A 57671-nucleotide genomic window follows, 5' to 3' on the forward strand; every position below is an offset into this window, starting at 1 on the left:
TTTTAGGAACGATCTTCTTTCCGCAAACTGCCCATGGAGGGAAGTTGGAATGGCTAGATACGTTTTTAGCTAAGGATGAGGACGGCAATTTTCCGATCGTAGAAAAGATGATCTAAGTTGCCAATACGTATGGCTTTGATGGCTGGTTCATCAATCAAGAAACCGATACGGCGGTCACTAGTTTTGATGATGCAGCGGAAGGTGTCGAACAATCGGGGACTGATGGTAAAGGACTAAATGAAAGCCACGCCAAAGCGATGCAAGAACTGATCGCCCAATTCAAAGAACAAGCCGACGAGCATTTAGAGATCATGTGGTATGATTCCATGACGAGTGATGGGAAAATGGATTGGCAAAACGCTTTGACGGATAAGAACAAAGCCTATTTAGTGGATGCAGAGATGAACCCATTGGCAGATAGTATGTTCTTGAATTTCTGGTGGACCACTGACAAACTGGCGGACAAAGAGCTGTTGAAGGCCTCCAATGAAAAAGCCCGTGAAATCGGTGTCGATCCTTACGATCTTTTTGCTGGGATTGATGTGCAAGAAAATGGCTATTCAACGCCTGTACGCTGGGATCTGTTTACGGATGAAAAAGGCGTTCCTTATACCTCATTGGGCCTGTATGTGCCTAGCTGGACCTATTCTTCTGCTAGTACGCCGGATGACTTCCAAAGCAAAGAGAATGCTTTTTGGGTCAATAACACGGGTGATCCTCGGGAAAGCCAGCTGCCAGAAGCGACAGAGTGGCCTGGGATCTCCACCTATGCCCTGGAACAGACCGCTATCACAGAGCTGCCTTTTGTGACGAATTTTAGTCTGGGGAATGGCTACAACTATTTTATCGAGGGAGAAAAAGTGTCCAGCCGCAATTGGAACAACCGAAGCTTGCAAGCTGTTTTGCCGACCTATCGTTGGGTCTTTGATCATGGAAAAGATAATGATTTGGCTGTATCAATCAATTATGCGGATGCCTACAATGGCGGAAATGCACTGAAACTACGTGGACAGATGACAAAAGGTAGTACCAGTCACATGGCATTGTATCAGACAGCATTTCCTGTGACGAAAAAGACGAAGTTGACGACGACTGTCAAAGCAACGGTACCGACAGCTCTTGATTTGGTCGTGACTTTAGCTGATGGTTCAACACAAACGATCAAAGGAGACAAAGAGGTCGCAACAGACTGGACGACGATCACTTACTCATTGAAAGACATCAAAGGGGAAGTGACAGCGATCGGTTATGACATAACCACGAAAGAAACCAGTGATGTCTATGAGTTGAATCTAGGGCAATTAACGATCGGAGATCAGAAAGCGGAGAAATTCGCTGCCGAAGCATTGACGGTTGAGGATGTGCTCTTTGATGAAGAAGAGGGCAACTATGCGGGTGTCCGTTTAACGTGGGAAGCTGCCAAGGACAAGACAGCTGCGGTTTATGAGGTCTACCAATTGAACGATGACGGCTCACGCTCCTTCTTAGCAGCTACGCCAGCAACCAACCACTATTTGAATGCCGTTGAACGACCAAAAGGAACGAAAACCAAGTTCGCGGTGGTGGCAGTGGATCGCTATGGCAATCGTGGCAAGCTATCCGATACGGTGGAGATCACTTGGCCGAACAATCAGCTGCCAAAAGCAGCCTTTACAGCCTCTAAAACCTTAGCGGCACCGGGGGAAACGATCACCTTCACGAATACCTCATCTGCGAATGCCGAAGCATTTGAATGGACGTTTGAAGGCGGCGATATCACCAGCAGTACAGAAGAAAATCCCCAAGTGACCTATTCGGAACCAGGTACCTACAAAGTCACGCTTGTTGCCAAAAACGAAGCAGGAGAGACCCCTTTGGAAATGGCGGGATTGATCACGATCTCTGCTGATGCGCCAAAAGAGTTAATGCTGCTTTCAAAAGATGCCGAAGCAACTGCTTCATCGTTTGTCAATGATGCCGAAGCACCAGCTTTTGCCCTCGATGGTGATTTGAGTACGAAGTGGTGTGCGACAGGCAATGCGCCTCATGAGTTGATGATCGATCTCGGTCGACCGCAAACGGTCAGTGAAGTACGCCTCGCCCATGCGGAAGCTGGTGGAGAAGGCCCAGACATGAATACGCGGGCGTATACGGTGCTCGTAAGTGAAGACGGCAAAGACTATGAGCCAGTTTCGCGAACGTTGAAAAATGAAGCGGGCAATAGCACCAATACGTTTGCCGTCAAGAAGGTGCAATATGTAAAAATCAGTATCGATAAACCAACACAAGGAGCAGACTCAGCAGCCCGAATCTATGAAGTCGAAGTATACGGAATGGATAAATAGCAAAAAAGAGCAGGGCGTTAACCCTAAGAAGGGAAGCGGCTGAAGCGATACTTTCCTGAAAAATGACCGAACCAAAAAAGCCGTTGCGACTAATAAAAGGTCACAACGGCTTTTGCTTTTTCCCAATAAGTTTAGCGTGACGTACGGCTGGCTGGATCTAAGCGGCGTTCAATAAAGCTTAGCCCAAGATCCGTAATGATTGCCATCAAGGCAGTTGGTAAAGCACCGGCTAAGATGATCGATGCACCATCCGTCGCATTGGTTCCACGGATGATGATGTCCCCCAGTCCACCAGCACCAACGAAAGCGCCAATGGCGGTGATACCGATCGCCACGACTAAGGCGTTTCGAATCCCTGCCATGATCACCGAAACAGACAATGGCAATTCGATCATATACAATCGTTGCCAGCTAGTCATCCCCATCCCTTTGCCGACATCTAACGTATTGCGGTCGACTTGGCGCATGCCGGTATAGGTATTTTTGATGATCGGTAACAAAGAATAAAGAAAAATCGTTAAAATCACGACATTCACACCTAAGCCCATGCCGATCATTAAAATCGAGATCATCGCTAAAGATGGAATCGTCTGGATGATATTAGCGAAACGAATCACCCAATCTGCCAAACGCATTTTTTTAGAAATCAAGATCCCGATTGGAATCCCGACGATCGAGGCAAAAAGTACCCCGTAGATTGAAATCAAGAAGTGACGAATGAACTGGGCAAAAACATAGCCGCCATTTTCTTGAAAATAGAAAAGAAATTGTTGGAATAAATTCATGTCTGCCATTTCGTCACTCTCCTTCGAAGTAATTATTTTCTTCTAAGAAACGTTCGGCAACTACCGTTGGTTCTAGAAGGTCATTATCCACTTGGTAATTCAATTCTTGCATTTTTTCGGTATCAATTTTGCCTGCTAATTTGTTCAGGGCATCGCCGATTTCAGGTGTTTCTTCCAATAATTTGTCATCGACGATCGGTGCGGCATCATAAGGCGGGAAGAAGTTTAGATCATCTTCCAGCATCACGAGATCGTAACTGCCGATCCGGCCGTCGGTTGAGTACCCTAAAACGATATCCATTTTTCCGTTATCAACAGCATCGTAGACGAGACCGATCTGCATCGGTAGGATATTTTGGAAAGAGAACCCATAGACTTTCTGGAAGCCATCGTACCCATCGCCGACCCGTGTGATCCAAGCGGTATCGACCCCTGCAACTAATTGATCTGCGACATCTTTCAAGTCACTGACTTTTTCCAATCCGTATTTTTCGGCAGTGTCTTTTCTGACAAGAAAGACATACGTGTTATCAAAGCCGTAAGAAGGGAACCAAGTCTGTTGGTACCGTTGCTCAAATTCTGATTTGACTTTGTCAAAGGCGGCTTGTGGATCAGATTCTGGCTCCAACCCTAACGTCGTGGTCAAGTCAGTTCCTGTGTAGCGGGCAGCTGAGATCGACGCATCGCCATTCATCATCGCTTGGTGATTGATGGTCGTTGTTGCTAAGTTGTTAATGACGGTTGTGTTTTTATCCGTATAGTGTTCGACCATACCGGCAACCACCGCGCCAAGAATTTGGGCTTCGGAAGTGATCCCACCTGTGATCGCCACGGTATTCTCATCAGAAGTCGAGGCTAAACCGGGAAAGGAACAGCCGGACAGTAAAGCGACACTTAAGGAAAACAACAGCGCTAATTTTGAAGTTTTTTTCATTACGCATCCCCCCTTAAGGCAGCTGGTGTCAGTTTGTTTTCTAACAAACCCAGTAACCAGTCAGCTAATAAAGCAAAGATCGTCACTGGAATCGTTCCAGCAAAAATCAAAGGCGGTTGGTAATTGTTTAGTCCGCTAAAGATCAAATCACCAAGCCCACCGGCACCAATGTAAGAAGCCAAGGTAGCCCAGGCTAAAACATACACGGCCGATAAGCGGATCCCTGCCATGATCGTTGGGATCGCTAGGGGTAATTCCACACTAATGATCGACTGTAAGTTGGTCATTCCCATCCCTTTGGCAACATCGCGGTAATTCCAATCGACTTTTTTCATTCCAATGTAGGTATTTCGCAAAATCGGCAACAAGGAATAAATGAAAAGAGCGACGATAGCAGGGACTTTTCCGACACCTAAAATCGGGATCATCAATGCCAATAGCGCCAAAGAAGGCACGGTTTGCAGCGCACTGGTGATGCCGATCACGACCGTTGCTGCTTTGGGGAAACGGGTCAAGATCACACCGATCGGTACAGCAACAAGAATCCCTAAGAGCAAAGCCGCAAAAGAGATATACAAATGTTCAAGACTTTTGGTGACCAATTGGCCGCCATATTCATTAAAGAAGCTTTGCATGCGCTAGACCTCCTCAGTTTCTTCAGGTTTCGCCGACTCAATGGCTTCCATGATCGATGGCTCATCGCCCCAAATCACGTCATAAACGATATCAACTAAGGAAGCACGGGTCAAAATCCCGACTAAATGTTTGTCGGCATCTACTACCGGCACATATTTTAAGCCGCGTTTTAAAATGCGTTGCAAGGTATCTCGCAACAAGGCGGTTTCACGAACGAAAAAGACATCTTTGTTCAAGATATCGCCGACACTAGTAACTTTGCCACGGTTGCGGTCGATGGATTCGACATCGATGTAGCCTTTTAGCACGTTGCTATTGTCGGTAACTAGCAAGGTATCGACCCGTTTTTCCCGCATCAAGTGAATCGCTTCTTGTAAGGATTTTTCTGGTGTGATAGCGATCGGGGTATTCAACATCACGTCTTTAACTGGCGTCGTGTCAGGTTTTGCTTGCAACAAGCGGTCCTCACCGATCAACTCTTCCACAAACGGTGTTGCTGGGTGTTGCAGAATATTTTCTGGTGTATCAAATTGAATGACTTTTCCTTCACTCATGATCACGATGCGGCTAGCAAGTTTCAATGCTTCATCCATATCATGGGTAACGAAGACGACGGTTTTTCCAAGCCGTTCTTGCAAGTCTTTGACCAAATCTTGTAGGGAATCACGAGTGATTGGGTCTAGTGCGCCAAAAGGCTCATCCATTAAGATGACATCTTGGTCAGCTGCCAAGGCACGGACAACACCGATCCGTTGCTGTTGCCCCCCAGATAATTCGTTGGGGTAGCGGTCGAGCATTTCTCGCGGCAATTCCACCAAATCGATCATGCGCTCGGCAGTTTTGTTGCGTTCTTCTTGGCTGACTTTTAACAATTTTTGAACCAATGTAATGTTTTCCCGAATCGTCATGTGAGGCATCAAACCGATGCTTTGGATCACATAGCCGATTTGACGGCGTAATTCCACTGGGTTGATCTCTGTAACGCTTTTTCCATTGATCAAGATTTTTCCTTTAGAAGGATCCGTCATACGGTTGATCATCCGCATACAAGTCGTCTTTCCGCTACCACTTGTCCCGATGAAGCAAATGAATTCGCCTTTTTCAAAGGAAAGATTCACATCTTCAACAGCGACTTTACCACCTTTGTAAATTTTGGATACCTGCTGAAACTCAATCATGATGTCACCTCTATTTTTATTTAAGCAATCTGAATAATGGCTTAGAATCTGTACTAAGTATGCCGAAAAGTCCCTTGTTATTCAAATAATCTGCCCATTTTTTTCATAATTGTATAGACAAAACCGAAAATAGCGCTATAAGCAAGTCCAAATTAAGGAGCGATGCATAGAGAAAAGAAACGGCGAAGATCCCCCGTTATTTTTCATTGGGAAAAAGGGGGCTTTTTTGCAGAACGCCTTGGCAACAGTCTCTTTATTTTTTTCTAAGAAAGGGCAGAATAAAAAGCTGTTTTTTCAATTTTTATAAAAACATGCTAGAATAGAGAAGAATTTAGGGAAAGAGAGGAACAACATGCTTACAACTGAAGATTTTGATTTTGAATTACCGGAAGAACTGATCGCCCAAACGCCATTAAGCGATCGCTCAAGTTCCCGTTTATTAGTGGTTGACCGTGAGACTGGCAAATTTGAGGACAAGCACTTCTATAACATCATTGATGAATTGGCACCAGGGGATGCTTTGGTGATGAATGATACACGGGTATTACCAGCTCGTATCTATGGCGAAAAACAAGAAACAGGTGCCCATTTAGAAATCCTTTTACTGAATAATATTGAAGGGGATACGTGGGAAACCTTGATCAAGCCAGCCAAAAGAGCCAAAGTCGGCACGAAGATCACCTTTGGCGACGGACGATTAGAGGCAGTGGTGGAAGAAGAGCTCGATCACGGCGGCCGGATCATTCGTTTTCAATACAAAGGGATCTTTTTAGAGATTCTGGAATCACTTGGCGAAATGCCGTTACCGCCTTATATCAAAGAACGGCTAGAAGACCCAGACCGCTATCAAACGGTTTATGCCAAAGAAAACGGCTCAGCTGCTGCACCGACTGCCGGCTTGCATTTTACCCCAGAATTGCTGGAGCAGATCGCCGCAAAAGGCGTCAAGCTGGTTTATCTGACTTTGCACGTTGGTTTAGGAACGTTTCGTCCAGTGAGTGTCGATAATATCGCTGATCATGAGATGCACAGCGAATTTTACCGTTTGACAGAAGAAGCTGCCGCTCAATTGAACGAGGTTCGGGCAAATGGCGGCAAGATCGTTGCAGTCGGAACGACTTCGATCCGTACGTTAGAAACCATTGGGACTAAGTTTGATGGGCAAATCAAAGCCGATAGTGGGTGGACGAGTATTTTTATCACGCCAGGCTATCAGTTTAAAATCGTGGAAGCTTTTTCTACCAACTTCCATCTACCAAAATCAACCTTAGTGATGTTAGTCAGTGCCTTTGCAGGACGCGACCTAACACTTTCTGCCTACCAGCATGCCATCGATGAGCGGTATCGCTTCTTTAGCTTTGGCGATGCGATGTTCTTAAAATAAACAAAAAAACTGAGCGACGTAAGCGGCTCTTTAAGTTGAAACAATTTCTCAACTTTTAGAACTGCTTTTTTGTCGCCCAGCTTACTACTAGAGGAAGGTATAAGTGGTGGTCGCTTTTTGTGGTCCATGCAAAGCAATGTTTCTCGAAAATTTGTTTTCATTTACAAACTTACACATGTTTCGTGTATTCCGATACAAAATGAGACGTATCATTTTTCGATATGGAAATGTTCGATCCTTGTTACGTTTTTCTTCTTGTTACTTTACACGTTTGGTACTAGGTGAAACTTGTACGTTCAACAACTTTTAGTAGATTGAGTTTGCGATATTTACGAAAACCACCAACAGAGTTGCTACCTTCCTTACACGTATACTATAACACGAAACGGAAGCGTTTGCAAAAGAAAAAGGTCGTTTTCCTCAAAAAAAAAGACCGGCGAACCGATCTTTTAAGCAAGTGCTCGTTTAGGTAGATTGTCATAAAACGCTGCTTTGGTTGCACTGATGTATGGCGTCAACCATAAGTAGCCGATTCCTGCTGTCATGATGGCCAAAATGTGCCAGCCGATGAAGCTCAGATCAAGGATGAACAGTTGCCCTTTGTAGCCTCTCATTAAATGACGGCTACCTGTGATGCAGCTGAGAAAATCTGGTCGCATGCCCGTTTCTTCATAGGTATCATAAAAGACAAAATATGCTTGAGAATAAGAATAAGCTTTGATGATCCCAGGAATGATAAACAGGAACGTCCACAACGTCGTGAAAATAGTCGACAGAATATAAATGACGATGATCCCTAACACGAAAGCACCACTGAAGCCACGAAAGACATCAGAAAAGGGTTGGATCGACTGTTTTTTACCGCGTAAAAGATCAAGGAAAGTCCAAGAGATCCCAGCACCGAATAAGGCAGAAAATAGACCGCTGATCAAACCGCCGCCGCCACTGCCACCACTGCCGCTAGCGGAATTGACTGCATCGGTAGAACCAAGATCATTGAACATACCGCTTTGATACAATGGAATAACAGTAAGGACGATAATGACGAATGCGATAGCGATCGAGATCAAAGTCGGTACAATACACATCAAAACACTGTCTTTCCAGCGTCCTCGCAGCATTGCTTTTGCTTCTGCTTTTAGTTCTCTATTTGATTTCATTTCAAAAAACCTCCCTTCAATATAAATAACATGATAGCAAACTTTCGCTAAATCTTCAAAAAAAAGTAATAGATGTTTCGCATGACTAGGAGAAAATACTCTTAGTTTCTTTAAACTTCCTTGCAAAATGTAAGGGCAACCCTTATCATAGATAGCGTTGCACAGTTAATCGAGTATAGAGAGAAAGTAGGGAAATGAATGACGGAACCAGCCATTCGTTATCGTCTGATAAAGAAAGAAAAGCATACCGGTGCCCGTTTAGGCGAATTGATCACGCCTCACGGAACCTTTCCAACGCCAATGTTCATGCCAGTCGGCACATTAGCAACGGTCAAAACCCTTGCCCCTGAAGAGTTGAAAGAAATGGGTGCAGGCGTCATTTTAAGCAATACCTATCACTTGTGGTTACGTCCAGGAGAAGACATTGTTGCAGAAGCAGGCGGCTTACATAAATTTATGAATTGGGATCAACCGATCTTAACAGATTCAGGTGGCTTCCAAGTCTTTTCATTAGCCGAAATGCGCAACATCGTCGAAGAAGGTGTCCATTTCAAAAACCATTTGAATGGGTCGAAAATGTTTTTATCTCCTGAAAAAGCGATTGATATCCAAAACAAATTAGGGTCAGATATCATGATGAGTTTTGATGAGTGTCCGCCATTTGATGAAAGCTATGACTACGTCAAAAAATCGGTGGAACGGACGTCTCGCTGGGCGGAGCGTGGCTTGAAAGCCCATGCCAATCCAGATCGTCAAGGCTTGTTTGGGATCATTCAAGGTGCAGGCTTTGAAGACTTGCGCAAGCAAAGTGCCCAAGACTTGATCAGTATGGACTTCCCAGGGTATTCCATCGGCGGCCTGTCAGTTGGCGAACCAAAAGCGGAAATGAATCGCGTGTTGGAATTTACGACTCCTTGGATTCCAGAAAACAAACCACGTTACCTGATGGGCGTTGGGGCAGCTGACTCCTTGATCGATGGCGTGATTCGCGGTGTCGATATGTTCGACTGCGTTTTACCAACACGGATCGCAAGAAACGGTACCTGCATGACTTCAAAAGGTCGTTTAGTCGTGAAAAATGCGCAATATGCCCGTGACTTTCGACCAATTGACGAGAAGTGTGATTGCTATACATGTAAAAACTATTCTCGTGCGTACATCCGCCACTTGATCAAATGTGATGAAACCTTTGGTATGCGTTTGACGTCTTACCACAATGTCTACTTCTTATTGAATCTGATGAAAAATGTCCGTCAAGCCATCATGGATGACAACTTGTTGGAGTTCCGTGAGCATTTTATTGAAGAGTATGGGTTCAACAAGGAAAATGCGAGGAATTTCTAACATTCTCTACTAAAATGGTGGGAATAATAGAGGAATTCTGATAAAGTATCTTATAGGAAAGAAAATAAATCGAGGTGAAAAAAATGGCACAATCTTTACCAATGCTCTTTATGCTGGTTGCTTTAGTGGCAATGTGGTTCTTTATGAGTCGTTCACAAAAGAAACAACAGCAAGAGCGTAAAAATCTTTTAGAAAATATGAAAGCTGGCGATGAAGTCGTAACCATCGGCGGACTCCACGGCGTTCTTTCTGAAGTCAACACAGAAAAAAGCACCGTGATCATCGACTGTGAAGGAATTTTCTTAGAGTTTGATCGTTCAGCGATCCGCACAGTGAAACCTGGAACTGTTGCATCCGTTGAAACACAAATCGAACCAGCTGATGTCGAAGACGCAACGAGCATCCAAGACGAAACCAAAGAATAAGCACAAACGCACCGTCGCTTTCTCAGAAGCGATGGTGCATTTTTTTAGTAGTCGGACAGTTTCTAAAATAAAACAAGCACCGCAGCAAAACAGAGATCGCTCGTTTTGCTGCGGTGCTTTGATTGCCTTCGTTACTCGATCGGAATCAGTTTCTTTGACGCTTGTTTGCCTTGGTCTTTTGGCAACGTCAATTTCAAAATTCCTTCAGCGTAAGAGGCTTTGATTTCATCCTCTTTGACGTTTTCTAACAGGTATTGCCGCCGAACGCTTGTCAAGCTGCGCTCGCTGCGAACCAGACGTCCTTTTTCATCTTCGGTCGCATGATCCGTCTGGTGTTGTCCCGTAATCGTTAAAACCCCATTTTCATAGGTTACTTGAATATTTTCCTTAGGGATGCCAGGCAGTTCTGCTTCAACGAGAAATTCCTTGTCATTCTCGTGAATATCGGTTTTGATCAGGTTCGATGGAAACCCATCAAAAAAACTGCGGCCAAAATCTTCAAAGAAATCAAAAGGTGTCATACTGTATGAATCTGAGCGGCGTGGCACAATCTCATGTGTCATAAGAATCATCCTTTCTTTATTCTTTTGTTTTTACACTTTTTATTTTATTCATTTTTTAGCGAATTTCAAGTGATTTACTCGCTTTAAAAAAATCTTAAAAAACCTTTGATACCAACGTTTTACTCCTTGATTTTGGCGTGTTTTTACATTGCTTCGTTCCTGTTTTTCCCCTCATTTCGCCTACTTTTTCTGCGTGACAGTATATACTTAATGATATATACTAAAAGCGAAGTGGAGGAGGAAAAACATGGCACGTTATAGAAAACGAATGCTTGTTGCTTTGATCTATGCATTGCTGTCGTCGATTGCCCTAAATCTCTTTTGGCTGCCGGGAAATATTTATGCGAGTGGGATCACTGGTTTGTCGCAATTGTTGTCGCAGCTTTTAGATGAGCAGTTGAATCTGCAGCTTTCGATCCCGCTTTTGGTGCTTTTTTTTAATGCGCCATTGTTAGCGGTTGCTTGGGTCAAAATCGATCGAGAATTTACCATCATGACGGTTTGTACCGTCGTCCTGTCTTCTGTTATGATGAAGGTGGTACCGGTCATTGTTTTAACGACCGATCCGGTGATCTGTACCGTGTTTGGCGGATTGCTGCACGGGGTGTCGGTGGGCTTGACATTGAACGACGATTTTTCAACGGGTGGGCTTGACATTTTAGGGATTTTAGTGAAAAAAGCCACTGGTAGAAGTATCGGCAGTTTCTTTATCGGCTTCAATGTCAGTTTGCAGCTAGCAGCTGGGCTGATCTTTGGCTGGCCTTATGCTTTTTATAGTGCCATTTCCTTCTTCATCAGTGGGCGGATGGTCGACTACGTCAACCTGAAGCAGCGGCGTGTGCAGCTGCTGGTCGTTACAGAAAAAGCAGAACCCGTCATTACGACGTTGCAATGTGCCTTGCAGCGAGGCATCACGGTCATCAACGATGTCGAAGGTGGATTTGATCATCAACAGAAAAAACTATTATTACTGGTCATTTCCCATAGAGAACTCAAGACCGTCGAAGGCATGATCCAAGGAATCGATGAACAAGCGTTTGTCAGTGTTTCTTCTGGCGTCAGTGCCAATCGATCGTTTTATGAATGGTAGCAAAGTGAAAGAAAGTAGGAGAGACGTTGAAAAAACAAGCAGTATTTCAAGAAGTTGCCCAGCAGATTGCGCAACGGGTTCATGAAGGTACGTACGTGACGAGCCAAAAGCTTCCTTCCGATTATGATTTAGCAGAGGAATTTCAGTGCAGCCGTTTAACGGTGCGCAAAGCCATCGATCTATTAATTGGCCAGAATTTGTTAGTGAAAGAAAAAGGCAAAGGAACCTATGTCATGAAACAGCCCAAGATCCAAAGCGGCTCTGGCGGGCTCCAAAGTTTTACCGAGACCGCCAAAATCCAAGGGAAAAAGACCCGTACGGAAGTTTTGCATATCGAAACCGTCAAAGAGCTCCCGATAGAGATTGGTCAGCTGTTTGGCGATTACGGCAAGGAACCGATCGTTTATTTGGTGCGCTTGCGTTACTTTGATGATGAGCCGATGACGGTGGAAAATCTTTACGTACTGAAACGCTATCTGCAAGAAGACACCGCAGAACTCACGAAAGCTCAATTAGAGTCGTCTTTGTATCAAGTCATTGAAGCCAACATCGAGATTGGTTATTCCCATCAAGAGGTGGAAGCTGTGAAAAGTCCTGCCGATATTGCGAAACTTTTACAGGTGCCTCAAGAGGAACCGATACTTTTGGTCCATTCGATGACCTATTCCGCATCAGCCAAACCGATCTTATACGATACATCCTATTACCGAGCAGACAAATATACCTTCAAAAATACATTAGTGCGTCAAAAATAAAATCAATCCTTTAGAGGTGAAGACAATGGATCCACTCACAGCAAGTATTGAAGCCAATTGGTCAGAATTTCTCACGCTTTTGAGCGAGGTGATGCAGATCGCAAGCGTCAAAGGTGAGCCGGCGCCTCATGCGCCTTATGGCACAGGACCACGAGAAGTGTTAGCATACGTCATGGAAAAAAGCGCAGCATACGGGTTTCAAACAACGGTCATCGATGATGCGATCGGCTATGCCCATTGGGGAACAACGGATACCGACTATATCGGTGTGTTAGGACACTTGGATGTCGTCTCGGCAGGTTCTGGCTGGAGCTACCCACCGTTTGCACTAACTGAAAAAGACGGCAACTTTTATGGCCGAGGGATCTTAGATAACAAAGGCCCGATCATCAGCTGTTTGTTTGCCATGAAAGTATTGAAAGACCTTGGTCATCAACCGCAATTACCGCTGCGGATCATTTTCGGTACAGATGAAGAAAGCGGCATGTCGGATATCCCGCATTATCTAGCGGTTGAGCAGCCACCGCGTTTTGGTTTTACGCCAGACTGCAAGTATCCAGTGGTTTACGGCGAACGGGGTGTCGTCAATGTGCAACTTGATTTTCCATTGCCCGTCCAAGAACAGCAGCTGTTAGCTGCGTTTTCTGGCGATCAATTCCGCGATCATGTGCCAGACCACCTGTCGGTAACCGTAGGCAGCCAGTCCTTTGAAGCACTAGGCAAACGCTCCCCTAGCAATGCCCCTGAGCTAGGGGACAATGCCATTACAAAACTTGCGCAGCAAGCGGCACCGCAACTGGCGGCGACACCGTCATTGCAAGCAGCTTTGCAGTGGATCACCCAAAGTTTTCACCAGCAGCACTATGGCGAAGGCATTGATTTGGTACTAGAAGATGCCGACTCAGGAAAATTGATCTTGACCCCTGTGGTTCTCCAAAAATCCGCCAGTGGACTAGCGTTAGAAGTGGCCTTCCGCTATCCTGTATCGGTAACGGAGGAACAAGTGCTCGCTGGGGTGCAAAAGGCATTGCCAAAAGGGGCAAGCCTTACGATCCTTCGCAGCATTCCAGGGTTCTGCCGATCAAAAGATGCCCCCGAAATCCAAAAGCTATCGACGATCTATCACCAAGTAACGGGCAATGATCCAACCCCCGTGACCACTACAGGAGCAACCTATGCCCGCAAGATGCCAAACATCCTTGCTTTTGGTCCGTCTTTTCCAGGGCAAAAAGGGATCGCTCATAACCAAGATGAGTACATGGCGGTTGCCGATCTACGGACGAATCTTGAAATTTATTTGCGCAGCTTACAAGCACTGACAAAATAAGCGAAGACACGAACGAAGAAGAGTTTTTCCAATTTTTTTGAGAAACTCTTTTTTTAGTATAGACATATTAGTATATACCGTATAGAATATACTTGAAAGCGCTATGAAAAATGGAGGGATATTTATGTGGGGAATGATTGCTACATGGCGGATGGCACACGATGGCGTGCTCGCTGCTAAAGCAATATTAGAGCAACAAGGCTCCTGCCAAGATGCAGTAGAAACAGCCATTAAAGCAGTGGAAGATTATCCATTTTATAAATCGGTGGGGTATGGCGGACTGCCCAACGAAGAAGGCGTGTTGGAAATGGACGCTGCCTTCATGGATGGTGATACCTTCAAAATTGGTGCCGTCGCTGGGATCGTCGATGTGGAAAATCCTATTTCCGTGGCACGCAGCCTAAGTGAGGAGAAATTCAATAGTTTTCGGATCGGCCAAGGAGCGGTCGCTTATGCGCTTGCTGAAGGATTCCAGCCCAAAGAGATGCTGACACCGCGAGCCAAAACCATTTGGGAAAAGCGCAAAGCAGAGATCGCTGCCAACAACCTCGATCCCTATGACGGCCACGATACAGTGGGAGTAGTTGCGCTGGATGAACACCAAAGCATGGCAGCAGGAACCTCTAGTTCTGGTTTATTTATGAAAAAAAGCGGTCGTGTTGGCGATTCACCTTTGTCTGGATCTGGTTTTTATGTGGATAGTGAAATCGGCGGTGCCGCTGCCACAGGGTTAGGGGAAGACTTGATGAAAGGCTGCCTTTCCTACGAAATCGTCCGTTTGATGGGAGAAGGGCTAGCACCGCAAGAAGCATGTGATCAAGCCGTTTACGACTTTGAAGCGCGATTGAAGAAGCGCTACGGCAAAGCCGGCGCCTTCTCGCTGATCGCCTTAGATAAACAGGGTCGCTGGGGGGTGGCAACCAATGTAGAATTTACCTTTAGTGTCGCAACCACCAATCAAGCGCCTGCTATTTTTATGGCAACACCAGGACCTGAGCAGACAACCGTGATCGAACCCATCACGAAAGAATGGTTGGAAGCTTATGAAAAACGAATCAAAGCGCCGGTCTAACAACCGCGATTGAGAAAAACAAACATTGGAGGAATGGATATGGCAACGAAAAAAATCTATTTGTTTTGTGAAGCTGGAATGTCAACGAGTATCATGGTCAATAAAATGATGGAAGTCGTCAAAAAGCACAACATGCCTTTGACGATCGAAGCATTCCCTGCGATCCATGCAGAAGAAAAAGTCGAACAAGAAAAACCAGTCGCTATTTTGTTAGGTCCACAAGTACGACACTTAGATAGCAAAATGAAAGCAACTTTCGAGCCAATGGGGATTCCAGTCGGCACGATCGCGACAGAAGCATACGGCATGATGGATGGCGAACGAGCGTTGAAAGATGCCTTAAGCTTGATCAAAAAAGCCAAAGCAAAGTAATAAAAGTGTTGGAGTAACAGGGGACTACGTGTTATCTGCCAGATAGCACGCAGATGGGAGGAAGAAAAATGCAGAAATTTTTAAACTGGTTAGAAAAAGTGTTAACACCGATGGCAAAGACGATCGGTGAAAACAAATACTTGATTGCGATTCGTGATGGTTTCTTATTATCCACACCGTTGTTGATCGTGGGTTCACTCTTTTTAGTCTTGACCAATTTTCCGATTCCAAATTGGAACGAGATGATGAGCAGTTTTCTGGGAGACAACTGGGCAACGATGTTGAATATGCCAGCAACAGCCAGCTTTGACATTATGACGATTTTAGCCGTTGGTGGGATCGGGTATAGTTTGGCAAAACAGTTTAAAGTTGATGCCATGCAAGCAGCCATTATTTCACTCGTTTCTTTTTTTATCGTGACACCATTTACGACCGTTTTCACACCAGAAGGCTCTACGGAAGTATATGAAGTTGGCAGCCTGCCATTACGATGGATGGGTTCTAGCGGTTTGTTCTTAGGGATGGTCGTTGCCTTGATTTCCACCAGAATGTTCGTTGCGTTATTACGCAAAGGGTGGACGATCAAGATGCCTGACGGTGTTCCCCCAACCGTGGTGAAATCCTTTGAGGCGTTGATTCCCAGCTTTGTGATCGTGACGGTTTTTATGATCGCCAACTGGTTAGCCAACTTGACGTCTTATGGCAATCTCCAAGAGATCCTCTTTAAGTTCTTACAGACACCGTTGTTAAGTTTAGGAAATACTTTAGGTGCCATGATCATAGCCTACCTATTTTTGCATTTTTTCTGGTTCTTTGGGATCAATGGTTCCAGTGTGGTCGGCGCTGTCTTCAACCCTATCTTACGAGCATTATCTATTGAAAATTTAGATGCTTTCAAGAATGGCGCAGAAATTCCTAACATCATCACCGGTCAATTTCAAGACATGTTCGCGACCTTTGGTGGGGGCGGTTCGACATTATCTTTGATTTTAGTCATGATCTTAGTCTGTAAAAGCCAACGGGTCAAAAAACTATCACAGTTATCGTTGATTCCAGGTATTTTCGGGATCAATGAACCCATCATCTTTGGGTTACCGATCGTCTTGAATCCAGTTCTGCTGATTCCTTTTGCTTTAGTGCCAACGATCAATATTATAATCTCATACTTCTGTATGGATCTTGGGTTAGTCAACTATACCAATGGAATTCAACTGCCATGGACCACGCCACCGATTATTTCTGGTTTCTTAGTCAGTGGTTGGCAAGCGTCCGTGTTACAAGTCTTGTTGATCCTCTTAGGAATGGCTATTTATTATCCGTTTATCAAAGTCTTAGATAATCAATATCTAAAAGAAGAAGCGGATACCGTTGAACAAGAAGAAGAGGAAATCAATTTTGATGATTTCGATTTTGATGATCTATAAGAAAAGAGGCACCGCTCATGAAAAAAATAATTTTGATTCTCAATCATGTCACTGCAGGGATGGGAAGTGATGAAAATGCTCAGTTGCCGCCAAGCGGCAAAAAAGCTGCCCTTGGTCCGGGTCGAACCTTGAATCCACTTTTTCAAGAGCAAGACGCACAAATTGTTGCAACGCTTTATTGTGGTGACCAATATTATCACGAGCATCAAGAAGAAGTGAATAAAAAATTTGTGGGGTTTGCTAAAAAATTTGACGCCGATGCCGTTCTTTGCGGACCTGCGATGCATTATCCTAATTTTGGCGAAATGGCAGCAGGATTGACGAAAGTATTCAATGCACAAGGAATTCCAGGGGCTGCAGCGATGTCAGAGGAAAACCCAGCAGTGGCAATCTATGCCAAAGACATCTATATCTTGAAGATGCCGAAAAAAGGCGGAATCGGATTGAATGATTCCTACAAAAAGATGGCGCACGTTGTTTCCCAGCTTGCCCACGGAAAGCCTCTAACAGAAGCAGATCGAGACGATTTGTTTTAAAGAGAAAGACGATCAGCGCTGGCTGGTCGTTTTTTTGTCCTCGATAGACACTAATAGCCATTGAAAGAAGGGCAGAATACTAGAGGGAGTATACGGCAATCTTAGATAAAATAGTAGAAGGAAGAGTGATTTTTTTCAAAAGTGAACAAAAAGTTTTTTAACCTATTGTTCAACTTAGCACATGACATTTTTCTTAATAAAAACCGAAACTTTTGTCCACTTATTTTCCTTAAAAGTTATTGAAAACGCTTAATTTAAAGGGAGTTTAATAAAACTGTGAAAAAAATCACAAAAACTATTTACAAACGAAAAAAGATGTTGTATGATCTGTATGTGAAGTAGTTAACAAACAAAACATGTTTAAAAACTAGGAGGACATACAATGGCTAAGACATTGGAAAAAGAAGTGACAATCGACGTACAAGCAATGATTGACGATTTAGCAACGAAGGCAAATGTGGCGTTAAAAGAAATGGAAAGCTTTGATCAAGAAAAAGTGGACCACATTGTTCATGAAATGGCAATGGCAGCATTAGACAAACATATGCCTTTAGCTAAAATGGCAGTAGAAGAAACTGGCCGTGGTATCTATGAAGATAAAGCGATCAAAAACATGTACGCTTCAGAATATATTTGGAACAGTATCAAACATGACAAAACAGTCGGCGTGATCAATGAAGACAAACAAAAAGGCTTGATCGAAATCGCTGAACCAGTTGGTGTCGTTTGTGGGGTAACACCAACAACTAACCCAACATCTACAACGATCTTTAAAGCAATGATCGCTTTGAAAACACGTAACCCGATCGTTTTTGCTTTCCACCCATCTGCACAAAAATGTTCAGCAGAAGCTGCACGTATCGTTCGTGATGCAGCCATCGCTGCTGGGGCACCTGAAAACTGTGTGCAATGGATCGAACATCCATCAATCGAAGCGACTGGCTTATTGATGAACCACCCAGGAATTGCGATCGTATTAGCAACTGGTGGCGCTGGCATGGTCAAAGCAGCATACTCAACTGGTAAACCTGCATTAGGTGTTGGACCAGGGAACGTACCTGCATATATCGAAAAAACAGCGAAAGTGAAACGAGCAGTCAATGACTTGATCGTATCAAAAACTTTTGATAACGGAATGATCTGTGCCTCTGAACAAGCAGTGATCGTTGATAAAGAAGTCTATGCCTCTGTGAAAGCAGAATTTGAAGCACATCAAGTCTATGTTGTAAAAGCAAAAGAATTACAAAAACTTGAAGATGCCGTGATGAACGAAGGAAAATATGCCGTAAATCCAGCAATCGTTGGACATTCAGCAATGGAAATTGCGAAATTAGCAGGCATCAACGTACCAGAAGGAACAAAATTATTGATCGCTGAACTTGACGGTGTCGGTGCTGATTACCCACTATCAAGAGAAAAACTTTCTCCAGTTTTAGCAATGATCAAAGCAAACAACACAGAAGACGCGTTCGAAAAATGTGAAGCAATGCTTGATTTAGGCGGATTAGGCCATACAGCGGTGATCCACACTGAAAACGAAGACTTGCAATTAGCATTCGGCCTACGCATGAAAGCTTGCCGTATCTTAGTTAACACACCATCTGCAGAAGGTGGTATCGGAAATATCTACAACGAAATGATTCCATCATTGACACTTGGTTGTGGTTCATACGGGAAAAATTCTGTATCACGAAATGTTTCTGCTGTGAACTTGATCAACGTGAAAACTGTAGCGAAACGGAGAAATAATATGCAATGGTTTAAATTGCCACCAAAAATCTTCTTTGAAAAGAACTCTCTAATGTACTTGGAGAAAATGGAAAACGTTGAACGTGTCATGATCGTTTGTGACCCTGGTATGGTTCAATTCGGCTATTGCGATACGGTTCGTGAAGTACTTGCTCGTCGTAAAAATGACGTGAAAATCGAAGTCTTCTCTGACGTAGAACCAAACCCATCAACAAACACCGTTTACGCTGGAACAAAAATGATGGTTGATTTCAAACCAGATACAGTGATCGCCCTTGGTGGTGGATCAGCAATGGATGCTGCCAAAGGCATGTGGATGTTCTATGAGCACCCAGATACTTCATTCTTCGGCGCGAAACAAAAATTCTTAGATATCCGTAAACGGACATACAAGATCGACAAACCAGAAAAAACGCAATTCGTTTGTATCCCAACAACGTCTGGTACTGGTTCTGAAGTAACACCATTTGCGGTTATCACTGACAGTGAAACACACGTGAAGTACCCATTAGCTGATTACGCATTGACACCAGATGTTGCAATCGTTGACCCTCAATTCGTAATGTCAGTACCTGCTTCTGTTACAGCAGACACTGGAATGGACGTTTTGACTCATGCGATCGAATCTTATGTGTCAGTAATGGCATCTGATTACACTCGTGGATTGAGCTTACAAGCAATCAAGTTAGTCTTTGACTACTTAGAAAAATCAGTGAAAACACCTGATATGGAATCTCGCGAAAAAATGCATAATGCCTCAACAATGGCAGGTATGGCCTTCGCCAATGCATTCCTAGGTATTTGTCACTCAGTAGCCCACAAAATCGGTGGTGAATATGGTATTCCTCACGGACGTACAAATGCGATTCTTTTACCGCACATCATCCGTTACAATGCCAAAGACCCACAAAAACATGCAATGTTCCCTAAATATGACTTCTTCCGTGCCGATACAGATTACGCAGACATTGCGAAATTCTTAGGTCTTAAAGGCAAAACAACGGCTGAATTGGTTGAAGCATTGGCAACAGCTGTTTACGAATTAGGACAATCTGTTGGTATCGATATGAGCTTGAAAGCGCAAGGCGTCACTCAACAAACACTAGATACAACAGTTGATCGCATGGCTGAATTGGCTTACGAAGACCAATGTACAACAGCAAATCCAAAAGAACCACTAATCTCTGAATTGAAACAAATCATCGTTGATGCCTATAACGGCTAAACAATGAATCAAGAACACCCTGCGGTATCTTAGCTGCCGCAGGGTGTTCTTTTGTCGTCTCTTTTTTTGGAAAAGTAAGCCGACAGTTGCCGCCTTTTTGCCCAGATCAGTTAAGAATGCGAAAAATAGCAATTGAACAGGGTGGATCATAAAAAAGGAGTGGATTTCTCCACTCCGTAAAAGTCTCGTTTTTTCAGGATGTCACCAAGGCTGCTGCTTTTTTTTTGCTAAAACAGATACGCTCGTTACTTGCTGACGTTTTTCTTCAAGCGTAGCATCTGGAAGCTTTGTTTTTCCAAGACGACACGCAAAATGCCGTCATTCAATTCCGCTGTTTTTCCATTGACGGGCACAACGTTGTTCGGGGTTGCTTCGGTATTGGCGGCATGCAAGTCTGGGTGGTGCAAGACTTGATGGGTAGCGATTTGCAATGAATCATATTGACGCAAGTCGCAAGTGAATTCGTTGGCATCCTGCAAATCCTTATTTACTAAGAAAAAGGTCAAATAGTCATCTTCGTTTTCGATCGCAATGGCATCCACATAAGAAGCTTTTCCGTGGCTGCTATCGAAATCAGCTCCTCGAAGGATGCTATGCAACACGTGACCGCGACCATAGTTGCTGATCATTTCATAGGGATAAAAAATCGTTTGTTTCCAAGCGGCAGTGTCGGAAGTCATGATCGGTGCGATCACGTTGACCAGCTGTGCCATGCAGGCGATTTTAACGCGATCTGCGTGATGAAGCATCGTGATCATCATGCTTGCGACGAGTAACGCATCTTCAAAGTGATAGACGTCTTCTAATTGTGGTGGGTGTTGACTCCAAGGTTCAATTTTTTGATCCTGTTCATTTGAGTGATACCAGACGTTCCATTCGTCGAAGGAAATATTGATCGTCTTCTTGCTTCGGCGTTTGGCTTTCACTGCATCACAGATTGCTGCGACTTGACTGATGAACTGATCCATTGCGACATTGCTTGCTAGATAATCTTGGCTATCGCCGTTACGGTTGCCATAATATTGGTGCATGGAAATGTAGTCGACTTGATCGTAACAATGACTTAATACTGTATCTTCCCACATGCCAAAGGTCGGCATCGTGAGAGAAGAACTACCGCAAGCGACGGTTTCGATCGTTGGGTCCACCAGACGCATCGCTTTGCCAGCTTCTTCTGCGAGACGGCCATATTCATCGGCTGTCTTATGTCCTTCTTGCCAAGGACCGTCCATTTCATTGCCTAGACACCAAAGTTTGATGTCATGAGGATCGGCCACCCCATGGGCACGACGGAGGTCACTATAATAGCTGCCGCCTTTTAAATTGGTATATTCGATCAAGTTTTTTGCTGCTTCGATTCCTCGTGTCCCAAGATTGATCGCCATCATCGGTGCCGTATTGACTTGCTTGGTCCAATCCATAAATTCGTTTAAGCCGAACTGATTACTTTCGATTACCCGCCAGGCCAAATCGATTTTTGCTGGCCGTTGCTCTTTAGGGCCGACGCTATCTTCCCATTTATACCCAGAGACGAAATTGCCTCCTGGGTAACGGACGATCGGCACATTCAACTGCTTGATCAAGGCAGCGACATCTTGACGAAAGCCTTGCTCATCTGCAAAAGGACTTTCTGGTTGATAGATCCCTTCGTACACACAGCGCCCTAAGTGCTCCACAAAAGAGCCGTAGATCCGTTCGTCGACTGGTGCCAAAATAAAGTGTTTGTCTAAATACATCGTAGTTTTCTTCAATTTTGCAACCCCTTTCTTTTCTTTCATTGTAGCGATAGTCCATGAAAATAAACACTACATTCTGTCTTATTCTATTGACGTTTTGTCCGTTTTCTTTATACTAAAGGCAAGGAGGAAGGAGTGAGAAGTTGAACGTAACCTATTCAGGATTTCAAATGCACAATGCTGTTTTCGATCATATTTATCGACCCTCTGGCTTAAAGCATTATCTTTTCGTGTTGACGTTGTCTCCAATGGTTTTCACTTTTGAAGATGGTCATCAAGAAACTAGTGAAAAAGGTAGCTGCATTCTTTTTCCTCCAACCGTCTATCAAGATTATCGTGGCAAAGAAGATTTTTTTAATAGCTTTGTTGAGTTTCAAACGGATCAGGTGATCGAAGAAACCTATGCGATCCCTTGTAACCAACTGTTCCAGCCGAAAAATATTCAACAAATCAACAAATTGATCCAAAAGATCAATCATGAATCCTTGTTGCCACAACGGCACACGGAAGAATTGATCGCGGCGTATATGACAAATCTATTGGTCTTACTTGAACGCAATTTTGAAGAAAGCATCCCGCAACCACAAAACGAACACTATCAACTGTTTCAAGCGATGCGGTTGAAAATGTTAGTCAATTGCGAACAGCAATGGGATTTTTACCAGTTTAGCCGAGAGCTTTCCATCGGTAAAAGCCAATTCTATAAGCTCTATCAACAATTTTTTCATACCACGCCCAAAGAAGATTTATTGCAAGCTCGGTTTCAAAAATTTTTTTATTTACGCAGCAACGAAACACTAACGATTCGAGAGGCGGCGTTTCAATCTGGTTTCCAAAATATCAACCATTTTAATCGGCTCTTTGCGAAGCGCTATGGCTGTGCACCGTCAAAGTACCAACAGGAGCAATAGGCAGGTCTGATCGGTAAAAACGCAGAAAAAAGTCCGACGAATTCTTGACTGATGAAAGAGAAAACGGGACAATGTCATTAGGAGGTGGCGTATGGATACAGAAACGATCGTAAGCGAACTTTCTAAACGTTCAAGCGAATTGGAAGCGCTACAAAGAAAATTGAGTCAAAGTCAATTAATGAATAATGAAGCGGCACAAACGTTCATTTTTGACTTAAAGGATTATTTAGATAGCTTAAAGCTCGTAACAGATTTAGTACCGTCAGCGGCAACTACAGCAGCGGAAGTTGACCAGTTGTCGTACGTCTTAGGTGAACAAAATCAAAGCATCCAACAGCTGCTGGTTATTTTGGAAGAAGCCGAAGCAAATGACGACCAGCGCTTTTTTGGCAAAAGTGTGGGAGAAGTGCGGCGGATGATTGGCAGTCTGTCTGGGATCCTGGAACTAAACGGTCTGTTGCTGCAAGACAATCGTGGCTTTCAGCAAGTCGTGAAGGAAACTGGACCGCTTCAGGTGACTGAAACAAAGGAAGTCCCTGAGAAAAAAGGGTTTCTCCAAAAGCTTTTTGGGAAATAAGCACTGATCGTCGATCGCAATACGTGTACTTGTATCTCAAACGGTTCTCCATAATGCGTGAAGAACCCTTTAAGGAGACGACTTTTTTTAGGAGAAAGGGGGGCTTGAAGATGGCAGAAACAGTCACACTTCAATCGATTACGGAAGAAATGATTGCTGAACTTTGGTCGATCAGCTATGGGCCTAAGGCAGATTTAGAATGGAAAAAATGGGACGGACCGTATTTCCAAGACCCCGTGTTGACGTGGGAAGAATTTCGAAAGGGGTTTGGTGCTAGCTGTATCGACAACCCGTTACGTAAAGCGATCAGCTATCAAGGAAGAATCGTAGGGATCGCGACCGCTTATTGGGAAGACAATACCTTGCAGCAGTGGTTGGAATTCGGGATAGCCATCTATGATGCTTCCCTTTGGAATCAAGGGATTGGCAGCCAAGCAATTCGCCAGTGGATCAATGAGTTGTTTGAATCACAGCCTCATATCCAGCGTGTTGGTTATACCACGTGGTCGGGCAATCACCGCATGATGAAACTAGGAGAAAAGCTAGGGATGACCAAAGAAGCCCAGATCCGCAAAGTCCGTTTCTGGGAAGGCACCTATTATGATTCCATCAAGTATGGCATCTTGCGAGAAGAATGGGCACAGCAGAAGTGAAGGTAGGGGATGCGGCAGCCAATGTCGTATTCCTTTTTTTATTACAAAAAATTAAAAAATTTCTAGCATTACAGACAATAACCATGTACTATCTCTATGTAATACTTTATAATAATTCCAATGTACAGATTAGAAATATTTTAAAAAAGTCGGGAATAGCGTTTGAAGTTCATTCTCAATTAGTCTAAAATAGTGAGAAAGAAAAGATACTGGAGGGAAAGAAATGTCAGTTTTAGAAATTAAAAATCTACACGTCCAAATCGAAGATAAAAAGATCTTAAAAGGCGTTGACTTAGTGTTAAAAACTGGAGAGATCCATGCCATCATGGGACCAAACGGTACAGGGAAATCAACCTTGTCCGCTGCCATCATGGGCAACCCGAATTATGAAGTGACAGAAGGGGAAATTTTGTTCGACGGCGAAAATGTCTTGGAAATGGAAGTGGATGAGCGGGCTCGTTTAGGTCTGTTCTTGGCGATGCAATACCCAAGTGAAATTCCAGGCATCACCAATGCGGAATTTATGCGGGCAGCGATCAATGCCAAACGTGACGAAGACGACAAAATCTCTGTCATGGATTTCTTGAAAAAATTAGATGAAAAAATGGATTTATTGAATATGCCAGAAGAAATGGCGGAACGCTATTTGAATGAAGGCTTCTCTGGTGGAGAAAAGAAACGAAATGAAATCTTACAATTGTTGATGCTAGATCCAACCTTTGCGATTTTGGATGAGATCGACTCTGGTCTAGATATTGATGCCTTGAAAGTCGTAGCAAAAGGCGTCAATGAAATGCGCGGCGAAGGCTTTGGCGCTTTGATCATCACCCATTACCAACGTCTGTTAAACTACATCACACCAGACGTGGTTCATATCATGATGGAAGGCCGTGTCGTGATGACCGGTTCGGCAGATTTAGCCAAACGCCTAGAAGCAGAAGGCTATGCTGGGATCAGTAAAGAGTTAGGGATCGACTACAAAGAAGAAGAAGCGTAAGGAGGCAAGGTAAATGGCAAAATTACAGGATTATCTTGAACAAGTCAACGTTTTTTCAGCGTTAAAAGAAGAGCCTGAATGGATGTTGGAATTACGCCAAGCAGCCCTTGCGAAAGTGGATGAACTTGCGTTTCCAAAAATCGAGCGGGTGCGTTACGAGCGTTGGCCATTGTTCAATATCGACGAACAAGCACTTGCTGGTGAAAAAGAATTTGCAGGCTTCATCGATCCAACCTTACCTGCAAGTGAATCTAAGGAGACAGGTGCTGGCTTGGTTCCCGCCTTTGACGCGATGGATAACCATCCGACTCTCGTTCAGTTTGATGACACCACCATCTTTGAGCAATTACCGCAAGAGCTGATTGACAAAGGCGTGATCTTCACCGACTTGTTTACAGCAATGAAAGAAGTACCAGAGTTGGTCAATCAATACTACATGACCAAAGCAGTACCAATGGATGAAGACAAAATGACCGCAGCACATGCGGCGTTTATGAATAGCGGCATGTTCTTGTATGTACCAAAAAACGTGGTGATCGAAGAACCCCTTGAAGCGATTTTCTATCACAATGGCAATAGTCAAGTGCATTTCTTCAAACACATTTTGATCGTTGCTGATGAGCACAGTGAGTTCAGCTACTTGGAACGTTTCCAAACCAAAGGCGACCAAGCGAAAAAACTGTCTGGCAATATCGTAGTGGAAGTGATCGCCAAAGCAGGTGCGAAGGTCAAATTCTCTGCGATTGATCAGTTAGGTGTCAACATCACTACGTACATGAATCGTCGCGGCTATGTATTACGAGATGCGATGGTAGATTGGGCAATTGGAGTCATGAATGACGGCGACGTCGTGGCGGACTTTGATTCTGATCTTGTAGGCGAAGGCGCGCATTCGGAAGTCAAAGCGGTCGCAATCAGTGCTGGGCGTCAAACACAAGGAATCGACACTCGCGTCACCAACAAAGCACCGCATTCCATTGGCCATATCCTGCAACACGGCGTCATTAGAGAACGCGGCGTCTTAACCTTTAACGGTATCGGACACATTTTAAAAGGAGCAAAAGGGGCGGACGCGCAACAAGAAAGTCGGGTCTTGATGCTTTCTGACCAAGCCCGGGGCGATGCCAACCCAATCCTTTTGATCGATGAGCACGAAGTAACCGCCGGACACGCAGCCAGTGTGGGACGGGTCGATCCAGAAGAAATGTACTACTTGATGAGTCGTGGGCTGCGCAAAGCAGAAGCGGAACGTTTGGTGATTCGTGGTTTCTTAGGCTCCGTCTTGACCGCGATCCCAGTCAAAGAAGTGCAACAAGAATTGGTTGCCGTTATCGAAGGGAAGTTACTCGCATGATCGATGCCCAAAAAGTGAAACAAGCGTTTCCCATCTTGGATCAGCTCGTAAATGACGAACCATTGATCTACCTCGACAATGCCGCCACTACGCAAAAGCCAGAGGCGGTGCTGCAGGCGATCACCGATTATTACCATCAAGACAATGCCAATGTTCATCGTGGGGTCCATACCCTCGCAGAACGGGCGACCCATTCCTATGAAGGCGCACGGGAAAAAGTGCGCCGCTTTATCCATGCGAATGAAACGGCGGAAGTGCTGTTTACTCGAGGGACGACCACTGGTTTAAATTGGGTCTCCCGCAGCTACGGCGACCGTTTTGTCAATGAAGGTGATGAAATCGTGATTTCCTATATGGAACATCATTCCAATATCATCCCTTGGCAACAATTAGCAGCCCGAAAAAAAGCTACCTTGAAATATATCCAGCTGACGCCAGAAGGCACCTTGGACATGGAAGATGCCAAGAAACAGATCACAGAAAAAACCGCTATCGTTTCGATCGCTCATGTTTCCAATGTTTTAGGCGTGATCAATCCGATTGCGGAGCTAACCAAATTGGCGCATCAGCACCAAGCCGTCATGGTGGTGGATGGTGCACAGGCTGTTCCACATATGGCAGTTGATGTCCAAGCACTGGATTGTGACTTCTATGCCTTTTCTGGCCATAAAATGTGCGGACCAACTGGTATCGGTGTCTTATACGGCAAGCGGCAATGGCTGGATCAGATGGAGCCCGTCGAATTTGGCGGTGAAATGATCGATTTTGTCCATCTGCAAGAAAGCACGTGGAAAGAACTGCCGTGGAAATTTGAAGCTGGTACACCAAATATTGCCGGTGCGATCGGTTTAGGTGCAGCGGTGGATTACTTAACAGAAATCGGCTTAGAAAACATCCACGCCCATGAAGCAGACTTAGCTGCTTACGTTTTGCCAAAACTGCAAGCCATTGAAGGCTTGACCATCTATGGCCCCCAAGAAGCAGCGAAACGCACGGGAGTGATCGCGTTTAATCTAGCAGGCATCCATCCTCATGATGTTGCCACCGCTTTAGACATGGAAGGCATCGCGGTACGGGCAGGTCATCATTGTGCCCAACCCCTCTTGAGCTATTTGCAAGTCCCAGCGACTGCACGGGCCAGCTTTTACCTGTATAATACAAGAGAGGACGCCGATCGACTGGTTGACGCCATCAAGCTGACGAAGGAGTTTTTCCAACATGGCACTAACGAAATTAGATAATTTGTATCGACAAGTCATTCTGGATCATTCCAGCCACCCACATCATCGGGGCACCTTGGATGATTCAACGTATAAAGTCGAATTGAATAACCCTACCTGTGGCGACGTGATCCACTTGGAGCTCGCTGTCGAAGGAGACACCATCAAAGATATCGCGTTTACTGGCGAAGGCTGTTCCATCAGTACCGCCAGTGCATCCATGATGGGGGATGCGATTATCGGTAAGACACTAGCAGAAGCTGGTGAACTATCAGGCTTGTTTTCTGAGCTCGTCCAAGGAAATGACATTCCCCAAAGCGATCGCTTAGGCGATGCTTCCATGCTTGGAGGTGTGGCGAAGTTTCCTGCACGCATCAAGTGTGCGACCTTAGCTTGGAAAGCATTAGAAAAAGCTATTGCTGCTGATAGTACACAAGCATCTGTCAGTCACAGCCACGCCAATGAATCTGACACTGAAGAAACCAGCGAATAGACAACCGCACTACAAAAGGAGTGAGAACCATGGGTGTACCCGAATTAGAAGAATATAAATTTGGCTTCCACGATGACGTGCAGCCTGTTTTTAGTACCGGCGAAGGATTGACCGAAGACATCGTCCGTGAAATCTCACGGGTCAAGCAAGAGCCAGAATGGATGCTTGAGTTCCGCTTGAAGTCTCTTGAAGCCTTCAACAAGATGCCCATGCAAAACTGGGGCCCAGACCTGTCTGACATCGATTTTGATGCCATCAAATATTACCAAAAACCAAGTGATCGTCCTGCCCGTGATTGGGATGACGTACCAGAAAAAATCAAAGAGACCTTTGAGCGCATTGGTATTCCAGAAGCCGAGCGGGCATACCTGGCTGGCGCTTCTGCCCAATACGAATCAGAAGTCGTTTACCACAACATGAAAGAAGAGTTTGAAAAACTTGGCATCGTCTTTACCGATACCGATTCAGCCTTGAAGGAATACCCTGAGCTGTTCAAACAATACTTCTCAAAATTAGTCCCACCAACCGATAACAAGCTTGCTGCTTTAAACTCAGCCGTTTGGTCAGGTGGTACCTTTATCTATGTACCAAAAGGCGTTCGTGTCGATGTGCCATTACAAACCTATTTCCGGATCAATGCCGAAAATACCGGTCAGTTCGAACGAACATTGATCATCGTTGACGAAGGCGCCAGCGTTCATTACGTCGAAGGCTGTACCGCCCCAACCTATTCAAGCAATAGTTTGCACGCAGCCATCGTTGAAATTTTCACCCTAAAAGACGCTTACTGCCGCTACACCACCATTCAAAACTGGTCAGACAACGTCTACAACCTAGTAACCAAACGGGCCAAAGCCTTAGAAGGTGCTACCGTTGAATGGATCGATGGCAACTTAGGTGCCAAAACAACCATGAAATACCCAAGTGTGTATCTTGATGGCAAAGGCGCACGGGGCACGATGCTTTCCATTGCCTTTGCAGGTGCCAACCAAATCCAAGATACTGGTGCAAAAATGATCCATAACGCACCAAACACCTCCAGCTCCATCGTCTCAAAATCAATTTCTAAAGACGGCGGTGCAGTAAACTACCGTGGACAAGTCACCTTCGGCAAGAAGAGCGCAGGCTCTATCTCCCATATCGAGTGTGACACCATCATCATGGATGACCTATCGAAATCCGATACCATCCCATTCAATGAGATCCACAACAGCCAAGTGTCCCTAGAACACGAAGCCAAAGTCTCCAAAATCTCAGAAGAACAACTGTACTACCTAATGAGCCGCGGCCTCTCCGAAAGCGAAGCAACCGAAATGATCGTCATGGGATTCGTCGAACCATTCACCAAAGAATTACCGATGGAATACGCAGTCGAATTGAACCGGTTGATTAGTTATGAGATGGAAGGCAGTGTAGGTTAAAACCTAACTATAAGCTAAGAACGTTGATATTATAGCGTTCTTGGCTTTTTATTTGCCTTCAATCTCATAAATACTATCCGAAAAACTATCTATTTGTCAGAAACCTAAATAGTTTGCTAACTTCTGACTGGTGTTTTCTGCTTGTTGCGGTGTAACGTGGCTATAAATGTTCATGGTTGTTTTTACGTCTTTATGACCTAAGCGCTTCTGAACCTCATTAATCGTTGCGCCGGCTTCAAACATAAGCGAACAAGCAGTATGTCGGAAACCATGAGGACTTATTCTTTTTAGAGTTAAGCCTTCTTTTTCTGCTTTGTCATAAATCCAATCAAGCCAATCGTTTACTACTTGCGGATAATATAAATCATTACTCATATTACTAAACATGAGCTGCTTTGCCTTTGAAGTATTAAACCCAAGTTTGAAATAATCTTCTTTTTGAATACTGAACCATTTTTGTAAAATTCGTATCGTTTCATCATCTAAGCTGATGGTGCGGTATGAATTTTTTGTTTTTGGTGTCTGTAAAACAACTTGATCGTATTCATCAATGGCTATCGTTTTACCTATTGTTAGTGTTTTGTTGAATATGTTCAAGTCTTTAATATAAAGCCCCAACGCTTCTGATTTACGCATGCCAGTGATAGCAAGCAAACGGAAGAACGCATAGTATTTATAGTTATCAAGTGTTTTAACGAATTTCATAAACTCGTGTAATTCATCTTTACTATAAAAATTAGGTTTCTTTTCCTCTTCTTTTTTTCGTGGAAGAATCGTCTTTTTCATGGGGTTACTTTCCATTAATTCCATAGATACGCCATAATTCATGACCTGAGTAGTAGCACGTCTTATATAGTGGTACTGCTTGTATTTATCGTGCCATTCATTCACACATTTTTGACAAAAAGAAACGGTTATTTGGTCTAGTTTTAACTTGCCGAATTTTGGCAATACATGACCTTCAATAAACCGTCTATTGGTGGCTACTGTAGAAGATTTAACACTTTTGCGGTGTTGTTCCAACCAATCGTCATACAGCTCTTGGAATGTGATTGTACGCTTCTTTTTAGAACCTTTTAGAATGCTTGCTTTCAATTTATCAAACTCAAGACTTGCTTCTGCTTTGGTGTCAAAACCCTTACGAGTGGTGACAATCTTTTTTTCTGTAATAGGATCAGTAGCAACATATCCACTGAATAACCATTTTCTTTTATTGTTTTTATCTTTATATTGTTCAAATTTTGCCAATATTATTCCCTCCTGGTACTGCTGGGGGCAAGTGGTGGAGGTTAGTTAGTCGGCTAATCTATTTATAGTGTTTAGAAACAAAGCTTTATCTTCTTCGTCTAATGTCTTTCCATTAATCACGATTGTTTCGCCGTCAAAAAGTTCTTCTCGGGTATCAATATGAATAGTTTTTTCGGTGACTTTGTTGTAATAATATTCTTGGCGTAAAGAAGATAAGTAAAAGTATTTATCGTCACTTGATAGTTTGGAAATATCACTTTTAATCGAGAATAATTCGCACAAACGATAATGTATCAAAAGCTGCTCTAGTACGTCGCCCGAAAGTCTGTAAGATAACGATTTAATTTCCCTGTCTGTGTAATTATTAACTAAATTGTAGATCTCAAAATCTTCGAGAACTTTCCCATTTTTGAAAACTTCTGGAATTGTGTCGCTTGATATGCTGTTCACAGAGATAATATATTTTAATAGTTTTGATGGGCTTTTAAATCTGCTAAAATCAATTACTTCTTTCTTTCCGCCATAAAGGTAATCAATCTTTTCTCCTGTTAGAAGGTAATAAGTAGAAACGTTGCCTATTTCAGCTATTTTTTTTAGTCTGTCATTGTTTGGAACGCTTATTCCTCTTTCCCATCTAGAAATTATACTTTGAGCGACAGGTTCATCTGGAGAAAGCATTTCACCAAACTCAACCATAGTCTTATTTAGAGTTATCCTGATGTTTCTAATTCTAGTACCTATTTTTTCTTTTTCTTCTGGATTAAACACTCTTTTTTTCAGTTTTTCCCCCTCCTTTGTTTGCAGTATATCATATCCAGCGAAAAAAATATACGTGAATATACTTGATTTTTTTTGGGTAATAGTTTAATATACAAACATAGACGTGAATATACGTTTAATTTTTTATTTTAGTAATACGCAAATATACGTATGAAAGGAGGCCGAAAGATGAAGTTAGAAGTAGATTTGACTCCCGTATTCGAAGAGCGTTTTGAAGAAGTTGCTAATCGCGTAGAGAAGGAAATAAAGCAGCGTGAAGCGGAGAAACGGATTTTCCCAGAATGGATGGACTTAGAAACGACTTGTGATTATTTACAAGTATCACGATCCAATCTATCTAAATTCATTAAAGAGCTAGATTTTCCAGTATCCGTTATCAATCAAACAAAACGTTGTAATCGGAAAAAGGTTGATGAGTGGATGGCGCAATTTGAAATTTAATTAATCGCTGGGGGCAAATTGGAAAGTAAGTTAGTCAAATGGTAGTCTCAATAGGATTTTTAGAGGAGGATAGAAATGCTGAAATTAGTTTGGATACCTAAGAAGTACAAGAATTTTTCTGTACGTGAAATTGTAGAAGAAGCAGAAAGTATTTTGAAAGAGTGTAAAGAAGCCGAAAAAGAGAATGCACAACTTTACGCTGATCTAATTGTTCTTCAAAATCAAATAGCTAATTTAACCGAAGAACAAGCAAGAAAAAATTTAGCGGTCATGATCCCATGGGTAGAAAGTCAGTTTCCAAGTTTAAAAGAAGTGGAGTAAAAAAACTATGGATGGAGAAAAGAAAAAAGCCTTTGCTGTAAAGATTCTTGACGGAATCAGCAAAAGGCTACACGATAGGATATTTCCTATTATTTCTTTTCTCTAGTATATCACAATTAGAGAATGGAGCGCACTTAATATGGAAAATATTTTAGGAATTGAAAATTTAGTTACTGATGCATTTAATGTTGACTATGCTTTGAAGGGGTTTAAAGCTTTTTTTGACAATCAATTGTCGATGCGAGAATCTATTACCCCAGAAGATTTAAACATGGCAAATGCATTGCTAGTATCTATTTTAGAGCTATCAGGAAGACATGCGGCTGATGCTGAGGGTTACGCGATCAACTTGGAACAAGGAGGATCTAACAATGAATGAAAAGAAGTTACTGGCCAGTTCTAAGAACCTTGCAGCAAGAGTAAATGATTTAAAAATCATCGAGCGTCTTATCGAGAATATCGAATATTCACGAGTAACTGAAGATACATTTTCTTTAAATAAACAATTGGGAACTGGAGTGCTAGATGAAATAGGTGAAGCTTTAGAAAATATCCGAGGGCAAATACAAGCTGTCTCCGATGAAATTTATCCAGTATAGGAGGGGTATAAATGATGGAAATAACTAATAAATATATTGGGAACATGAATGTAGTTAGATACACGCCTGGAGTGTTTGACTTAGAAATGGGATTCGTTCTTCCTCATATAAAGAAAGTTTTCGTCCAAATTGGTGGAAAGCTTGATGACGATTCTGCACTTCACAAATGGCTTGCTGAAGTAGAACCAAAAAATCAGTAAGCGGAGGTGCTTCGAATGATTTATATAGGCAAAGTGCGGCCATCCATTATGGAACCGCCAATAGATAAAAGTATTATTCAATTTTTTTCAGAATATACACCGATTAAAGTCAATGTTTCTGATAATCCTGAAGAACAGAAGAAATTAAAAACGATTGTAATTGATGGGTTCATAGCTGGTGAAATGAAGGCCTTGATACGAAAAAATGAAAATTTAATCAATCGTGATTGCCTAATTTTAGATTTAGATGATGTGACCGTATCTGAAATTGATTTGATAGCTGTCATCAAACAAAAACTAGCCAAATTTGCTTATGTTCTTTATCCAAGTGTTAGTCATGGGTTAAAAGGCGTACGCTATCGGTTAGTAATTCCACTGGATAAACCAGTGAATGAACAAGAATACAAGCTACTGATTTACTTCTTTTCAAATAAAATACTGGATGGAATTATTCACACTGCGGATCAATCAAACCTCACTTGGTCGCAAATACAGTTACTACCAGTGTTGACACAATATACTAAGCAAGAACAAATTATTGTCCATGATGGAGAAAAATTATTTCCCATATCTGATGGCTTAGATGCCGCAAAACGTTGGCTGAAAGACTACAAACAAGACACAGAAGGCGTAACTTCAAGAAAATTGTACAAAAACACAAGCCAATTCAAAAAAGGCGGGTCACGTTATCGAAACACCACGACCGAATTATTCGAAAGCATTGTATTCGGATGTGAAGAAGGAAACCGCAACAATAGAATTGCTCAAATCACAGGAGGTTTACTAGCAAGAGCGGTAGATGTAAAGGCAGTATTCGAATTAGTTAAAATCGCCAATCGATACTTTTCAGAACCACTATCCGAAAAAGAAGTGGAGGAAACATTCTATTCGATAGCAAAGAAGGAGTTGGGCGCCAATTGAGTGAAATTATTGAGTTACAAGAATTACAAAAAAAGAAGATTGGTGAAGAAAAGAAACTGCCTTCTTGGATTTACACAGATGAAAAAGGAAACACTAAAGTAAATGCTTCTAAGTTAGGTTATGAAATTATGAACGAGATTCCAATGATCCGAACAAATGGTTTGCTCTACGGTGCGAGGTTTGATAAAAAAACAGGATCATGGCGAATTGATAGTTTAAGCGACTTTTTAGACGGTTATATCACTGACAAATTGGAATCTTTCAATAAGTGGAGCCAGCAAAAACTAGGCGAAACAAAAAAGTTCATCATGATTAAGATTTTTGACCCGACTATGAAAGAAAATCCTTTTAACAATAGCAAGCCGTATCTGGCCAATTTTAAAAATGGAACTTACAACATTAAAACTGGTGAACTGAAACCGCACGATACTAAAGACTATATTCTTCAAAGTCATGATTATGTTGTAGATCCGAAATCAAATTTGAAGCCAGAGAAGGCAATCGAATGGCTGCGAGATTTGACCGGTGATGAAAAAAGCGCACAGCATTTAATGGAAATCATAGGATACTGTTTCTATCGAAGTTATGCACCTTTTCAAACCATAACGATTTTGCAAGGGAGTGGCGAGAATGGTAAATCCACTTTCTTAGATTTTCTAACAAAAGTCATCGGTAAGGACAATACCAGCAATATGACGCTTCAAGAATTAGGGAACAAACAGAATCGTTTTGCTGGTGCCAACCTATTTCAGAAAGAAGCCAATCTGTTTGCGGATGTTGATTCCGAGTTTCTCAAGTCAACAGGGCTACTCAAAGCCCTCACTGGTGGGGATCGTTTATCTGCTGAGTTTAAAGGAAAAGATCACTTTATGTTTGTGAATTTTGCGAAGTTGATATTTTCAGCCAATGAGTTGCCAGCGTTCAATGACTTCACACACGGCTTTGAGAGGAGATTATATGTGGTTCCTTTTGATTGCGTGATAGACGAAAACTTTAAAACTAAGCACGACTTAAATGCCATTGAGAAAGAGATTCCACTATTCGCCACCTATTGCATAAGGATGTTTAAAGAAGCGCTAGACCGCAAAGAACTGACTGTATCAGACAAGATGAATCAAGCGAAAGATAAATGGTTGAAAGAATCGAATCATATTATGAGGTTCATTGAAGAAAAATGCAGAATTGATATGGAATCCAGTGAAGGTGATTCTTCTAAAACAATTTACGAAGAATATCAAAAATTCTGTTACCAAGAAAGTTTACGTGAATTGTCACAACCTAAGTTTAGCAAACAACTCGAGAAAATGGGGATTGTAAAAGTTAAGCAAAGTGTTAGAGGTACACGATTATGGAGATACAGACATTTACATTTAAGAAATGAGTATACCCCGACGGAAAGCTTAGAAGCGTTGGCCAGTTTGGACATATAACTATAAACGTTGCTATATCAGCATTTTTAAACACAACAAATAAAGTTTGAACGAAAAACACTTGGACACCATGTTGGACAGGTTGAAGGGGTGTCCAAGTAGGTGTCCAGCGTAAAAACGAGAAAAAATTAATAATGTTACATTTAAACGCTGATATAAAAGCATTTCAGAACAGGTGTCCAATGTGTCCGTAGAAACATAATTTCTATTGAGGGTACACTGTTGTTGCAATCGAGAGTGCAACTGAAGAAGGAAGGAGTAAAAACACTGAAAACCAATAAAAACGAAAGAAAATACCCAATTTTAATCGCTTATGATACAGGATCACAATATGCAGTTTGGTGTCCGTATTGTTCGAAATGGCATTTTCACGGAAAGAAAGATGGAATGAGAGTGGCGCATTGCATTAACCCACACTCACCGTTTAAAAAAACTGGTTATATTATCAAGCTGGCCACAAGAAATGATTTGGATTTCAAGAGTCATAATCTCTATCCAAATGACTATCCAATGTTTGAGGAAAATTAAAAAAATGAACGGAGGCATGTAATGGAAGAACTTACGATTATTGAACAATCGGTACTTGAATTAATTCCGAGAGGGTTTGAAAGGAAAATTAAAGTACCGGATATATGCTCTATTATTGATCTGGACGAACGAGACGTAAAAGCAGTTATTCAAATGCTGCGAGCAAAAGGAGTGCCTATTGTTTCTGTCAGAGGATACGAAGGCGGCATGTTCATTGCTACTAATGAAGACGAACGGACTATTGGTCTTCAAGCGTTTAGAAACCAATTTAAGAGTATGGAACAAACAATCACGAATATTGAGCAAGCAGATCTAAATAACTGGCAAGAATCATTAAAAATTGCAGAATAAGGAGAATGAACAATGAGTATGGATAAAGTATATATTGATAAACAAACAAAAACAGTGGACGTTGAGTTACCTAAATATGGCGAAATTATCCTGATCGTAAAAGATGGTCAAGTAGTCAGATATGAAATGAAAACAACAAATAAATTAGATTGAAAAAAGTGTGTTAAAAGCTGATATATCAACGTTTCATAAAGATTTTATCGCTCAAATATGGTATAATAAAGACAACTTAATAATAATATCTGATTAGGAAGAACCAACGGATATGAGACGAAAAAAACCAGTAAAATGGCAGACGTCTTGTGTCCGTTTTTTATTATTAGTTGTCCTTTGAAAACTGTATACTGCGGTTGCTGAAAAAGCCGTCCTAGATGATGACAATCCCAAGCTAGACCAACGATCAAAGCCGCAACATAATAGAATACTGTTTTTTAGGAGGGAAGCATGGATAGTGAATACAATTTAAACCGCTATTTGAACATAGAGGCTTATATCAGAAAGCTGGAAGAAGAAAAACGATTAATCAGGCAAGAGCTTTATTGCCAAAGCCTATGCACAGGAATTGCCTATGATGAAATTGCTATCCATGCAAAAGCTCCCAAGATTGATTATTTAGTAGCAGATAACGTTGAAGCGTGTATGCTCATTGACAAGCGGATAGAACGGTGGGAGTTTAGGCATAAGCATTTTATGCACTTCTTAGATGAATTGCCTGTAACTGAACGTGAGAGCCTTTTAAAAGGGGTTGAAAGCCCATCTTTGAAACAGAAAGCACTCGATGAAATATACGAGATAGAAACAGCTATGGCGTTCAGATATGAATGGGAAGTGCCGCAAGAAAAGGTTGAATTAACGGACGATTTATTTTCGAATATTGCACTAATGGCGGAGGTGTTTGGATAGTGGTTTATGATTATGACATTCGCCCAAAATGGATACTCACTCAATGGAAGGCCTTTGTGGTAAATAGAAATCATTTAAAAGAGGGGAATACAGCAGGATATGCTCGTTTGCTATTTACTGCTTTAAAAGAGCTGCCAAAAGAAGATGTTTTAATTCTTTCTGAGAAGTATTACGAAACTGAACAAGGTGCCAACTTTAGTTATATGCATAACGGTTATCGAACTTATATACCTATAACAGATAAGGTATTGGCTGACCGAAGAGGAATATCTGTTCTTGAATATCGAAAAATCAGGAGCAAGTCAGAGGCGAAATTACAGGCTATTATCAACCGATTGAGAAAGGAGTTTATCGAAATTGATGCTGACGAACTAGAGGAATACATTCTAGGCGTTGGGACTATTTATTTGAAAGATTATCAAATTATCGAGGGAAAGCGTGCGGATCCAGATTCTTATATCTTTACGCAAGATAGGTCCAAAGCGAAAAGATTCAAACAGGACTCTACACAGGGTCGCCAGCTAAAGATGTACCTTCGATTAAAGAAAATGGAACCTCGAGACGAGTATATGAAGTTTATTGATATATGGTTTGACTAATTAAGCAGAAAGGAAAGTGTAAATGACTATTGTAGAGATTATGAAGACACGCAAAATCAAACAGAAACATTTGTGCGAAGTCACAGGGCTAAGTCCTGAGCAAGTGGAGAATGCTCTAAATGAGGATCGGGATGGATTGTTAGCTGATAAGAAGAAGTTGGTTTTGCTTAAAGGCATTTGTACCGCTGAGTTTAAACGCAAAGCAATGCTCACCTTGGTAGCAAAGAACACGAATGGGTTAGATCCTGATACTCGTAAGAAAGTAGAGGAGTTGGCAAATGAAAACAGAAGATGATTTCTTTAGCTATAGAGAATGGAAGGAATACCTTGAAGAACAACAAATGAAGCAAGAGCTGGAAGAAAATCCAGATGCTATTAAAAAGCTATCGCTGGTTGAATTAAATAAGCTGATCGAGGAAGACAGTACAAATGAAATTGCCATCGAGCGCCGCAGAGAGTTGTTGGCTCAATATAAGAAAGAACGAGTAACACAGATCAAAGAACCTAAGAAAACAGTAGTAAGTAAACTAAAAGAAAAAATCAAGGGAGCGAATCAAGCATGACAGTAGAGTACACAGTAACCACACCAGAGGTAAAAGAATTAAAAGAGATCGATATCAATATCAATGAGTTGGAGAAAGAGTTAGATAGTCTGGTTGAAAAGAGAGACAAGAAAGCTTCAGCAAAAGGTAAGTATAGTCTAGAAACATTCAAGGCTAACAAAGAAGCGAATCAGGATATTGAAGATCTTGAGAAGGTGATTGCCGAGGCGTACCAAGAGCGTGCAGAGATTACCAATAGTATCTATCTGAATTATATCAATCAGTTGAAAAATGAAACAAACCGAAAAGAAGCAGCGCTATTGTCTGAAGCAAAAGAACTATTTGACAACAAAGGATTCGCTGAAGTAACTGCTCTATTGGGAACAGAAACTACTAGACTGTTTCAATTAAATGATCAGTTAATCAAATCGCATAACAGCTCAATGAAACAACTTATAGATGTGTTGGGCATTAAGAACAAAAACATATTGGATAATGTCCAACGAGAATACTACAAAGGAGGATGGGGCTACGCCTCAGTGTTGGGTTCTTATTTCCATGATGTTAAACGATCAGTGAGTGATTACTTAGATGAAATCATTAGACTGAATGGCATGCTAAATAATAAATTTGAAATTAAAAAATAAATTAAATGATTAACGGTGTGGGATTGATTTATCCCCCCGTTATTTTTATAAAAAATAAATCGGTTAGGAATCGGGGATGGAACTCCGAAAAACACACAGGACCACACACGGGAGGGGGGCAAACATTGAAAAAGAAAGCAAAAGAAGCAAGAATAGCGGCTGAGAAAGAAAGACTAACAACATTGATGGACGGAGTACCTAGTAGTAGCGCTGAAGTAGTCAAAGGTTTGATTGAGCGAGTTTCATTTATGAATGTTACTTTGTCAGAACTTGAAGAAGATATCAATAAAAATGGGTCTATTGAACTTTTCAAGAATGGCAGCCAAGAATTTTACAAAGAATCGGCTTCAGTCAAGACATATAACACGATGATCAATAGATATACTGCCGCAGTTAAAGAATTGCTTAGATTGGTAGTCGAGAATGATAAAACAAAAATAGGAAGTCCAGAAGTAGATGAATTTATGAACTTTCTAACAACCAGAGAATGAGCGAGGGATAAAAATGAATAGATTAGAATTTTTGCGGGATAAGGCGGATAACATTTGGTATCAACACACGGTAAAAACTGACTTAGGAAAATCTTTTGAAACGATTTCTAATTTTAAAGAATTGCTTCGGAAGTTAAAAGCGATCGAGCGAGATTTAAGGCTGATCCAGAAGAAGAACAGTTCTAATCGAGAGTATATTAAAAGCTATTTTTCTTTGCTTTCTAAAAGAATGGAAATTTGTGAGTTCCTAATAAATGAATTTCAAGATAGAGATGAAGTAGATGGTGTGAAATACGATAAATTAATACAAGAAATGAAGAATAGGCAAGACGAATTTCTTGCAATCAGAAGACAGAAAATGCAAAGGAGATGAGAGTAAAATATGGCAGGAAGTGTAAGAGAAACCGATGTTGTCTTGAATTTTAAGACAAATGGAGAAGTCAATTATTCTAAAACAATCAAGGGGATCAATCGTGAAATGAACTTAGCAGCAACTGAATTCAACAATCAGATGTCTGCTATGGATAAAAATGCGACTGCAACTGAGAAGTTGACAGTTACCAAAAAGAAATTAGAAACCCAGTTGACGCTTGCTGAAAAGCGTACTCAACTTTTGCGTGAACAATATGAAAAATCGGTTGAAGAAACCGGCAAGTATTCAGCAGAATCTGAAAAACTTTATAAGAAGATGCTTGAATCTGAAACGGGTCAAAACAAATTAAAAGCCGCCTTGGATGAAACAAATGAAGCACTAAAAGAACAAGGTGATGTATCTATTGATACAGCCAAAAAGTTACAAAAAATTGAAGAAGCTGGCGAAAAGGTTTCAAATGTCGGCAAGAAGATGTCCATTGGCGTTACAGCACCGATTATGGCTGCTGGGGCTGCTGGTTTAGCTGCATTCTCAGAAGTTGATGAAGCTATGGACACTATTATACAAAAGACAGGCGCAACAGGCGATGTTGCTGATCGTTTATCTACCTCATTTGAAAATGTTGGCTCAAACACTCACTTAGAACTACAAACAGTCGGAGAAGCGATTGGTGAAGTCAATACTCAATTCGGGTTCATGGATAAGAAGCTGGAAGATTCGACAGATTACCTATTGAAATACGCCGATATCAATAATACTGATGTTTCTCAAGCAGCAATTTATGCTAGACAATCGATCGAAGCTTATGAACTATCCTACGATGATTTAAACGATGTATTAGATGTTACTACCAAAACTTCTCAGGACACAGGACAATCAGTTGATGACCTTATGAAGAAGGCGATTGATGGTGCACCTCAAATCAAACAATTAGGATTGAGTTTCGATGAAGGGGTGACCTTAATTGGTAAATTTGAGCAAGCTGGGGTTGACTCAAGCACAATGTTAAGCAAGATGTCTAAAGCTTCAGTTGTTTACGCCAAAGACAATCTATCGTTACAAGACGGATTAAAGGGAACAATCGATTCAATACTGAATGCAAAAGACGAAACAGAAGCTTTGAGAATTGCTAATGAAGTATTTGGGAAAGGTTCAGATAAAATGGTTGATGCAATCAAACGAGGAACGTTCACCTTGGATGATTTAGCAAAAGTAGCAAAAGAAAGTGGCGGTGCAGTGGCTGATACATTTGCAGAAACGGAAGATCCTATTGACGCTGCTAATCGTGCGATGAATAATGCGAAGTTTGCTTTAGCAGATGTCGGCGAATCCGTCCAAATAAGCTTATTGCCTTTCTTTGAAATGGCGATTGATGCTTTGAAGAGTTTTAAAGGATGGTGGGATTCTCTCGATCAAGGTACTAAGAACTGGATTATTACACTCGCTGGTATAGCTGCAGTAATCGGACCAGCTTTGGTTGTCATAGGAACGCTTATGAGTTCCGTTACTAAGATCACCGCTGGGGTAAAAGATCTGGCCACTGTGTGGAGTGGGCTAGGCAAATTATTCGGATTATCTGGTGGATGGTTTGCCGTAGCTGTAATAGCAATAGCCGCATTAGTCGCTGGACTAGTTTGGGCTTATAACAATGTTGAATGGTTTAGGAACGGTGTGAATGCATTCTTCCAAGGTGTTTCTGATATAGCGGTAGAAGTATTTAATTTCATGGGCGGATACATTAGCAATATTTTTGGAGGAATCATTCAAAATTTCCAAAACTTTTTCGATGCCGGCAAGAGAATTTTCACCGGATTTATAGATTTTATAACTGGAATTTTCACTGGAGATTGGGAACGCGCTTGGAACGGCGTTGTAAACATTTTCGGTGGTATCTTTGATGGAATTGCAGCCATGGCAAAAGCACCGTTTAATGGAATGATTGGATTAATTAATGCTTTTCTGGGTGGTCTTAATAACATTAAAATTCCGAAATGGGTTCCTGGCGTAGGCGGCAAAAGCTTTAGCATTTCCACTTTGCCTTATTTGGCAGATGGCGGTCATGTACTGAATGGCCAAGCGATCGTTGGTGAAGCTGGACCAGAATTGCTTACGAACAAAAACGGTAAGACTACTGTTACTCCGTTATCAGACGAAGAAAAACGCAAAGGCATTGGTGGCAAAGTACAGCCTTCTAAAGTGGAACAACATATCCACATTGGGAATGTCGATGCAAATAACCCAAGCGAATTGAATAAAATGAACCGTAAATTTTACCGTGCAAGCAAACAAGCACTTGGCGGCGTGGGAGGATAAATACAAGGCACCTGGCTTATCGGCTGGGTGTCTTTTTTTGTTATGCTCGGAATATCGTATACTAGGAGGGTGATTGGCAAGACGAAGATTATGATTAAGTTTGAAAATATCAATGTTCAATAAGCGTGTTACTTTGCCTATTCAGTAAATTATTATATGATGATTATTATGATGACGGAACATAGTTCCACCTGCACGGCGTATGAGAATATGCTGTGCTATTTTTTCTGTAAAAAAATAACCACTCCCGGGGAGGAGTGGCACAATTAGATGAAAAAGTTTTTTATAAGGTGGTTTCATTATATTGACTATTTCCTAATCTTTCAAACCATTTGCTCAAAAATAACCCACCCTCAAGGAGAGTGGGCCTGAAAAAAGATAAAAAATGAAATAGCCCCGGTCAAGGCTATGATTCTATTCTACAAGAACATAGTTTTTATTTCAACAAAAAGTCCACCCTATTCTGCCTAGAGTGGACCAAAAGAGTAATATGAAAAATTGAATTGGTTGGTATGTAACTACATTACACCTTTTATTAATTAAACTCAACCAATTTATGACGATTTTCTAATCAATAATTTCTATTACGTTGAAATAATGATAAAATAAACAAGAAGAGTATTAGGCGCACTTCCCCAAGTTTTCACCGCCTAACTACTCTTCTTAAAGTTTTGCACGCACTAACTAATTTATAGCATAAACTAAATTACTGCAAGTAATATGAATATTTTTATGTACAAGCTCGCCTTAGCAAGTCATTTGTTTACCAAGGAAATTTGATGAAGATAAGAAGAAAAAAATTATAGAACAATTGATTGCCCCCAGCTAAAAAAGCTATCTAAAAACTATCTATTTGTAAAAATAGTTGTGAATATATGGATTTTAGAAGATAACTTTTAGAGATTTTTTGTTGATATAACAGCATTTGTGCGTATTAAGATAGAAAATCGTTAAATGGAAGGGTCTGTGGGGTAATAGGGATACACCATTACATTCAAAGCTTCATTGACTTGATTAGTATGTTACTGTTTTCCATAAAATAATATGACAAAAAGGAGCACTCTTAGGAGTGCTCCTTTTTGTCGTTTTTTATTGGTAAAAAAGTGTGAGCATAGTGGAAATCTGCATAGAAAAACCGCACCATGACTATCTTTCGCAGCTCACAGGAAGATTACAATATTTTTTGGTTACTACGACTTCGACAATTATACTAATTCTTCAGCATATACGGTCATTTCATTCAATTTGTTTATTCGTTATTCTACTATCAATTTTCTTACAAAAAAGCTTCGTGATTAATCAAAAACGCAAACGAATTAAAAAACGCTTGTCTAATTTATGTGTATAAATGGAAAAACATTCCTCATCACTTGCTGGTAATTCAGATGAATGAATTGGGTTAATTGTTTTGTTAATAGAAGAAATAGTGAAATTGATTGAAATAAAAAGTGACCAATATGGATCAGTCGCCCTCATTACAAACTATTAAATGTAAAGTCACTTCTGAATTTAGTAGGAACAAATTCGATAATAGAATAAGTAGCAATACCATGAATTAAAAATGGATCTTCTTTGATAATAGATTGTGCCTCGTCTTTGGAGGACAAACGTGCTAATATGATTCCTCCTGTTCTAGGATTTTTACGTCCAGAGCAGATAAAATGACCTGAATCATAGTTTTTTTGTAGATATTGATTATGTGGGGGAAGAAATTTTTCTACTTGGCTTAAATCTTTTTGATAGGTCAATTCTAAAATAAATAAATTCTTCATGTTGGGGAGTCCTCCATTTTTACCTTATGACTGTTTTGCTTTTCAGACAATAGTTTTTACTGAATGTTATCACTTATATTCAAAGATGTTGAGTTAATTACCCTGCTCTTTAAGTATATGATCAACAATGACATGTTTTTTACATATCGGGTCTGACAAGAAAATTATACCAAAAGAATTTTAAACCAGTTATCGATATTTTGAATAATGTACAGAAGGGTTCGATCAGCTATTCACCCAATTTGTTGAAACGAAAAATAGCTAAACGAGTAGTAAGTAAAAGGCAGTATGCTAATGCGAGGTCATGATCATCCATGTGATACCGTATTTATCTTCAACCATACCATAGAGCGAGGACCAGAACACTGGCGCAAGAGGATCAATCACTTTTCCGTCTATCGAAAGGCTATTGAAAATAGTAGTAACTTCATCAGCGGATTCTTTCACAAGACAAAAGGAGAAAAAATCATTTGCTGGTCTATTTAGTCTGCCGTCTGTCATCATGATTCTCTGACCGTCGATGATGATTTCTGAGTCCATAACGAAATCATCAGGCATCTCAGGATCTAAACCTGAATCTATCGGGGCTTCACTCGCATAAACGATGGACTTAATTTGAGCGTCTAACGCCTCTTGATAAAATTTTATTGCATTTTCACAATTTCCTTGAAAACTTATAGCTGGGATAAGCATACAAAAATTCTCCTTTTTATTGATAGTATCACAAAGAAGTTACTCGCTTCTTTCAGTTTTTTCGTAGGAATCGGAAAATTTTGAATTGGTTGTCCAAAAAAGGAGCAGAATACGTCGCTGCAATTAAATGACAAAATAATGTCTTGGAAAAATCTCAGTAGGTTTTTCTACGTTATATTTGATGGTCATTGTATTGCCCACACCATATCTCATTGGAACAGGAATACTGTTTTCTGAGATATAATATTTTCCATCAATGGAGTAGCTAAAAGTTGCAAGTTTTGAATTGCGAAAATCCATCAGGTCGGGAAGAACAGTAGTGAATGCGACAATATTTCCTACGACTTCCTTTTTTTCAATTTTACCCATAGCTAATCACGCTCCTACTATAATTTTTATAGTGACAATTATAACATGCAGGAGTGTGCGTGAGGTGACATCAATGTCAATAACTCTTAATTTAAGTTCAAATAAACTGTTTAATCATTGGATAAGTATGTAAATATGATGATTAACTTGATTTTGTCTAGTCAAATGAGTAATTTCTGAATTTGTCTGATAAATGGTAGCAGAATAGGTACAAAATAGTTTTTACTGTTGTCATAGCATTGATGGCTAAATTATATTTTCCATCGATAGAGGTAAATAACTACAAGTTAATCACCTCAAATAAAAATATAAATATGAAGTGATCTAGATTATAGAAAACAAAGATGTGATAATAAAATAGCGAAATAAGTACTATAGTTAGAATTAATCTTTTCATCAATCATTGAATGAGGGAGAACAACAAAAAATCTGAGATAGAATAAAGTTCATTCTATCTCAGATTTTAGTTTGCACAATATATAAGCCTATGGTGAAAAAGGCTTACTTTTTGGTGTGCATGATCTAAATATAGATACTAAGACTCTTTGTTAATAGAGATTGAGTAATCAGTTCAGATTCTTCAGTACATAAATTATAAAGCCAGTTTAGGTGTTTCTGACATGTTTGTTTCTGAGTAATTGGAAGTCATAATAAAAGACTTATGAATATTTAATGATTAATTATGATATATAACGATTATTTTTTTGTCATAATGATTAACAATGAAAAAATATTCCTGTTATTTAAAAAGGGAGCGTCAATAATTTTGTGTAAATGATTCTTCCCTACTGCAGATTGTTTCTAATTCTCAATCAGTTGGCTTAGCATTTGTTCAAGTTCGCCTTCGGCCTGTTGAAAGCCTTTATGACTGCGACCTAGGAATTTTTGGTTGTAAGTATCAAAAGACGAGACTAAGAAACGTTCCATCGACTCTTTGTTTTGGAACTGTTCCTTGCGGTGGCTGTATTTCTTGATTTGCTTATTAAAGGATTCAATCAAGTTCGTAGAATAAATACTCTTGCGTATGGCCAAGGGGAAATCATAGAAAGTGAGCAAGTGATCGTTCGAAAGAATCGATTCAACCACTTTTGGATAGCTGGTTTTCCATTTTTCCGCAAAAGCACCACGTGCTTCCAACGCCACCTCTTTAGATGAGGCTTGATACACCATTTTAAAATCATCACAGACTTCCTTACGATCATCGACACGCACTTTGTGACTGATATTACGGGAAACGTGTACACAACAATGTTGAAAACGAGCTTTGGGATAGAACCGACTAATCGCTCCTACCATCCCCTTTAAGCCATCCGTGATGAACAGGAGGACATTTTTCAAACCGCGCTCTTGAAGGTCCAATAAAATTTCCTCCCAAATCGTGATGGATTCAGTCGGTGCAATCGCATAGCTCAATACTTCCTTTGATCCGTCCGGGCGAATGCCAACTGCGATATGAATAGCTTCCTTGGCGACGGTTTTCCGCTTTAACGGAATATACGTTGCGTCCATATAAATAGCAGCATAACGGTCATGAAGCTCCCGCCCTTTAAACGCCGTTACCTCTTCTGTAAATGATTTTGTTATATTGGACATGGTTTGGGGCGTGTAGTGATGCCCATACATTTTCTCAATCAAGTCTGCGATTTCCGACATGGTAATACCTTTTCGGAAGAGGTGAATGACGGTCTCCTCTAACGTGTCATTCGTCCGTCTATAAGCAGGAACAGTCTGTTGCTTGAACTCACCATTGCGGTCGCGCGGAATCTGGAGATGAAGTTCCCCATACTCGGTCTTGACCGTACGGTCATAGGAGCCGTTACGAGAATTACCCGTGTTAAAACCAATGCGATCATACTTTTCGTAATCTAGGAAAGCCGTTAACTCCGTTTTGAGAAGCGTATTGACTGCTTTCTCCAAATGGACACGGAATAATTCATTCAAATCGCCTTTGTTCGCTAGAGTCTTTAGAATTTCTGTAGTAAAATCGTTCATAGGGAAGTCCTCTCTTCTGTGAATGTGTTGTGGTAACTCTATTCTACAGAAGGGACTTCCTTTTTTCTATTTACACAAAATATTTTACACTCTCATTTAACCGCCAAAATCGTAATCTACAAAGAAATAAACACAATATAATACTATCTAATTATCATAGTGAATTATATAGAAGCATAAATACTTCCTCTACACTTTTTGCATCATCTGTTTATCAAGATACGAATGTTGTATTAACGAAAGTAATTTTCTCCAACTATCCATATTACTGATAGAATCTAAATAGAATACTTTCTTATCACATATTGCTCTTTCTAATGTGTCTGTAACTACGATATCAGCTACAGAATAGTCTTCTGTTATGATAATTTGGTTTTCATTAAACAAACCTTTAAGTCTTCTTTCAATAAAAAATCCAGCCATAAAATCTTTTGACATTCGTAAATATATTTTTATCTCTGTCTTTAATTCTGAAATAAATAAAACATGAAGTAAACTAACTAAAAGGTAATTGTGACTTTTACTAAGATTAAAGGGAGCTATGCTTTTCTGTAATTCATTTATGTATTCATCATTAATATCTGAGTGATATGTTAATGGTGGAATAAAAAGCTTTGTAAAATCCATAATAGATTCACCAACCAAAGCATACAGTGCATTGAATAGTGTCAAGTAATATATGAATAAGTTCTGTTCATGCGTAGACATTTTTTTCTGAAATATTGAAGTGCTTACTCCTAAAATTTCTCTTGATAAAAAACAAAATGGATGTTTAGAATCAATAAATATTTGCCCCAAATTTATTTTACTTTCTTTAGAAATAATGTCGGGAATAAAAAAAAGAGACATAAAATAGAAGTAATCGGCTTCGCAAATTTCATCTACTTTTTCAAGAAAAAAAAACCTATTGTCTTTACGAAATAATAAACCACTTATATTTTCTGAAATGATAGAAAAGAACGATTGGATAAGTTTCGATTTTGGTGAAAACAAGTATTGCTTATTATTAATCCGTGTTTGTAAGACTGCAAAAAAAATATCCTTTAACTGCCCTTGAGTACTTGATTCGCTATAAGTAGTGTTTAGTAATTTATCAGGCAAAAAGGAGGGAATGCTTGCATTAGAAACATCAGAAAAAGGCCATTCTATATCTTGAAAGGAGTCTTGCAAAAAAATACAAGAGAAGAGCCTGATATTAAATTCATTTCCTGCTAATCTATACTGACCATTTTCATTTAGTATATAAAAATCGAAAGAAGAAAAGAAAATATTTAGTTTTTTTGTTATTTTATTTAAATAACTCGGTGAAATGAAGAGCTCCTCTAAAATTTCTTTTTTTGTTAAAGAAACTCTTGTTACAAGTAATATCGTATAATTAAATGCAATATTTTTTTTCAGTAAAAGGAGTTTCAATGTGTAGGCCAAAGAAATGGCACAATCCCAGTATTCTTCTCGAATTTTTATATTCCCATTCCTACTTGAAACAACAAAATCAGTGATTTTCATTAGTTCTTCAAAGTGTTCATTTATCGTTTTAATAGTTTCTCTAACTGCTCTTTTAGAAATTTTTAAATTAAAAGAAATTTCTTCCGTTCTTGTTTCCTTTTTATTAATAGTAAAAAAAAGTACATGAAACTCTCTTCGCAAATAATTTGGAATCACTCATTAACTTCCTTTCTTACAAACCTTACCTACTATTAATACCTATGATTGTGTATAGGGATTCTTGTTTTTTACTTAAGATTGATCGATATCTAAAAAAAATATATTCAGCTAAAATAACTAATTACTTGAATTAATAAAAATCCACCTTTACTTGCTCTCTTATATCTAGTTTTTTCCAGCGCTTTTAAACGATTAGGTTCTTCAAATCTTTTAAATAAACGCTTTTCAAAGTCTGATTTAGGGCGTGGAGTATATTTTTTTCTTCATGCAATAATCACCTCTTAAAAAATTCTTACATCTATTATTACCACATTTGGATATAAATAAAATGATTTTCTAAATCATTGTAAATTTGCTAAATTACATGGAGTGTTTTTCCTTCACAAATACCAATACAACAAGATATTTCTTAAGATTATATCGCAATAAAAACGAATAGGATGATACATATTTTCAAATGTAACATAGTTAAGTAAATCTCTATATTATTTTTACAATTGCGTTGGCATAGAATTTTAATCAAGCACTATATTCACTCATTCCATAAAGTTGTTTCCATCTAGATATAGTAATTATATGTTCTATATTCTTTTAAAATATAATAATTTATGTAAAAAAGAGGGGTAACCACTTCCCCAAAAGAGAGTGTAAAATATTTTGTGTAAATAGAAAAAAGGAAGTCCCTTCTGTAGAATAGAGTTACCACAACACATTCACAGAAGAGAGGACTTCCCTATGAACGATTTTACTACAGAAATTCTAAAGACTCTAGCGAACAAAGGCGATTTGAATGAATTATTCCGTGTCCATTTGGAGAAAGCAGTCAATACGCTTCTCAAAACGGAGTTAACGGCTTTCCTAGATTACGAAAAGTATGATCGCATTGGTTTTAACACGGGTAATTCTCGTAACGGCTCCTATGACCGTACGGTCAAGACCGAGTATGGGGAACTTCATCTCCAGATTCCGCGCGACCGCAATGGTGAGTTCAAGCAACAGACTGTTCCTGCTTATAGACGGACGAATGACACGTTAGAGGAGACCGTCATTCACCTCTTCCGAAAAGGTATTACCATGTCGGAAATCGCAGACTTGATTGAGAAAATGTATGGGCATCACTACACGCCCCAAACCATGTCCAATATAACAAAATCATTTACAGAAGAGGTAACGGCGTTTAAAGGGCGGGAGCTTCATGACCGTTATGCTGCTATTTATATGGACGCAACGTATATTCCGTTAAAGCGGAAAACCGTCGCCAAGGAAGCTATTCATATCGCAGTTGGCATTCGCCCGGACGGATCAAAGGAAGTATTGAGCTATGCGATTGCACCGACTGAATCCATCACGATTTGGGAGGAAATTTTATTGGACCTTCAAGAGCGCGGTTTGAAAAATGTCCTCCTGTTCATCACGGATGGCTTAAAGGGGATGGTAGGAGCGATTAGTCGGTTCTATCCCAAAGCTCGTTTTCAACATTGTTGTGTACACGTTTCCCGTAATATCAGTCACAAAGTGCGTGTCGATGATCGTAAGGAAGTCTGTGATGATTTTAAAATGGTGTATCAAGCCTCATCTAAAGAGGTGGCGTTGGAAGCACGTGGTGCTTTTGCGGAAAAATGGAAAACCAGCTATCCAAAAGTGGTTGAATCGATTCTTTCGAACGATCACTTGCTCACTTTCTATGATTTCCCCTTTACCATACGCAAGAGTATTTATTCTACGAACTTGATTGAATCCTTTAATAAGCAAATCAAGAAATACAGCCACCGCAAGGAACAGTTCCAAAACGAAGAGGCGATGGAACGTTTCTTAGTCTCGTCTTTTGATACTTACAACCAAAAATTCCTAGGTCGCAGTCATAAAGGCTTTCAACAGGCCGAAGGCGAACTTGAACAAATGCTAAGCCAACTGATTGAGAATTAGAAACAATCTGCAGTAGGGAAGAATCATTTACACAAAATTATTGACGCTCCCGGTTAAATTCTATCATATATTATATTTTAATTATTTCGATAAATTTCTTATGCAAGATAATGTGTAAAATTATGCTATATTCTTCTAATGTGATACGTTTTTAAGGGACTTTTGTCAATAAAAAATGAAGAGTTGTGAAAAATTAGATAATGTTCATAAGGTTTTGAATTTATTCTCTGAATCTGTCATCAAATTATAGAGCCTATTTTATTAAGAAGTGTGGGTGTATTACTTTCTTATATACTATTATTGAATCCAATTTGTGTAAAATATCATACATAAATTGGGAATGGCGATTTCTGTTATATCCATGTTACTATGAATAGTGCAAAGACAAGCCGTTAGACAATTTATAAACTTTATTAGTAGTATAAAAATTGCTATAAATTAAGAAGTTTATGAAAATAAACTTCTTAATTTAACAAATATTTATTACAAATAATTTTGCTGACAAAGAAGACAATCCAGGAAACAACCAGCTCTGCATAATTTTTTAATCTAAAAATTTTTCAATTACTATGTAATCTAAGAAAAAGATAAAACAGTAAGAAACAGGAGAGACAGTTATGACTTCCAAACCTCATTATATTAATGAAGAATCGTATTTTTTATACTTTGAACAGAAATGTAATGATCTGGAATTTCGTGAAAAGTATCCGCTGATTATTAATAGAATAAATAAAATTTGCCAAGAAATTAAAGAATGTATTTACAGTTACGAAGGAAAAGACTTTTTTCGACTTCATGCTAAAGTTCTTGGTTTAGATGCTCAACTACAGATTATTTTATTTTTAGTTGAGACAGTAGAATCAGAATTTATTAAAAACTTAACTGAAAAAGACATTCTGGATTGCGCTCAGCAAGATTATCTTACATACATGAAAGAACAATGCGAATATTATCCCAGTGAAATTATGGATCACTCATTGTATTTTTCAGTATTATAATTATATTTTTTTGCTAATTCTCATGCAATTCCGCACAAAAAATCATTCTCTCAACTGATTGGGAAAATAATGATGAATTATAAAATTGTTTCTGATTCGTTATAATCAATTGTGAAAGCCAAAAATAGAATTTGTATGCATAGTATTTAGTCTTAATTATTTTGTAGTTTTACTGGTTTGATCAATCCTCTTAACTTAAGATTAATTAATCATTTAGTAGTTTCTTTCAGAATAAGGTTTTAATTGCAAATATAACAAAAAAACTATAGAAATGAATCTAGAAATATTACTCTGTTGATTTTCTATAATAAATATTAATATTGTATGAATTAGTAGTTCGAAATAAATCTTTACATTAAACATGTGTGGTATGAAGACTGATAATATGTAAAATACATAAATGAAATTCAAACGCCAACTGAATATTGATAACCAGAAGTGCTTAAATTTATGTGTTTCTGGCTTTTTCATTTTAGAAATTATTAAACAGGATTCGTTTGAAAAGAGTTTCAGGATAATAGGTTAGTCTATTAAATCATTAGCAAAGTATGCACGTTGGACGAAATTAGTAGATTAATCAACAGCGATTTTTTTATATAATGGTTATTTTGCTAAAACAAAAAATTACCAATTTTGTCTTTAATGCTTTAAGAGCAAAATATGCAATGATATACTAAAATAAATAACCTTAATGGAATAGACACTAAACGGAGACTCTAAAATATGACCAACCAACTAATCATAGAAGATCATCATTTCAAGAAAGGTGAGCTATCTAGCATAACGACGGCTTATATCGATCAGTACCCAGTCGTTTACATACTCTACAACCGAAATGAAAAGAAAAGACCTGTTGCGTACATTGGTCAAACGGTTCAAGTGAACAAACGGTTGAAGCAGCACTTGAATAACTCTAAGCGCAGAGAAATTAAAGAAGTACTGCTGATTGGTCATGAAAAATTCAATCAATCAGCGACCTACAATATCGAAACCAATTTGATCAATCACTTCATTGGGGATGAGCAGTTTCAGTTGCAAAATGTCAGTCAAACAAGACAGGTACAGATGCATCAGTATTATGAAAAAGAGTATTATGATGAAGTGGTCTTCCAAGAGTTATGGGAAGAATTGCAAAGGCGTCAATTGGCGTAGCACTCAATCGATACGATTCGCAACAAAGATGTATATAAATTATCCCCTTTTAAAGAACTGACGCCAGAACAGTTAGATATAAAACTTGAAATCATTGAGTACTGTAAACAAGCGATTCAGCAGGATGAAACACAAAAAGTCTTGATGATTGAAGGAGAAGCTGGAACGGGAAAGAGCGTCTTATTAGCATCTCTCTATAACACCCTTCAAGACTATACAAAATCAGAGCCTGTATTCAAAGGCACCGATAACTATTTGTTGGTCAACCATTCAGAAATGTTAAAAACCTATCATACAGTGGCAGAAAGTTTACTAAATTTAAAAAAGAATCATATGTTAAAGCCAACTTCCTTTATTAATAAAACAGATAATCAGAAGTTGCACCCAGACATCGTTATTGTGGATGAGGCCCATTTCCTTTTAACGAAGAAAGACAGCTATAACAGTTTTCACTATGAAAACCAACTAGAAGAGATTATCAAGCGAGCAAAAATTACGATTTGTATTTTTGATCCGAAGCAAGTATTGAAAATCAAAAGTTACTAGGATCAGGACAAACTGGATCAGTTTCAGAAAAGGTACAATGCTTCTCGTTTTAAGCTAAAAGATCAATTAAGAATGAAAAGTAGTCCCCAAATTATTCAATGGATCGATGATATCGTAGAAAAACGTGTAACACCGATTCCAGAATCAACAGCATCTTTTGAGCTTCAGATTATGGAAACCCATGATGCGTTGAAGAATAAAATCTTTTCTCTCGATAAAAAGGAAGGTCTGTCACGGATCATCTTAACATTCGATTATGTTCATAAGAAAGACGGAGCTTCTTATCTTGTAGACCCTGGTGGGATCAACCTGCCATGGAATACGACCGACACGAAGCGAACATGGGCGGAGCGACCAGATACAATCAGTGAAGTCGGATCAATCTACACCGTCCAAGGGTTTGATTTAAACAATGTAGGAGTCGTCATTGGCCCTTCCGTTGATTACGATCCAGAGACCGACCAGCTTGTCATCGATATTGATAAATATGAGGACAAAGGGGCGTTTACGGGACGTGACGATATGAACCAAGAATTGACGAAGAAAGCCAAAGAAATGATCATCCTTAATTCATTGAATGTATTAATGAAACGAGCAATCAAAGGGCTTTACATCTATGCAATCAATCCCAATCTCCGCCAAAAACTCTTAACCCTACAAAACGAAAGGAGCCAATCCAACCATGCAAAACCAACCCTCTTCAATGGAACGGATCAATAAATTCCGAGATGATCGCAATTGGCGACAATTTCATAATGAAAAAGATCTAGCTATTTCTATCTCCATCGAAGCCGCCGAATTGTTGGAGATTTTTCAATGGAAAACACCTGAAGAAGCCACTCAAGATTTCGAACATCTAAAAGAAGAAATTGCCGATGTTCTGATTTATTCCTATATGCTGGCAGACAATTTGGGGCTTGATATTGATGGGATCATCAAAGAAAAGCTAGAAAAAAACAACATGAAGTATCCGGTGAGAGAAAGTAAAGATTCGAAAAAGAAGTATAATGAATTGTAACAAAAAGAAGCAAGGACGCTGCAAGTTCTTGCTTCTTTTTTTTGATGGAATAGGAGCAACAAGGGTTTTCTGAATTCATCAGTGATTGGTTACGAACGTAAAAAATCTGTCATAATAGAAAAAGTTGAAGATAACTTCAAATTGGTTACAATTTTTCGGAAATATGAAGTTAACTTCAAATAAGCCCAATTTTTTATAAAAAATGAAGTTAGACCTACTGTCTGCTAGAGCAAAAACAAGATTATCCTATCCGAAAATGAAGAAAAGATCATCGGGAAAAAATCGGCAACAATGAGAGGCGTTTTCTATCAAAAATATTTCTCCCCAAAAACCTAAAAAACCTATTGCCCCCCGAGCCCACTTACTGTATAGTAAACAAGAATATTTCATGAAAATAACCAAAAACAACTAATTACAAAGACTTTGTTATTGAAAATTGCGCTTAAACGATGCCGCAAACGGAATGTAAGAAGGAGAAAACAATGACGTATCTAACAAACAATCTTGTGAATTGCATGATCACTTTAGGGTTTATCTTCATCCATCTATCTTCAAATGTTATCTCATCCAGAAAACTAAACGTGCAATACATGAGCTCCTTTGCCGCTGGGGTAGGGATCTCCTATGCGATCGTTCATCTATTGCCCCATTTGGCGTATTTTCAAACGGTGTTGATCGATGAATTTGGCTGGGATTCGGGGATTTTTTATAGTCATGGGGTCTATGGCATCGTTTTGTTTGGCTTAGTCTTCAGTTACGTGATCTACAAAATCGATGAGCGGACGTTTATGGTGTTAGAAAAGAAAGACATCACCAGTGCCAAAAACGCCTTTTTTTGGTCGGATATCGCTTTTCATGTGATTTACAACATTATGATCGGCTATATCGTGATTGCCAATACGCTATCAGAGCGTTTTTACATTTTGACCTACTTTATTGCTTTTGGTTTGCATTTTCTTATGAACGATTGGCTGCTCTATCACCATCATGGTGCCCTCTATAACAAATATGGCCGTTTTGTGCTTTCCTTCAGTATTTTCGCGGGAGCTGCGTTCTCCCTCTTTGTTTCATTGCCCTACTATTTGGTGGTCATCATTGAAGCCTTGATCACCGGCGCTTTGCTGGTGAATATCATCAAATTTGAGTTACCCAATGAAGGAGAAGGCAGTATTCGTGGGCTATTGGTAGGCACGATCTGCTCTGGAATTTTATTTGTATTTGTCTAACGCGAAAAGGAGGACTGAATCATGGATGATTCGGTCCTCCTTTTTTTATAAATACGCAAAGCAACAGATAATTCTATATGAATCGAAAAAAATCACAACAGTTTTTATATTTTTGACCATTATTTATAATTTTATTGCGATGTTCGCTTGCTTTTCCAAAAGACATTCTATAGAATGTAAGCGAATAGAAACCAAAAAAATAGGCACCCCGTAATTCTGTTGGCGCAGACTTACGAGGCCCTGATCAGTCACTTCTCTAAACAGGATGACCAATCAAGTTGCCATAGTTGATCCCTAAAGGCTCAACGTGTTTATTGTACCGAAAATCTCGCGGTTTTTCTAGTGATTCCAGCGATTTTATCGGAAAAAAACGCGGGAAGCTGGAGGTTTATTTTGCTGTGTCAAGTCATTGGACATTTCCTGTCTGATGACTTTTTTTGCGTGTGTTTCGTTTCTTATTGGCGCCGATAAGAAAGGACCTACGCCTTTCTAGTGACGATTAGAAAGAAGTCGATTACACCTGACGAGGTGAGACAGACAGTAATGTCCACGGTATAGAAGAGGAGATAGCAATGATGAAATCTCACTTTGTGTTGTCCCTCAGTCTATAAGGAACAAGTGTGACAGCAGACGAACTAGGGTCAGCTTTATCCACTAGAAGCACGTAACTTGCCTAGGTTTCTATTCTTCAAAAAAGAAGGTTGCTTTCTTTACCATGGCAAGCGGGTTCATCCCTTTGAATCCGCTTACCTTCAAGAAGTGAAATATTAAATAGAAAAGAAGGTCTTTTTATGAAAAAAATGCACCATTATCTTTTATTGCTCATCGCAATGCTCGTATTGGGCGGATGTACGGAGATGAACCAAACGAAAACCTCCGATACAACAATCAATACAAGTGAACAAACAGAACAAAGTATAGCATCAGCAACTGCAGAAGAACAAACGGAAGATGGGTTTAGCACTTTAGAAAACAATAACCCAACACAAGAACGAATCGATTATTTGTTAGATAAGGCAATGTATTATTATTGGCACGGGGGAGACCTCAAGGAAAATGAACGTGAGGTTTTTGCTGGATTGACCCTTAAAGGGGATCAAGAAGTACGTGAGGAACTGCTGAAGCAAGTGATCCGCCTAGATCCAGTCACCACCGATTATCGACGATCATTAGCCAGCACAAAAGTGATCAATAATAAACTTGATGAAGCAGTGGCGATTTTCAAAAGTGTGGTTGAGCAAGAACCGGAAAACTATCAAGCACTTGTTCAGTATTACGTATATGCAGGTTTATTAGAAGGCTCTTTTGATGAAACAGTATATAAGAAAATGGAAACTTTAAATAAAGCCCAAACAGAAAAATTCAAAGATGGATTTGAACGCATAGAAGCGGTACGCAAGCAAGAAGTGCCGACTGCGATCAAAGAATACGAAGAAAATCACTTATTTATTTTACTCGGTTATGCCTTAGATGATGAAGGGCAAATGCAGGAAACGTTGATCAATCGCTTAGAGCATGCATTGAAACTTTTGGAGAAAAATCCTACAGCGAAAATCATTGTGACAGGAGGCGTTCCGAAGAAAGAGAATACGGAAGCAAAACTGATGCACCAATGGTTGATTGAAAATGGCATTGACGAGAAGCGAATTATTCAAGAAGCATTGGCAACAGATACGATTGAAAATGCCTTATTTTCAATTGATTTAGCAAATGAGCTTGATTTCAGTAATAAAATCACAGTGATTAGTTCTGCGAGTCATGTCCGCCGCGGAAAAGTTTTGTTTGAAACTGCGGATCGTATTATCAATGGTCAGCTGCATCCACAAGGAAAGCCTAAATACGAGATAGACATCATTGGTGAACCAGATAATGAAGAGCTGATCAAAACCTCAACGGAACAAGAGCGCCTTGTGATGACTATTTTTAATACTTTTGCAATTAGGGAAGGTGAGCGATTGAAATAGAAGGGGTGTATCGAAAAA

56 protein-coding genes and 2 pseudogenes (1 of these 58 only partly in view) are annotated in these 57671 nt (G+C 40.2%); 44 read left to right on the top strand and 14 right to left on the bottom strand.

Annotated elements, in window-relative coordinates; genetic code table 11:
- Positions 1-2324: pseudogene (locus tag IGI71_RS02420) on the top strand (endo-beta-N-acetylglucosaminidase) (it extends 508 nt beyond the left edge of the window).
- 131 nt (positions 2325-2455) lie between these two features.
- On the opposite strand, the gene IGI71_RS02425 reads toward IGI71_RS02420, so the two are convergent.
- The 4 genes from IGI71_RS02425 to IGI71_RS02440 are packed head-to-tail and all read right to left on the bottom strand — an operon-like array spanning position 2456 to position 5857.
- Complete coding sequence (locus tag IGI71_RS02425; protein WP_005227316.1) at positions 2456-3118, bottom strand: ABC transporter permease; 663 nt, start codon at positions 3116-3118, stop codon at positions 2456-2458.
- 4 nt (positions 3119-3122) lie between these two features.
- Positions 3123-4043, bottom strand: a complete 921-nt coding sequence (locus IGI71_RS02430; RefSeq protein ID WP_231472794.1) for an osmoprotectant ABC transporter substrate-binding protein — start codon at positions 4041-4043, stop codon at positions 3123-3125.
- Positions 4043-4678, bottom strand: coding sequence for an ABC transporter permease (locus IGI71_RS02435; protein ID WP_016609633.1), 636 nt, complete (start codon positions 4676-4678; stop codon positions 4043-4045). The genes IGI71_RS02430 and IGI71_RS02435 overlap by 1 nt, the downstream gene beginning before the upstream one ends.
- A gap of 3 nt (positions 4679-4681) precedes the next feature.
- On the bottom strand, positions 4682-5857 hold the full coding sequence (locus tag IGI71_RS02440; RefSeq protein WP_005227327.1) for a betaine/proline/choline family ABC transporter ATP-binding protein: 1176 nt from the start codon (positions 5855-5857) through the stop codon (positions 4682-4684).
- Between the two features lie 352 nt (positions 5858-6209).
- On the opposite strand from IGI71_RS02440, the gene queA reads away from it, so the two are divergent.
- Positions 6210-7241 carry a tRNA preQ1(34) S-adenosylmethionine ribosyltransferase-isomerase QueA gene (queA, locus tag IGI71_RS02445; RefSeq protein ID WP_010748742.1) on the top strand — a complete coding sequence of 344 codons (1032 nt, stop codon included), beginning with the start codon at positions 6210-6212 and terminating at the stop codon, positions 7239-7241.
- Positions 7242-7690: 449 nt separating this feature from the next.
- Here queA and IGI71_RS02450 read toward each other — a convergent pair whose 3' ends face one another.
- Positions 7691-8401 (bottom strand): DUF975 family protein, encoded by a 711-nt coding sequence (locus IGI71_RS02450; protein ID WP_010748743.1) that lies wholly within the window; start codon positions 8399-8401, stop codon positions 7691-7693.
- A gap of 198 nt (positions 8402-8599) precedes the next feature.
- Here IGI71_RS02450 and tgt point away from each other — a divergent pair, with 198 nt between their 5' ends.
- A complete protein-coding gene (gene tgt / locus IGI71_RS02455) occupies positions 8600-9745 on the top strand; it encodes a tRNA guanosine(34) transglycosylase Tgt (RefSeq protein WP_005227333.1) in 1146 nt (381 codons plus the stop codon).
- An 83-nt stretch (positions 9746-9828) separates the two neighbouring features.
- Positions 9829-10170 (top strand): preprotein translocase subunit YajC, encoded by a 342-nt coding sequence (yajC, locus tag IGI71_RS02460; protein WP_005232170.1) that lies wholly within the window; start codon positions 9829-9831, stop codon positions 10168-10170.
- Positions 10171-10301: 131 nt separating this feature from the next.
- Here yajC and IGI71_RS02465 read toward each other — a convergent pair whose 3' ends face one another.
- On the bottom strand, positions 10302-10733 hold the full coding sequence (locus IGI71_RS02465; RefSeq protein WP_005227339.1) for an Hsp20/alpha crystallin family protein: 432 nt from the start codon (positions 10731-10733) through the stop codon (positions 10302-10304).
- 247 nt (positions 10734-10980) lie between these two features.
- Here IGI71_RS02465 and IGI71_RS02470 point away from each other — a divergent pair, with 247 nt between their 5' ends.
- From IGI71_RS02470 to adhE, 8 genes are all read left to right on the top strand, one after another.
- Positions 10981-11823: a YitT family protein gene (locus IGI71_RS02470; protein ID WP_231472792.1), complete on the top strand. Its 843-nt coding sequence runs from the start codon at positions 10981-10983 to the stop codon at positions 11821-11823.
- A gap of 26 nt (positions 11824-11849) precedes the next feature.
- Complete coding sequence (locus IGI71_RS02475; protein ID WP_231472791.1) at positions 11850-12578, top strand: GntR family transcriptional regulator, LSA1692 subfamily; 729 nt, start codon at positions 11850-11852, stop codon at positions 12576-12578.
- 25 nt (positions 12579-12603) lie between these two features.
- Complete coding sequence (locus IGI71_RS02480; RefSeq protein WP_231472790.1) at positions 12604-13905, top strand: Sapep family Mn(2+)-dependent dipeptidase; 1302 nt, start codon at positions 12604-12606, stop codon at positions 13903-13905.
- 124 nt (positions 13906-14029) lie between these two features.
- Positions 14030-14977: a N(4)-(beta-N-acetylglucosaminyl)-L-asparaginase gene (locus IGI71_RS02485; protein WP_060792619.1), complete on the top strand. Its 948-nt coding sequence runs from the start codon at positions 14030-14032 to the stop codon at positions 14975-14977.
- Between the two features lie 39 nt (positions 14978-15016).
- Complete coding sequence (locus IGI71_RS02490; protein ID WP_005227348.1) at positions 15017-15349, top strand: PTS sugar transporter subunit IIB; 333 nt, start codon at positions 15017-15019, stop codon at positions 15347-15349.
- Positions 15350-15417: 68 nt separating this feature from the next.
- Complete coding sequence (celB, locus tag IGI71_RS02495) at positions 15418-16773, top strand: PTS cellobiose transporter subunit IIC (protein WP_428210987.1); 1356 nt, start codon at positions 15418-15420, stop codon at positions 16771-16773.
- Between the two features lie 17 nt (positions 16774-16790).
- Positions 16791-17309: a GrdB-related putative oxidoreductase gene (locus IGI71_RS02500; RefSeq protein ID WP_231472789.1), complete on the top strand. Its 519-nt coding sequence runs from the start codon at positions 16791-16793 to the stop codon at positions 17307-17309.
- A gap of 382 nt (positions 17310-17691) precedes the next feature.
- On the top strand, positions 17692-20283 hold the full coding sequence (gene adhE / locus IGI71_RS02505) for a bifunctional acetaldehyde-CoA/alcohol dehydrogenase (protein WP_010748754.1): 2592 nt from the start codon (positions 17692-17694) through the stop codon (positions 20281-20283).
- A 245-nt stretch (positions 20284-20528) separates the two neighbouring features.
- Here adhE and IGI71_RS02510 read toward each other — a convergent pair whose 3' ends face one another.
- Entirely contained in the window at positions 20529-22061 is a 1533-nt protein-coding gene (locus IGI71_RS02510; RefSeq protein WP_015508906.1) for an alpha-N-arabinofuranosidase, read from the bottom strand.
- A gap of 101 nt (positions 22062-22162) precedes the next feature.
- Here IGI71_RS02510 and IGI71_RS02515 point away from each other — a divergent pair, with 101 nt between their 5' ends.
- The 8 genes from IGI71_RS02515 (at position 22163) to sufB (ending at position 29645) form a co-directional block, all read left to right on the top strand.
- Entirely contained in the window at positions 22163-22930 is a 768-nt protein-coding gene (locus IGI71_RS02515; protein ID WP_231472787.1) for an AraC family transcriptional regulator, read from the top strand.
- A gap of 91 nt (positions 22931-23021) precedes the next feature.
- A complete protein-coding gene (locus tag IGI71_RS02520) occupies positions 23022-23507 on the top strand; it encodes a hypothetical protein (protein ID WP_231472786.1) in 486 nt (161 codons plus the stop codon).
- Between the two features lie 110 nt (positions 23508-23617).
- A complete protein-coding gene (locus IGI71_RS02525) occupies positions 23618-24160 on the top strand; it encodes a GNAT family N-acetyltransferase (protein WP_231472785.1) in 543 nt (180 codons plus the stop codon).
- Positions 24161-24383: 223 nt separating this feature from the next.
- Positions 24384-25157, top strand: coding sequence for a Fe-S cluster assembly ATPase SufC (gene sufC / locus IGI71_RS02530; RefSeq protein ID WP_005232112.1), 774 nt, complete (start codon positions 24384-24386; stop codon positions 25155-25157).
- A gap of 13 nt (positions 25158-25170) precedes the next feature.
- A complete protein-coding gene (gene sufD, locus IGI71_RS02535) occupies positions 25171-26511 on the top strand; it encodes a Fe-S cluster assembly protein SufD (RefSeq protein WP_221692537.1) in 1341 nt (446 codons plus the stop codon).
- On the top strand, positions 26508-27752 hold the full coding sequence (locus tag IGI71_RS02540) for a cysteine desulfurase (protein WP_223079669.1): 1245 nt from the start codon (positions 26508-26510) through the stop codon (positions 27750-27752). The genes sufD and IGI71_RS02540 overlap by 4 nt, the downstream gene beginning before the upstream one ends.
- A complete protein-coding gene (gene sufU, locus IGI71_RS02545) occupies positions 27730-28224 on the top strand; it encodes a Fe-S cluster assembly sulfur transfer protein SufU (RefSeq protein WP_005232105.1) in 495 nt (164 codons plus the stop codon). The genes IGI71_RS02540 and sufU overlap by 23 nt, the downstream gene beginning before the upstream one ends.
- Before the next feature lie 29 nt (positions 28225-28253).
- Entirely contained in the window at positions 28254-29645 is a 1392-nt protein-coding gene (gene sufB, locus IGI71_RS02550; protein ID WP_005232103.1) for a Fe-S cluster assembly protein SufB, read from the top strand.
- A gap of 96 nt (positions 29646-29741) precedes the next feature.
- On the opposite strand, the gene IGI71_RS02555 is transcribed toward sufB, so the two are convergent.
- Positions 29742-30893: a tyrosine-type recombinase/integrase gene (locus tag IGI71_RS02555; protein WP_430616161.1), complete on the bottom strand. Its 1152-nt coding sequence runs from the start codon at positions 30891-30893 to the stop codon at positions 29742-29744.
- A gap of 45 nt (positions 30894-30938) precedes the next feature.
- A complete protein-coding gene (locus IGI71_RS02560; protein ID WP_148366200.1) occupies positions 30939-31661 on the bottom strand; it encodes a helix-turn-helix domain-containing protein in 723 nt (240 codons plus the stop codon).
- Between the two features lie 180 nt (positions 31662-31841).
- Between IGI71_RS02560 and IGI71_RS02565 the strand changes: the two genes are divergently transcribed.
- The 18 genes from IGI71_RS02565 (at position 31842) to IGI71_RS02650 (ending at position 42332) form a co-directional block, all read left to right on the top strand.
- Complete coding sequence (locus IGI71_RS02565) at positions 31842-32114, top strand: helix-turn-helix domain-containing protein (protein WP_148366202.1); 273 nt, start codon at positions 31842-31844, stop codon at positions 32112-32114.
- A 75-nt stretch (positions 32115-32189) separates the two neighbouring features.
- Positions 32190-32435 (top strand): hypothetical protein, encoded by a 246-nt coding sequence (locus IGI71_RS02570; protein ID WP_430616162.1) that lies wholly within the window; start codon positions 32190-32192, stop codon positions 32433-32435.
- 139 nt (positions 32436-32574) lie between these two features.
- Positions 32575-32814 (top strand): hypothetical protein, encoded by a 240-nt coding sequence (locus IGI71_RS02575; RefSeq protein ID WP_142434712.1) that lies wholly within the window; start codon positions 32575-32577, stop codon positions 32812-32814.
- On the top strand, positions 32807-33034 hold the full coding sequence (locus tag IGI71_RS02580) for a hypothetical protein (RefSeq protein WP_270287048.1): 228 nt from the start codon (positions 32807-32809) through the stop codon (positions 33032-33034). The genes IGI71_RS02575 and IGI71_RS02580 overlap by 8 nt, the downstream gene beginning before the upstream one ends.
- An 11-nt stretch (positions 33035-33045) precedes the next feature.
- Entirely contained in the window at positions 33046-33234 is a 189-nt protein-coding gene (locus tag IGI71_RS02585) for a hypothetical protein (RefSeq protein WP_430616163.1), read from the top strand.
- A 15-nt stretch (positions 33235-33249) separates the two neighbouring features.
- Positions 33250-34155, top strand: coding sequence for a primase alpha helix C-terminal domain-containing protein (locus IGI71_RS02590; protein WP_430616164.1), 906 nt, complete (start codon positions 33250-33252; stop codon positions 34153-34155).
- Entirely contained in the window at positions 34152-35585 is a 1434-nt protein-coding gene (locus IGI71_RS02595) for a DNA primase family protein (RefSeq protein ID WP_430616165.1), read from the top strand. The genes IGI71_RS02590 and IGI71_RS02595 overlap by 4 nt, the downstream gene beginning before the upstream one ends.
- A gap of 222 nt (positions 35586-35807) precedes the next feature.
- Complete coding sequence (locus IGI71_RS02600; RefSeq protein ID WP_375836619.1) at positions 35808-36113, top strand: hypothetical protein; 306 nt, start codon at positions 35808-35810, stop codon at positions 36111-36113.
- A 21-nt stretch (positions 36114-36134) separates the two neighbouring features.
- Positions 36135-36464: a hypothetical protein gene (locus IGI71_RS02605; protein WP_375352389.1), complete on the top strand. Its 330-nt coding sequence runs from the start codon at positions 36135-36137 to the stop codon at positions 36462-36464.
- Positions 36465-36476: 12 nt separating this feature from the next.
- On the top strand, positions 36477-36617 hold the full coding sequence (locus tag IGI71_RS02610; RefSeq protein WP_430616166.1) for a hypothetical protein: 141 nt from the start codon (positions 36477-36479) through the stop codon (positions 36615-36617).
- 291 nt (positions 36618-36908) lie between these two features.
- The gene (locus tag IGI71_RS02615) at positions 36909-37367 is read left to right on the top strand and encodes a hypothetical protein (RefSeq protein WP_142973098.1); all 459 of its coding nucleotides are present in this window, start codon (positions 36909-36911) and stop codon (positions 37365-37367) included.
- A complete protein-coding gene (locus tag IGI71_RS02620; RefSeq protein WP_430616167.1) occupies positions 37367-37966 on the top strand; it encodes a hypothetical protein in 600 nt (199 codons plus the stop codon). Before IGI71_RS02615 ends, IGI71_RS02620 begins: the two co-directional genes overlap by 1 nt.
- 22 nt (positions 37967-37988) lie before the next feature.
- Positions 37989-38261, top strand: a complete 273-nt coding sequence (locus tag IGI71_RS02625) for a hypothetical protein (protein ID WP_123866721.1) — start codon at positions 37989-37991, stop codon at positions 38259-38261.
- On the top strand, positions 38245-38529 hold the full coding sequence (locus tag IGI71_RS02630) for a hypothetical protein (protein WP_231473448.1): 285 nt from the start codon (positions 38245-38247) through the stop codon (positions 38527-38529). Before IGI71_RS02625 ends, IGI71_RS02630 begins: the two co-directional genes overlap by 17 nt.
- Complete coding sequence (locus IGI71_RS02635; protein WP_430616168.1) at positions 38526-39155, top strand: hypothetical protein; 630 nt, start codon at positions 38526-38528, stop codon at positions 39153-39155. Before IGI71_RS02630 ends, IGI71_RS02635 begins: the two co-directional genes overlap by 4 nt.
- A 125-nt stretch (positions 39156-39280) precedes the next feature.
- Positions 39281-39646 (top strand): hypothetical protein, encoded by a 366-nt coding sequence (locus IGI71_RS02640; RefSeq protein WP_010749671.1) that lies wholly within the window; start codon positions 39281-39283, stop codon positions 39644-39646.
- A gap of 13 nt (positions 39647-39659) precedes the next feature.
- A complete protein-coding gene (locus IGI71_RS02645) occupies positions 39660-40019 on the top strand; it encodes a hypothetical protein (protein WP_003128332.1) in 360 nt (119 codons plus the stop codon).
- A 9-nt stretch (positions 40020-40028) separates the two neighbouring features.
- Entirely contained in the window at positions 40029-42332 is a 2304-nt protein-coding gene (locus IGI71_RS02650; RefSeq protein ID WP_231472770.1) for a phage tail tape measure protein, read from the top strand.
- Positions 42333-43807: 1475 nt separating this feature from the next.
- Here the strand turns inward: IGI71_RS02650 and IGI71_RS02655 are convergent.
- The 5 genes from IGI71_RS02655 to IGI71_RS02675 form a co-directional block, all read right to left on the bottom strand.
- The gene (locus tag IGI71_RS02655; protein ID WP_081117388.1) at positions 43808-44104 is read right to left on the bottom strand and encodes a YciI family protein; all 297 of its coding nucleotides are present in this window, start codon (positions 44102-44104) and stop codon (positions 43808-43810) included.
- Positions 44105-44395: 291 nt separating this feature from the next.
- Positions 44396-44797 carry a VOC family protein gene (locus IGI71_RS02660; RefSeq protein WP_081117389.1) on the bottom strand — a complete coding sequence of 134 codons (402 nt, stop codon included), beginning with the start codon at positions 44795-44797 and terminating at the stop codon, positions 44396-44398.
- A gap of 123 nt (positions 44798-44920) precedes the next feature.
- Entirely contained in the window at positions 44921-45166 is a 246-nt protein-coding gene (locus IGI71_RS02665; protein WP_081117390.1) for a hypothetical protein, read from the bottom strand.
- An 801-nt stretch (positions 45167-45967) separates the two neighbouring features.
- Positions 45968-47158, bottom strand: a complete 1191-nt coding sequence (locus tag IGI71_RS02670; protein ID WP_430616169.1) for an IS256-like element ISLgar5 family transposase — start codon at positions 47156-47158, stop codon at positions 45968-45970.
- 189 nt (positions 47159-47347) lie between these two features.
- Positions 47348-48820: a helix-turn-helix domain-containing protein gene (locus tag IGI71_RS02675; RefSeq protein WP_194185776.1), complete on the bottom strand. Its 1473-nt coding sequence runs from the start codon at positions 48818-48820 to the stop codon at positions 47348-47350.
- Between the two features lie 738 nt (positions 48821-49558).
- Here IGI71_RS02675 and IGI71_RS02680 point away from each other — a divergent pair.
- The 6 genes and pseudogenes from IGI71_RS02680 to IGI71_RS02705 all read left to right on the top strand — a co-directional run bounded on the left by IGI71_RS02680 (position 49559) and on the right by IGI71_RS02705 (position 57653).
- Positions 49559-50749 (top strand): IS256-like element ISLgar5 family transposase, encoded by a 1191-nt coding sequence (locus IGI71_RS02680; RefSeq protein ID WP_430616170.1) that lies wholly within the window; start codon positions 49559-49561, stop codon positions 50747-50749.
- Between the two features lie 617 nt (positions 50750-51366).
- Positions 51367-51747, top strand: coding sequence for a DUF7006 family protein (locus IGI71_RS02685; protein WP_194185775.1), 381 nt, complete (start codon positions 51367-51369; stop codon positions 51745-51747).
- A gap of 723 nt (positions 51748-52470) precedes the next feature.
- Positions 52471-54165, top strand: a pseudogene (locus tag IGI71_RS02690) (DUF2075 domain-containing protein).
- A complete protein-coding gene (locus IGI71_RS02695; protein ID WP_270287099.1) occupies positions 54128-54463 on the top strand; it encodes a nucleotide pyrophosphohydrolase in 336 nt (111 codons plus the stop codon). The pseudogene IGI71_RS02690 and the gene IGI71_RS02695 overlap by 38 nt, the downstream one beginning before the upstream one ends.
- A 482-nt stretch (positions 54464-54945) precedes the next feature.
- Entirely contained in the window at positions 54946-55689 is a 744-nt protein-coding gene (locus tag IGI71_RS02700; protein ID WP_005227479.1) for a hypothetical protein, read from the top strand.
- Positions 55690-56480: 791 nt separating this feature from the next.
- Positions 56481-57653 (top strand): ElyC/SanA/YdcF family protein, encoded by a 1173-nt coding sequence (locus IGI71_RS02705; protein ID WP_368264404.1) that lies wholly within the window; start codon positions 56481-56483, stop codon positions 57651-57653.
- The last annotated feature ends 18 nt before the right edge of the window (positions 57654-57671 follow it).

The organism is Enterococcus sp. DIV1279b (assembly GCF_050531515.1).
Taxonomy (GTDB): domain Bacteria; phylum Bacillota; class Bacilli; order Lactobacillales; family Enterococcaceae; genus Enterococcus_D; species Enterococcus_D casseliflavus.

Coding starts and splice junctions, on each gene's coding strand:
- IGI71_RS02425 (WP_005227316.1), bottom strand. CDS start 3,118: ATGGCAGACATGAATTTATTCCAACAATTTCTTTTCTATTTTCAAGAA.
- IGI71_RS02430 (WP_231472794.1), bottom strand. CDS start 4,043: ATGAAAAAAACTTCAAAATTAGCGCTGTTGTTTTCCTTAAGTGTCGCT.
- IGI71_RS02435 (WP_016609633.1), bottom strand. CDS start 4,678: ATGCAAAGCTTCTTTAATGAATATGGCGGCCAATTGGTCACCAAAAGT.
- IGI71_RS02440 (WP_005227327.1), bottom strand. CDS start 5,857: ATGATTGAGTTTCAGCAGGTATCCAAAATTTACAAAGGTGGTAAAGTC.
- queA (WP_010748742.1), top strand. CDS start 6,210: ATGCTTACAACTGAAGATTTTGATTTTGAATTACCGGAAGAACTGATC.
- IGI71_RS02450 (WP_010748743.1), bottom strand. CDS start 8,401: ATGAAATCAAATAGAGAACTAAAAGCAGAAGCAAAAGCAATGCTGCGA.
- tgt (WP_005227333.1), top strand. CDS start 8,600: ATGACGGAACCAGCCATTCGTTATCGTCTGATAAAGAAAGAAAAGCAT.
- yajC (WP_005232170.1), top strand. CDS start 9,829: ATGGCACAATCTTTACCAATGCTCTTTATGCTGGTTGCTTTAGTGGCA.
- IGI71_RS02465 (WP_005227339.1), bottom strand. CDS start 10,733: ATGACACATGAGATTGTGCCACGCCGCTCAGATTCATACAGTATGACA.
- IGI71_RS02470 (WP_231472792.1), top strand. CDS start 10,981: ATGGCACGTTATAGAAAACGAATGCTTGTTGCTTTGATCTATGCATTG.
- IGI71_RS02480 (WP_231472790.1), top strand. CDS start 12,604: ATGGATCCACTCACAGCAAGTATTGAAGCCAATTGGTCAGAATTTCTC.
- IGI71_RS02485 (WP_060792619.1), top strand. CDS start 14,030: ATGTGGGGAATGATTGCTACATGGCGGATGGCACACGATGGCGTGCTC.
- IGI71_RS02490 (WP_005227348.1), top strand. CDS start 15,017: ATGGCAACGAAAAAAATCTATTTGTTTTGTGAAGCTGGAATGTCAACG.
- celB (WP_428210987.1), top strand. CDS start 15,418: ATGCAGAAATTTTTAAACTGGTTAGAAAAAGTGTTAACACCGATGGCA.
- IGI71_RS02500 (WP_231472789.1), top strand. CDS start 16,791: ATGAAAAAAATAATTTTGATTCTCAATCATGTCACTGCAGGGATGGGA.
- adhE (WP_010748754.1), top strand. CDS start 17,692: ATGGCTAAGACATTGGAAAAAGAAGTGACAATCGACGTACAAGCAATG.
- IGI71_RS02510 (WP_015508906.1), bottom strand. CDS start 22,061: ATGAAAGAAAAGAAAGGGGTTGCAAAATTGAAGAAAACTACGATGTAT.
- IGI71_RS02520 (WP_231472786.1), top strand. CDS start 23,022: ATGGATACAGAAACGATCGTAAGCGAACTTTCTAAACGTTCAAGCGAA.
- IGI71_RS02525 (WP_231472785.1), top strand. CDS start 23,618: ATGGCAGAAACAGTCACACTTCAATCGATTACGGAAGAAATGATTGCT.
- sufC (WP_005232112.1), top strand. CDS start 24,384: ATGTCAGTTTTAGAAATTAAAAATCTACACGTCCAAATCGAAGATAAA.
- sufD (WP_221692537.1), top strand. CDS start 25,171: ATGGCAAAATTACAGGATTATCTTGAACAAGTCAACGTTTTTTCAGCG.
- IGI71_RS02540 (WP_223079669.1), top strand. CDS start 26,508: ATGATCGATGCCCAAAAAGTGAAACAAGCGTTTCCCATCTTGGATCAG.
- sufU (WP_005232105.1), top strand. CDS start 27,730: ATGGCACTAACGAAATTAGATAATTTGTATCGACAAGTCATTCTGGAT.
- sufB (WP_005232103.1), top strand. CDS start 28,254: ATGGGTGTACCCGAATTAGAAGAATATAAATTTGGCTTCCACGATGAC.
- IGI71_RS02565 (WP_148366202.1), top strand. CDS start 31,842: ATGAAGTTAGAAGTAGATTTGACTCCCGTATTCGAAGAGCGTTTTGAA.
- IGI71_RS02570 (WP_430616162.1), top strand. CDS start 32,190: ATGCTGAAATTAGTTTGGATACCTAAGAAGTACAAGAATTTTTCTGTA.
- IGI71_RS02575 (WP_142434712.1), top strand. CDS start 32,575: ATGGAAAATATTTTAGGAATTGAAAATTTAGTTACTGATGCATTTAAT.
- IGI71_RS02580 (WP_270287048.1), top strand. CDS start 32,807: ATGAATGAAAAGAAGTTACTGGCCAGTTCTAAGAACCTTGCAGCAAGA.
- IGI71_RS02585 (WP_430616163.1), top strand. CDS start 33,046: ATGATGGAAATAACTAATAAATATATTGGGAACATGAATGTAGTTAGA.
- IGI71_RS02590 (WP_430616164.1), top strand. CDS start 33,250: ATGATTTATATAGGCAAAGTGCGGCCATCCATTATGGAACCGCCAATA.
- IGI71_RS02605 (WP_375352389.1), top strand. CDS start 36,135: ATGGAAGAACTTACGATTATTGAACAATCGGTACTTGAATTAATTCCG.
- IGI71_RS02610 (WP_430616166.1), top strand. CDS start 36,477: ATGAGTATGGATAAAGTATATATTGATAAACAAACAAAAACAGTGGAC.
- IGI71_RS02615 (WP_142973098.1), top strand. CDS start 36,909: ATGGATAGTGAATACAATTTAAACCGCTATTTGAACATAGAGGCTTAT.
- IGI71_RS02625 (WP_123866721.1), top strand. CDS start 37,989: ATGACTATTGTAGAGATTATGAAGACACGCAAAATCAAACAGAAACAT.
- IGI71_RS02630 (WP_231473448.1), top strand. CDS start 38,245: ATGAAAACAGAAGATGATTTCTTTAGCTATAGAGAATGGAAGGAATAC.
- IGI71_RS02635 (WP_430616168.1), top strand. CDS start 38,526: ATGACAGTAGAGTACACAGTAACCACACCAGAGGTAAAAGAATTAAAA.
- IGI71_RS02645 (WP_003128332.1), top strand. CDS start 39,660: ATGAATAGATTAGAATTTTTGCGGGATAAGGCGGATAACATTTGGTAT.
- IGI71_RS02650 (WP_231472770.1), top strand. CDS start 40,029: ATGGCAGGAAGTGTAAGAGAAACCGATGTTGTCTTGAATTTTAAGACA.
- IGI71_RS02655 (WP_081117388.1), bottom strand. CDS start 44,104: ATGAAGAATTTATTTATTTTAGAATTGACCTATCAAAAAGATTTAAGC.
- IGI71_RS02660 (WP_081117389.1), bottom strand. CDS start 44,797: ATGCTTATCCCAGCTATAAGTTTTCAAGGAAATTGTGAAAATGCAATA.
- IGI71_RS02665 (WP_081117390.1), bottom strand. CDS start 45,166: ATGGGTAAAATTGAAAAAAAGGAAGTCGTAGGAAATATTGTCGCATTC.
- IGI71_RS02670 (WP_430616169.1), bottom strand. CDS start 47,158: ATGAACGATTTTACTACAGAAATTCTAAAGACTCTAGCGAACAAAGGC.
- IGI71_RS02680 (WP_430616170.1), top strand. CDS start 49,559: ATGAACGATTTTACTACAGAAATTCTAAAGACTCTAGCGAACAAAGGC.
- IGI71_RS02685 (WP_194185775.1), top strand. CDS start 51,367: ATGACTTCCAAACCTCATTATATTAATGAAGAATCGTATTTTTTATAC.
- IGI71_RS02695 (WP_270287099.1), top strand. CDS start 54,128: ATGCAAAACCAACCCTCTTCAATGGAACGGATCAATAAATTCCGAGAT.
- IGI71_RS02700 (WP_005227479.1), top strand. CDS start 54,946: ATGACGTATCTAACAAACAATCTTGTGAATTGCATGATCACTTTAGGG.
- IGI71_RS02705 (WP_368264404.1), top strand. CDS start 56,481: ATGAAAAAAATGCACCATTATCTTTTATTGCTCATCGCAATGCTCGTA.